Source organism: Syntrophomonas zehnderi OL-4 (assembly GCF_000983115.1).
Lineage (GTDB): Bacteria > Bacillota > Syntrophomonadia > Syntrophomonadales > Syntrophomonadaceae > Syntrophomonas_B > Syntrophomonas_B zehnderi.
Window position 1 is genome coordinate 57,672 of sequence record NZ_CGIH01000013.1, and the last position, 48,093, is coordinate 105,764.

A 48,093-nucleotide genomic window follows, 5' to 3' on the forward strand; every position below is an offset into this window, starting at 1 on the left:
TCGGGATATCTATAACCCCTGTGACGATTCCGTTCTGCGGGTTACTTCTTTGGATACTCCCCTTTTCTTTAGACGGGCCCGCGGTTTTGTTCCCCGGGGTATCAAGATAGACGATGGAACCAAGCCGATTCTAGCCGTGGGGGGGGAGATGAAAAATACTTTTTGCCTTACCAGAAATGGGGAGGCTTTTTTGAGCCAGCATTGGGGTGATTTAAATCATTTTAACAACTATATGAACTTTCAAAGGGGTATCGAACGCTTTAAGCGGATGCTCTATGTGGAACCGGAAATAATAGCCCATGATCTGCATCCTAACTACCAGACCAGTCGCTGGGCTAAAATGCAGCCGGGGGTAAAATTGATCGAAGTGCAGCACCACTTTGCTCATCTAGCCAGCGTTATGGCTGAGCATAACCTGCAGGGTGAAGTCCTGGGGCTGATCTGTGACGGAACTGGCTGGGGAACGGATGGGGCCGTATGGGGGGGAGAGATCCTCCGGGCTGATTATACGGGTTTTACCCGTTTGGCTCAGCATAAATACGTGCCTTTTCCAGGCGGAGACCAAAATGCGAAAAAGCCTTACCGCATGGCTTTAATTTACCTATATGCGGCATTTGGAGAAGAAGTTTTCGATTTAGCAGAGCAGTTTTTACCTCAGCTGGCGACAGAAGAAAAAAACATTATGCTGACCTGCCTGATGAATAATGCTCACGTTCTGCGAACTTCTTCGTGCGGACGATTGTTCGATGCGGCAGGAGCCATCCTGGGAATCTGTAGTATAAATCAATATGAAGGTCAGGCTGCTGCTGAATTGGAAGCCTGGGCAGATCCCTTCGAAAAAGGTCATTACGGTTTTGATTTATATGCGGAGCAGGGAATCTGGCAAATGGATGTGCTGCCGATGTGGCCTGAAATGCTGGCTGAGATAAAAAGAAATTATCTGCCCGGACGTATCGCCCAGAAATTCCATTTAACCCTCGTGAAAATGTGGACTAAGACTCTCTGTAAACTTAGGGATGAAACCGGTTTGAACCGGGTTGTCTTAAGCGGGGGAGTATTTTGTAATCAGATTCTTAGCAATGGATTGTATAAGTCATTGACGGAGGAGGGATTTAAGGTTTATCTGCATCAGCAGGTACCGCCTGGGGACGGTGGTATCTCGCTGGGGCAAGCCATAATAGCAAGCGAGGTGTATAGGGGATGTGTTTAGGGGTACCGGGAAAAATAATAGATTTAAAGGAAAACTACATGGCGGTAGTTGATGTGAATGGTAACCAGACTGAAATCAGTATACGCTTGACCCCGGAGGCGGAGCTGGGCCAGTATGTACTGATTCATGCCGGTTTTGCCATGGAGGTTGTGGATGAGACGATAGCTCTGGAAACCATGCAATACCTGGAGGAGATGCTGCAGTATGAATAACGGGAAAAAATATCAGCAGGATCTCTTAGAGGGAATTTTATCTGCAGATGAAAACATTTCTTTAATGGAGGTTTGCGGTACTCATACCATGGCGATTGCCAAAAGCGGCCTGCGGCAGATCCTGCCTCCCCATATCAAACTATTGTCCGGCCCGGGCTGTCCGGTGTGTGTAACTTCTCAGGGGGATATAGATGCGATCATTGAATTGGTGCAGAATGAGGATATCATCCTGGTTACCTTTGGTGATATGATGCGGGTTCCGGGTACCCGGAGCAGTTTGCAGGAAGAACGCAGCCAAGGGTCGGATGTAAGGGTAGCTTATTCACCTTTGGACGCCTTACGCATAGCCCGCGAGAATCCACAAAAAGAAGTGATTTTTCTGGGGATCGGCTTTGAAACCACTACCCCGGCGGTAGGCCTTACCGTGCAGCAAGCTCGGGAAGAAGGAGTAAAAAACTTTTCGGTTTTCTCGGTTCACAAAATGGTTCCGCCTGCCTTGGAGCTTATTTTTTCCGATCCGGAAATACAGGTTGACGGTTTGATTTGTCCCGGACATGTTTCGGCCGTTATCGGTGTAGAACCCTATGAAATTCTGGCTCAGAAATACAACCGGCCCTGTGTAATAACTGGTTTTGAAACCCTGGACATTTTGGAAGGGATATATATGCTTATTAAACAAAAACAAAAACGACAAGCCCGAGCAGAAATACAATATCGCCGCGTAGTGAAACCGGAAGGCAATCCGGTTGCCCGGGAAGTTATCGCTAGATTTTTTGAGGCAGTACCAGCCCGTTGGCGGGGTTTGGGAGTTATTCCCGACAGCGGTCTAAAATTGCGGGATGAATATGCTGACCTGGATGCCCGCAAGAAATTTAATATTACCGAGATGGAGGAAGTTCCCATTAAAGGCTGTGCCTGTGGTGAGGTGCTGATGGGCAAGATCATGCCTGCAGAATGCCCGCTTTTTGGCCGGGGGTGCACACCTTTGCAGCCGGTGGGCCCCTGCATGGTATCCCATGAAGGCTCCTGTGCAGCCTATTATCGTTTTACACCAGCGAAAGGAAGAAGCTAAATGAAACACGACCGCATATTATTGGCACACGGCAGCGGCGGCCTAATGAGCCAGCGTCTGATAGACGAAATATTTAAAAAGGCTTTTAATAACGATATTATGGAACCAATGCTGGATGGGGCAATCCTGGATTTGCCGGCCGGGAAACTGGCTATGTCAACCGATTCCTTTGTAATCACACCACTGTTTTTCCCAGGGGGCGATATCGGCAAACTTTCCATCTGCGGAACGGTTAATGATCTTTTGGCCTGTGGTGCTCAACCGCTTTATCTGTCGACCGCCTTTATCATCGAGGAAGGCTTGCCCATATCGGATCTTAGGTCAATCGTTGCCTCCATGGCGGAAACCGCTCGGCAAGTTGGTGTCAAACTGGTGACCGGGGATACCAAAGTAGTGGAAAAAGGCAGTGCCGATGGTGTTTTCATTAATACTACCGGGATTGGAATTATCCCCGCCGGGATCGATTATCTTCCTCAACGTATAAATTCGGGAGATAAGGTAATTGTCACAGGCAACATCGGGGATCATGGCCTGGCCATTTTGGCGCAAAGGGAAGGGTTAAGCTTTAGTACCCCTGTTCTAAGTGATTGTGCTCCTCTCTACCAGCTAAAAGATATGATAGATAAATATCAAGATGCGATTAGATGTATGCGTGATCCGACCCGGGGTGGGCTGGCGACCGTATTAAATGAAATTGCAGTTCAGGCCGGGGTTGGAATCAGGGTTAAGGAAGCAGATATTCCGGTTTCGGTTGCAGTACAAGGGGCCTGTGATATGCTGGGTATGGATCCTCTCTATATGGCTAACGAGGGGAAAATGGTGATTTTCGTAGCCGCGGAGGCGGCCGAAGATTTTTTAAACGATTTGCATAAAATGTCCCAGACAGAAAATGCGGCGCTTATTGGCAGGGTTAGCCCAGAACCAGCTGGAATGGTACTGGTGGAAACCGAACTGGGTGCCGAACGCATCCTAGGAGTACTGGAAGGTGAACATATCCCCCGCATATGTTAAAGCGGATAAAATAGACACAGATAACACAGATTTAATGGAATCACACAGATTATCCCATTAAAGTATAGGTAAGATTAGAAACTAATCTTACCTATACTTTAATAAAAATAATCTGTGTGATTCTGTATCTATTACCTTACTTCCACCTCGGCCTGCGGATTAAAAGGGTTGGTGCGCACACCTAGTGAAAACAGATAGGGGTAGTTGGCTTTTAAATGCTGCATATAATCTAGCCATTGGTTGGCCAGACTCAGATATACGCGCTTTACATCTTCCCGCAAATGAGCGTAATCACTATTGGAAAGTGAAGCCAAATCATTTCTTTGACCAAGTTCATCGCTGAGGTGAAATACGGCCCAGAGCAGGTTGGTAAAGCTTTCATGTTCCAGTAAATTAGGGTTTTCTAAAAGACGCAACAAAAAATCTCGTTTAGCGATTAAAAAGCTGTTCATATCCTGTAAAGAGGCGGGGTCAATCTGACTAAGATGGGAATTTTTAAGTAGGTTTTTCGCGTTAGCAAAGTCTGCTTGCTCCCAGGAGTCACTTAAAAGCAATTGTTGCCCGAAGGTTTCTGGTGTGAAATAATGGCAAGTCAAAGTTTTTAACAACTCGGTGCCCACCTCACTGAAAAATGCTCCGATAACCATATTCATTTTTATTAAGCGTTCATTTTTGGCCCGGTTAGTCATCAAACTATTAAATACGATTGTTACCAGCAATACATTAATAGGCAGAAATCCTAGTTGAGCAATAAAATAACGGAAAATGAAAGGAGCGTCACTGAAGATGGCATAATGAATGGAGTATATAGTTAATGACAAAACTATAAATAATGCCCCCAATTTAGTAAGAAAGCCAAGTTTCTTCATTATTAATCCCCCCTTTTTTTAAATATTACTACCATTACTCCCAGGATACATCAATTTATACAGGTTTAACCAGCAAATTATTCCAAACGGTATCGACTCAGGCTACGGACAAAATATTTAATGCTATAATATTAACTTAGAGAATACAAACATACGGATAATGACTTAAAAAAACGTTTGGCATAAGGAGATGATTAACCGTGAGCTTTCAGCAGGAGTACCGTCAAAAGCTGGTTTCGCCTCGTGAGGCTGTTAAATTGGTAAAATCGGGCGACCGGATTCAATTTAACTCATATAATGGGGTTCCCCCGGCTCTGGACAGAGCCTTGGCAGCCCGGCGGGATGAACTGGAAGGGGTTATTGTAAGCAGCAGTGTCACCATGTATCCTTTATATACTATTTCCAGTGATCCTGAAGGCAAACATTTTATTTATAACAACTGGCATGCTTCAGGCTACGATCGCAAACTAGCCCCACAAGGCAATTATTATTATGTCCCGGCCCTTTATTATGAATTTCCCAGGATATTGGCTAGAAACAGTTTGGATGTGGTCATGCTGCAGGTAGGGGAGATGGATGACAAGGGGAACATGAATTTTGGCCCTAGTGCGGCACATGCCCGGATACTGGTTGAAGCCGGCCGGAAAGTAATAGTTGAAGTAAACCGTAATATGCCGGTTGCTTATGGCGGTAGTGACGAATCGGTGCATATCAGTGAAATAGACCTGGTGGTGGAAGGAGATCACGACCCGCTATTTACGCTGCCGGTACTTAAGGCTAATAAGATCGATCGTAAGATAGCTGACCTGTTAATGAACGAGATTGAGGATGGAGCCTGTATACAACTTGGCATCGGAGCTATGCCCAATACGGTCGGCGAGCTTATCGCTGATTCAGATCTTCAAGATCTGGGGGTACATACGGAAATGCTGGCCGATGCTCACGTAAAAATGTATCAGTCCGGCCGGATAAGCGGAAAAAACAAGGGTCGGGACAAAGGCAAAATGGTGTATGGATTTGCCATGGGTTCCCAGGAATTATATCGGTTTATTCATCGCAATCCGGCTTGCGCCACCTATTCCATAAAGCATATAAACACACCCCACATTATTGCCATGAATCCCAAAGTAATAGCCATCAACAGTGCGATTGAAGTGGATCTGTACTCCCAGATCAATTCCGAGTCTTCAGGTTTTCGTCATATATCCGGCACCGGGGGTCAGGTGGATTTTATGCTAGGCTCCTATATGTCGGAAGGCGGTAAAGGTTTTATTTGTATGTCCTCAACCTTTACCGACAAGGAGGGCAAGCTAAGCTCCCGTATCCTTCCTACCTTAAGCCCAGGATCCATAGTAACCGTACCCCGCACTATCGCTCAATATATAGTGACCGAATACGGGATCGCCAATGTAAAAGGCAAGTCCACTTGGGAACGAGCGGAAGAATTAATTAAAATAGCCCATCCCCGCTTCCAGGATGAGCTGGTTAAGTCAGCCGCGGAAATGAACATCTGGAGGAGGAGCAACAAGCTGTAGACAGCGTAAATCAGCCATTTTTCTGTCCTTTTCAATTTGTCTTGTCCCTGCTATTTCTGCCATAAAAAAGCTGTAGGTTAAGCCCAATAGATGAACTATACTGGTTAGGGTTCGTTTTTTCATCAATTTTATGGCAAGTGAAAGGTTTGCATGTCAATTTTTGTAGTTAAATTAACGTTGCAGCCAGAAAAGATTAATTAATCGGCAGATCTTTTCTTGAAAGGGGGGGGACAAGCTGAAAAAAAGGAGACAATCATTTTTCTTAATATGCTTATTATTAGGTATTCTACTACTAAATCCCACTTCGTCTTTATCAAACGGCAGTATAAAAAAACAATCGTCTGTTAAACCAGTGGCGGCTCAAAATTCAGCCCCACCGGTTTATAAGGTCGATACTGGCGGTCGCAAACTGGTAGCTTTAACATTTGATGATGGCCCGGATCCCCTTTATACGAAGCAAATCTTGGATGTGCTTAGTAAGTACCATGTCAAGGCCACTTTTTTCGTGATTGGGCGTAATGCCCGGCTGCATCCTGAGCTACTATTTAGCGAAATTGCGCAGGGCCATAAAGTTGAAAATCATACCACTACCCATCCCGATCTGCCCCAATGCAGTCGGGAAGAGGTTGCCAGGGAAATTACGGAAACGGATAAAATTATTAGGGATCTGACCCACCGTCCGCCCCATTACTTTCGGCCGCCTAAAAAACTGTTTAATCAGGCAATACTAGATGTTGCAGCCCACAACGGATATAAAACAGTTCTATGGTCGGTATGTGTTGAAAACCGAAGCTGTAAAACCCCTGAAGAAATGGCCTTAAGGGTAATTAACCGAGCCGAGCCAGGAATAATTATCCTCGCTCACGATGGTAACCTGGATCGCAGTAAAACTGTGGCGGCACTGCCGATTATAATTAACGCTTACCAAGAAGCAGGTTATACTTTCGTTACCTTGGATGAACTATTGGCCGCGGGTCAATAGTTCATCGTTATGGATTAGATAAATCCAGCTACAAATCAATTATAGCCATGGTACAGCGGGATATGCAGATGAGGTTTTCCCCTTCGTCGTAAATGCGGATATCCCACACGATTGTCCGGCGGCCTACATGAATGGGCGTGCCAACTGCATGGACTATTCCATCGCTTTTACTGCGGATATGGTTGGCGTTAATCTCCAGACCCACAGCCCGTTGCTTTTGGGCATCAATAAACTGGTAACTGCCGACTGAAGCCACAGTTTCAGCAATTACTACGGAAACGCCGCCATGCATAACGCCAAAAGGCTGATGGGTTTTAGGGGTAACGGGCATGGTAGCCACTACTTTTTCTTTGGTAAATTCAGTTAATTCTATTCCTAGTGTTCCTAAGACAGTTTGGTCGATATCAAATCCTAAAGCATCAAACACGTTACATCATGCCTTCTTTCTTGTATATTATCCTAAAACCTGTTTAGATTACGAACTTATGATAACATATTAACAAATGCAGGGCACATGTAATTTGCTCCCCCCCAAAGACCTTTTGGTTTGCAGGCAAGTGGGCTTTTAGGTGATGTCATATTTTGTGAAAGAAAAGGGTAACGTGGTGAAACGATGGTAATACTTCAAGCGCAAAAAATTAATGTGTCCTTTGGGGAGCAGGAAGTTCTCCGGGATATCAGTTTAAGTATACAGGCAGGTGAACGGGTGGGTTTGGTCGGAGCCAACGGGGTGGGCAAGACTACTCTGTTAAAGTGCCTGGACGGTCAGATGACCCCCGACAGCGGCGAATTAAGCTATGCAGCAACAGCTGCCAGAGGATACCTGGAACAATTGGCCGACTTTAAAGAAGAATCAACGGTCTGGGAGGTAGTGCTGGAGGGCTATAAGGGAGTGTTGGAGAAGCGTCGATTACTGCATGAGCTGGAATCGGCTATGAGCCAAGGCGGTCCGGAACTGACCCGAATTATGGACGATTATGCCCGGGTTAGCGAAGCATATGAACGAGCTGATGGTTACGCCTGTGAAAACAAGGCCCGGCGTATTTTGATCGGACTGGGTTTCAGTCCGAATGATTTTGACAGCCGGGCCGGCACCCTGAGCGGAGGTCAGAAAACCCGGTTGAACCTGGGACGTTTGCTGGCCAAATCGCCGGAACTGCTTTTTTTGGATGAGCCAACCAATCATCTGGATATGAATTCAGTGGAATGGCTGGAGGACTTTTTTATAACCTATCCGGGCACAATCTTGGTAGTATCACATGACCGTCGTTTTTTGGACAAGGTTGCCACCCGTATTCTGGATCTGCGCCCGGGTGAGTTGCATTCCTATGCAGGCAACTACAGTCAATTCCTGGAAAAAAGAGCCGCCGAGGATCTGGCCTGGCAGCGGGCATACCGAAAACAGCAGGAATACATTCGTCAGACCGAAGCTTATATCCGTCGCTTTAAGGCCGGTATTAAATCCAAACAGGCGCGCGGGCGTCAATCCCAATTGGAACGTTTGGAACGTATAGCGGCACCTGTCCAAGAAAAGGTGCTAGGCCAGCATTCCCTGGCGATTAAACAGGAAAGCGGTCAGGATGTACTGACCGTTAAGAATATATCCAAATCCTTTGGGGAAAAGCAGATCCTGAAACGTTTGCACCTGCAAATCAAAAAAGGCGAAAAAGTGGCTCTGATTGGTCCTAACGGATGCGGCAAAACTACTTTTTTAAAAATTATTAGCCAGCGCCTGGATGCTGATGAAGGTGAAGTAAAAATTGGCAGCCGGGTTAGTATCGGTTATTTCGGGCAGGAATATGATGATCTTGAACCTTCCAACACCGTATTGGAAGAGCTTCTCAACCATTTTGAAATAAAGGTGGAGGAAGCCCGGACTGCTTTGGGAACCATGCTTTTCAGCGGCGACGATGTATTTAAGCTGGTGGGTGACTTAAGCGGCGGGGAAAAAGGAAGGTTGGCTTTTTTAAAACTGCTGTTGGCGGGCGATAACTTTTTGGTTTTGGATGAACCCACCAATCATCTGGATATAGAAAGCCGTCAGGTGGTGGAGCAGATGCTAAAGGATTATGAAGGAACGTTGCTTATGGTTTCCCATGATCGCTATTTTGTTGATCAGGTGGCCGAGCGGATCTTAACTATAGAAAACGGTAATATGGAATGTTACGACGGCAATTACAGCTATTATCTGGAGAAAAAGCAGGCCCAAAAGCAGCTTGTGCAATCCGATAAAAAGGCAGACAGGCAGCAGGTTCTGCGTTCGGAATGGCAAGCCCGCGAGGAAGAAAAGGAACAGCGGCGCAAAAAACGCTGGCAGCAAAAACAACTGGAAGAGCTGGAAATGCGTATTACGGAACTGGAAGGGCAAAAAACGGATCTGGAAACATCTCTGGCAGACCCAGCAACTTATAGTGATGATGAAAATGCCCGCGCTGTTACGACTGCCTACCGACAGCTAGAACAAGACCTGGAATCTGCGTATTGCGATTGGGAAAAGCTAAACGTGGAACTGGAAGCAAGCGAGACTAAGACTGCTGGTTTAAATCCCCGATAAAAAACAAGAGGAGCATTAATGAGTGAACGATAATAAACCAGAAAAAGCGATATTGGTAGGAGTGGAACTTAAAAGCGATGCCGGATTTAACTTTCAGGCATCCCTGCAGGAGCTACAGGCTTTGACTGAAGCTGCGGGGGGTGAGGTTGCCGCTGTCCTGGTGCAGTCGCGGGAAAGGGTTCATGGGGCGACCTACATAGGCAAGGGCAAACTAGAGGAGCTTAAGCATCTGGCTGCCGAACTGGAACCGGATCTGATCATTTTTGACAACGAATTGTCCCCGGTGCAATTGCGTAATTTGGAAGAGGCTTTAAATATTAAAATTATTGACCGTACCATGCTGATCTTGGATATTTTCAGCCAGCGAGCCAAGTCTAATGAAGGAATTTTGCAGGTGGAACTGGCTCGGCTGCAATACCAGCTGCCCCGTTTAACCGGTCAAGGAGTCACCTTGAGCCGTCTGGGAGCCGGCATAGGTACCCGTGGCAGCGGTGAACAGAAACTGGAATTGGACAGGCGGTATATCCGCCAAAGGATTCAGGATATAAAAAAACGCATGCAAAAGGTGGAAAATACCCGCAAACTGCACCGGGTGCAACGCCAGCGATCCGGAATGAAGCAGGTTTCCCTGGTGGGTTATACCAATGCCGGCAAATCATCTTTATTTAATACCCTATGTCAAACCGGGCACCGCAGCAAAACAGCTCAGGTAAAAGCCGACCAGCAGCTTTTCCGAACCTTGGATACCACGATCAGAAAAATACGCTGGGCAGATCAGAAAGAAATCTTGCTGACCGATACGGTTGGATTTATTCAGAATCTGCCCCACCACCTGGTAGCTGCATTCAAATCCACCCTGGAGGAAGTAATTGAAGCTGACCTGCTTTTGCACGTGGTGGATATTTCCGATCCTGATGCAGCCGATAAGATCGAAGTAGTGGAAAAGGTTCTGTGGGAACTCGGAGCTGATTCGGACAGAATAGTTACGGTTTTTAATAAATCAGATCTGCTGCAGGATCCACCGGATAACAGCGGGCCGGCAATTTACGTGTCGGCCCGAACCGGACAGGGGATCGATGATTTACTTAAACGCCTGGAAATAATATTGTTTTGATTAATGTTTTCGGTTTTAAAAATGTGGCATAAAATAGCTATTCATAGCTAAGATGGGATACGGCTTTAGTAGGCGGTGCAATTATAATATACCGCTTACTTTGTGGGGGAAATACCATATATAACGGTTTATTGGCGGATTTATAACTAAATATATCCATGGACAGCAGGTGCCGGCGAGAGTAAAATTAACATTATTGTTGTAATCCTGAAATTATTTTGATTGCTTTTACGTAGAAATAATGAAAAGCGTTTTATACTGTTGTCGGCAAAATGCCCTTAATAATAAAAAATCATACTTTAAGGGCAAAATTTTTGGATTTGCTTTTATCAATGTGGGGATGGGAGAATTAAAAACGAATGATGCGCAAAAAAGGAACCATATCCATTCTAATTCTGGTGTTTTTAGGTACATTTGCCATTGGAGCACTATTGGGCGGTCAATTTAAAGGTTTGTTTAAGGACACCATTGCCGAGAAAAATGAAAAGGGCGAGACCATAAACGTACTTTTTATGGGCATAGATGCCCGCGATGGTGAAAAAAATTCCCGCAGTGATACCATGATCTTGGCTTCTATTGATTCCCAAAACAACAAAGTTGCCATGGTATCCATACCCCGTGATACCAGGATTAAAAACACCTTTGGGCGTGATGAAAAAATAAACAGTGTAAACTATACCAAAGGACCGGAGGCTGCCTGCAAAGAAGTTGGCAAACTGCTTGATGTCCGGGTTGAACATTATGTTATTACTAACTTTGATGGTTTCGGGGAAATTGTTGATACTTTGGGCGGGGTAGATATTGATGTGGAGACTAATATGGTGCACCGGGACGTCAGCTATAGTATAAATCTATCCAAAGGTCATCAACATCTCAACGGGGATCAAGCCCTGCAATATGTGCGCTACCGGGGCGGTCCTACAGCTGACATCGGTAGAACCCAAAGGCAGCAGAAATTCATTAAAGCTTTGGCGGAGCAGATGTTTCAAACTAATACCATCACCAAACTTCCCAAATTGCTGCCCCAGATCGTAAAATATGTGGATACTAATATATCCATGCAGGATATGTTACACTTGGCCCAAATCGCCAGAAAAATTGATATCCAAAATATAACCACCCAGACCTTGCCGGGTTATCCTTATACCGATCCCTCCAGCGGAGCCAGTTACTGGGAGGCTGATAAAACCAAGGCAAAGATTTTGGTCAGTTCTCTTCTGCAGGGGAAGACGTTTCCCGTGGTCGGTGATCCACCCAGTTGGATAAGCAAGAATCAGAACAAATATAAACCGGTTGATTTACCGTTGCCGGATACCTTGAAAAAAAATGAACCGGAGCCGAAACCGGATGTAAAAGAGCCTGATACTATCGATGTTCCGGTACCATCCCCGGGAACACCGGGGGACGGCAATACCAATAATCCTGAACCCGATCCCAACAACCCGGGAGAGGAGCCGGTTAATCCAGATCCAGGAACTCCCTTGCCTCCTGAAGGGAATCCCGGGGGTAACATAAATAGCTCCTTTAAGCCACATACAATTAATCCTTAAAATAAAAAAAGGGGGGCCTGCTTTTATCGGGCCCCCCTTTTTTTGCCCGGCACTCAGCCTAAGCCGAGCCGGATCAGTTGTATACTGCTCCTGCTGAGTGCCAGGCTCTGTTATTCGCGTCTACTTCTTAACCTATTGGTCAATTGAATAGCAGGCGGTGATTTCTCCGAAATACAGGACGTGATAGTCATCATTGCCATAAAACTTGGCGCGAATCTCGGAATTTAAATGCTCGGGATCCATAAGCTGCTTAAACAGGATTTGACATTCAAAAACCAGTCCGCATTCGCCAATAACCGGACTGGAAATAGTGCGGGCATTTTGAGCGGTTAACCGACATTCGCTGAATTTATCGATGTCACGGCCCGATTTTGTACCGGCAATGGCCAGGTCGGATTTTAACTCACCCTGAACCGGCAGGCTAACTGAAAAATCGGAAGATGCTTCCATCAATTGATAGGTATAGCGGGTTTGCCGAACCATTACCATTATAACGGGCCTTTGCCATATGTGGCCAATACTGCCCCAGCCGATAGTCATGGTGTTTAATCTGCCCTGGTCTTTTACGGTCAGGAATGCACCGCGGGGCAACTGGGTAAGAAACTGGGATGCATATTGTTCGTAGGAAATTTCATTTGACATGATTAATAGTCTCCTTTCCAGAAATTATTGAACTGTATTCTTCAAAGCCAACCAGATGGGGATCAGATTTGAGGCTGCTTGCCCAATATCTGCGGGAAGGCTTGGTTAGTTTAATTAAGTATATATCAAACCGGACGTATTTATAATATAAATGGGCAAATCCCACAATACTTTCTATTCGTATATGTATTGTATGTTTAATAATAGGTTTCTGTACTGCCCAAGGATCTTTAAAAATTAGGCATATTGATCTATACAGCTCTTGTAAACCATATAAAAAACTGGGTAAAATAATGTGATTTTTAATATATAAAAATATATTATTGACCGGACGCCTTGGGCCAAATAAAAAGAGACAAGATTGTAAGGTCAAAACTTAAATCTTAAACTGAAAAAAGTGTAACAATTGTGTATAGGAGTATGCTATTTTTATTTTATGTGCTATTATTTCGAAAGTAGTATAATGTCAAGTAATGTGTGGTAATGGCAAAAGTTATACAATATTTTACCTGAAATACATTTTTTAGCTCCATTAACGGTAAAAGGAGGCAGACGCTATTGTTGGGAGACTATGCTACTATAGGGATTTTTCTACTGTTGACCATCTTGTTTCCACTGGCAGCTTTAGGACTGGCGTGGGTGGTACGCCCTAAACCATTGCCGGATGAGGAAAAACTGACAACCTATGAATGTGGCGTGGATACCCAGGGACGGACTTGGGTTCGTTTTCGGGTTAACTATTTTCTATACGCCCTGGTTTTCCTGGCATTTGACATAGAAACTATTTTCCTGTTTCCTTGGGCAGTCAGATTTAAAGCCTTAGGCCTTTTTGCCTTTGTAGAAATGCTGGTATTTATCGCTATTCTGCTGACAGGGCTGTGGTATGCCTGGAAGGAAGGTGCTTTGGAATGGTATTAAAATCAATTGAGGAAAATGATGTAGAGGTATTGGAAAAGCACAATATAATTGTTACCACCTTGGAAAAGGTATGGAACTGGGGACGCGCCCGTTCATTCTGGCCGCTATCTTATGGCTGCAACTGTTGCCCGATAGAATTGATGGCTGCCGGTGCAGGCCGCTTTGATATTGCCCGCTATGGTTACGAGGTTTTTAGAGCTTCGCCGCGCCAGGCTGATCTATTGATCGTGGCTGGGCCGATAACGTTAAAGATGAAACCGGCGGTAGAAAGGGTATATGCCCAGATGCCCGAACCTAAATGGGTGCTGGCCATGGGGAACTGTGCCACCAGCGGCGGCCCTTTTCGGGATGGTTACAGTGTTTTGCCGGGGGCAGACTCCCTGTTTAAAGTCGATGTCTTTGTCCCGGGGTGCCCGCCGCGGCCGGAAGCCCTGTTCCACGGACTGTTGGAACTAAAAAAGAAAGTCGAAAGCAGCTAATATGACGATATTTTCCCCAGCCGTAACACCCAACCATCCTTATTGCTGGTTGGGTACCTCGGTTATGGGGATCATTAATAATAGAGTGCCTAGTACGGCTTTTGTTTTAATGTCACAGAATTCAGGGGGTTTAATATGGGCGATTACAACCTAGATAAAATGCTTGCAGAATTGCAAAACCTAATGGGGGATAAGCTGGAGTTAAGTGAGGATGCCTTTTTCAATTGGATTCATATCAGCCCGGATCAATTGCTGGTGCTGATGGATAAGTTAAAAAACGAATATGGCTTTAATTATTTGGCGAATTTAACTGCTGTGGACTACGGGGAATATTTTGAAATAGTCTACCACCTGTACTCCATTCCCGCCAACAATAAAACAGGGGTAAAAACCCGGGTTTCCAGAAATCAGGCCCAGGTTGATTCAGTATGCCTAATCTGGCCCACAGCCGACTGGCAGGAACGGGAAGTCTACGATTTAATGGGAATTGATTTTAAGGGGCATCCTAACCTGGTGCGGGTATTGCTGCCGGATGATTTTACCGGTCATCCCCTGCGTAAAGATTTTGAAATGGAGAGGTGAACATTTTGCTAAGGACGGAACAATTTACCATTAATATTGGCCCTCAGCATCCCAGCACCCATGGGGGATTGCATGTGGAGGCGGTTATGGACGGAGAGTTTATAGTTGATGCCATTGTTCATCTGGGCTATGTGCACCGTTCAGTGGAAAAGATTGCCGAGAGCCGTACCTATCCACAATATGTTCCCTACACTTCACGTCTGGATTATCTGGCCAGCCATCTGCCTACCCTGGGCTATTGCCAGGCGGTAGAGAAAATGCTCGGGGTTGCAGTACCGGAGCGGGCTGAATATATACGCATAATCATGGCGGAATTCTCCCGGATAGCATCCCATTTGCTTTTTATCGGCAGTTGCGCCATCGACCTGGGGGCTACTACTGGCCTGATTTATTGTCTACGGGACAGGGAACGCATCATGGATATGTTTGAAATGACGAGCGGGCAGAGATTAATTGCTTCGTATATGCGAATCGGCGGAGTCAGCGAGGACTTACCGGATACATTTATACCGGCGGCACGCAGTTTTATAGCTGATTTTCCCGAGATGATCGCCGAATATGATGGTCTGATTATCGGCAATGAGATACTGCAGGCCCGCTTAAAGGGTGTGGGCAGATTAAATGCCGATGATGCCATTGCTTATGGGGTAAGCGGCCCTAACCTTAGGGCCTGCGGCATTGACTACGATATCCGCAAAGCTGAGCCCTATGGCATCTACGACCGTTTTGATTTTACTGTCCCTTTAGCCGAAAATGGGGACAGCTGGGATCGACTGCTGGTGCGCATGGAGGAAATGCAACAAAGTATTCACATCATTGAGCAGGCTTTAAATCAGCTTCCCGAAGGTGAAGTCAAGGCCAAAGTCCCGCGGATTATTAAACCGGCAGAAGGAATCGAGGTTTATCACCGGATCGAATCATCCAAAGGGGAATTAGGTTACTATATTGTAGCTGATGGCGGCGAAAAGCCTTATCGCCTGCATGTGCGAGCCCCTTCTTTTATTAATTTGATGGTCTTGCCCATGATCTCCAAAGGCGGCAAGCTGCAGGATATTATAGCTAACATCGCTACCCTGGATCCGGTGTTGGGCGAATCAGACCGATAGAGGAGCGGATAGGTATGGAACATTTTTTTCTAAACATTGCTCATAGCCTTATTGTCTGGCTGATGGGACTGGGGCTGTCGTCTAAAGGAGCCGACTTGGTTCTTTTGATAGTACAATGGATCTGCATCGTGGCGATCGTTACCATCAACGTTATCGTCCTGATCTGGCTGGAGCGCAAGGTAGCCGGATTTATGCAGCAGCGTCTAGGGCCTAACCGCTTGGGCCCGGCCGGTATGTTTCAGACCATTGCCGATGCGATCAAGCTGTTGACTAAGGAAGATATTATCCCCAGCGCGGCTGACCGCATTATATTTCGCACTGCGCCCATCTTTTTTATCATCATAGCGGTGATGCTTTATGTAGTGCTGCCAATGGGAGACGGCATGCAGATTGTGGATCTTAACGTAGGGGTTTTCTATTTTATTTCAGTGGCTTCATTAAGCACCATCTGTCTTTTAATGGCTGGCTGGGGTTCTAATAACAAGTGGTCCTTGCTAGGGGCAATGCGTTCGGTTGCCCAAATGATAAGCTATGAAATTCCCTTGGCTTTCTCCTTGCTGGGAGTAATTATGATAGCCGGGTCGCTGAGTTTATCAGATATCGTGGCGGCTCAGAACAATATCTGGTTTATCATTTTGCAACCGGTGGCTTTTATAACTTTTTTTATCGCTGCGACCGCCGAACTAAACCGGGGGCCGTTTGATATGCCTGAAGCCGAGCAGGAACTGACGGCGGGTGCTTATACGGAATATACCGGTATGCGCTGGGCCTTATTTTTCCTGGCTGAGTATACTAACCTGGTAGCTGTGTCCGCACTGGCCTCCACCATGTTTTTGGGCGGCTGGCACGGGCCATGGCTGCCTTCCTGGATATGGATAATTATAAAAACCTATCTGGTCATGCTGATCTTTATGTGGATGAAATGGACCTTTCCCCGTATTCGCATGGATCACCTGATGTCGTTTAGCTGGAAGGTGCTCATTCCGGTAACATTAGCCAATATTTTGGTGACCGGTGCTGGAATCCAGTTCTTGGCGGGAATGGGGTGGTAAGAGGATGAAAGGTCAAGGATTATTAAAGGGATTATATATCACGCTTAAACGCGCGGTGGGAAAGGATATTACGATTCAGTATCCGGAACAGATGCCTTATTTACAGGATAGATTCCGGGGTTGTCTGCATTTTGATTACACCAAATGTATAGTCTGTGGTCTTTGCACCAAGGCCTGCCCCAACAACGTTTTAAGCTATGAAAGCCGACAGGTTGAGGGCAGCAAGAAAAAAGAACTGGTTAGTTATACTATTGATCTGCAATATTGCCTGTTTTGTAATCTATGTGTAGAGGCCTGTCCTACCAACACCCTCTACTTTACACACGATTTTGAACTTTCCCGCTATCAGCGGGATCAAATCAAGATCGTCTACGAAATACCAAAAGAGGAGCCGTCAGCCGTAAAGGTTGATCTTAAAGGGGACGCGCCAGAACCGGATGAGACTAAAAAGGAAAAACAATTGGCGGCTATGACGGCTGCCTTGCAAAAAAATCCGCAAAAAACGGTGCGCAAAATGGTGGAAAATGATGAGGATGCCGAAATACTGGCCGGGATTTTGTTGGAAGATGAGCAAAAATTAAGCCGTATGGCTGCTTTGATGATTGCTGACCGGGAAAAAGCTAAAAAAGTAGCCGTGGCTTTTGTGAATAAAGAAAAAAAAGACCGCTTAAAGGGAGGAGGAGCAGAAGATGAGTCTAAATGATGCCGTGTTTTTCTTGCTGGCGGTGATAACGGCGGGTTCGGCCCTGGGGGTCATAACTTCCAGGAATATTGTATATAGTGCGCTTTTGCTGGTAGTAACCTTCTTGGGTGTGGCGGGCTTATATTTTCAAATGAATGCCGGGTTTATAGGCCTGGTGCAAATCCTGATTTACGGGGGTGCAATTTCGGTTCTGATTATATTTGCGATAATGTTGGTAATGGACGTTGAACCTCATCGGACTAACCCGCCTAGCCCCAGACTACCAAGGCGTTTGGGCGGAATATATCTAAGCATCCTTTTAGTCATAACTATGGGGGCCGCGATCTGGTTTACTCATTGGCCTTTGGCCGTTGGCACCACCGGTGCGGATGAGATGGCGGTACTGGCAGATTTGATGCTGGGCAAATACGTAGTTGCTTTTGAGATAGCAGCCGTTTTACTCCTGGTAGCCATAGTAGGCGCTATTATTTTGGCCAAAGGAGCTGATGATAAATGATTGGTTTCACGCATTATTTAATCCTGAGTACGATTTTATTTGGGATAGGGATGTATGGAGTACTGTCCAAACGTAACGCGGTCGCGGTATTGATGTCGGTTGAAATAATGCTAAATGCGGTTAACATTAATTTTGTAGCCATCAGCAGATTCATTAATTCTGAGCCAGGGGTGGGCCAGCTCTTTGCAATTTTCGTGATAGTAGTTGCAGCCGCGGAGGTTGCTGTAGGACTGGCTTTGATCATTACGATATACAAACAAAAAAAATCAGTTAATCTGGATGATTTCGATTTACTAAAATGGTAGGCAGGTGAGATAAGATGCAAAATGTTTTGAGTTTATCCTGGGTGATCCCCTTCCTGCCGTTTTTGGCCTTTGCTTTGATCGGTCTGTTTTTGCACCGCTGGCCGAAAATATCAGCGGCGCTATCTATTCTGTCGATTGGGGTCGGTCTAATCCTCTCCATACTGATAAGTATGATTGTTTTTGCAGGGGAGGCAGGTTTTACTTATGAAGTTGCGGTTCGCTGGCTGAACATGCCAGGTCTGTCAGTCGATATGGGGCTTTTAATTGACCCTTTGACTGCTGTTATGCTGTTGGTAGTAACGATTGTAGCGTTATTGGTACAGGTATATTCACTCGGCTATATGCATGATGATCCTGGTTTTGCCAGTTATTATGCGTATCAGAGTATTTTTGCCGGATCGATGCTGGGTTTGGTAGTTGCCAATAATTTCGGGCAAATCTTTGTTTTTTGGGAATTGGTGGGACTGTCCTCCTACCTGTTGATCGGTTTTTGGTTTGGCCGTAATTCCGCCAAAGATGCCGCCAAGAAGGCTTTTATAACGAACCGGATAGGGGACTTCGGCTTTTTGCTCGGCATCCTCTTCCTGCAGATAATATTTGGAACCTTAAACTATAGCGAATTAGCGGGTGCGGTAGCAGGTTACGGCAATACCGCCATTTTGATTACAGTATCATTGCTGCTCTTTGCCGGACCGGTCGGCAAGTCAGCGCAGTTTCCTTTACACGTCTGGTTGCCGGATGCTATGGAAGGCCCGACTCCGGTCAGTGCTTTAATTCATGCCGCGACCATGGTAGCAGCCGGTGTCTACCTAATTGCCCGAGCCTTCTTCATTTTTAACGCTTCTCCTGAAACCATGTTGGTGATCGCCATAATAGGCGGATTCACCGCTCTTTTTGCGGCAAGTATCGCCCTGGTGCAAAATGACATCAAACGTATCCTGGCCTACTCTACCCTTTCACAGTTGGGATACATGGTCATGGCTATGGGTGTAGGAGCCATGGCAGCCGGTATGTTTCATCTGATGACCCATGCTTTCTTTAAGAGTTTGCTCTTCCTGGCCGCCGGATCGGTTATTCATGCCCTGGCTAATGAACAGGACATCTGGAAAATGGGCAATCTGCATAAAAAGATGCCTATTACTACCTGGACCTTTGTTATTGGAGCTTTGGCTTTAAGCGGTATTCCGCCTCTGTCCGGGTTTTGGAGCAAGGATGAAATACTCCTTTCCGCCTTGGCCTCCGGTCATACCGCATTGTATATTTTGGGTTCACTGGTAGCTTTTATGACGGCTTTCTATATGTTTAGGCTGATCTTTGTAGCTTTCTTTGGGGACAATAAAGGGGGCGAACAGGCTCATGAATCGCCCGCTGTGATGACCGTACCCTTGATCATATTGGCCGTATTGGCAGTCGTAGCTGGTTTAGTCGGCTCACCTCTGATGAACAATGCCTTTGACCACTATATTACTTATCCGGGAGCATTTCATCCTGCCCCCAATCACAGTATTATGATTATTTCGTCTCTGCTGGCAATAGCGGGAATATTTCTGGCGTGGGCGATCTATCAAAAAAAGTGGGTGGATTTCGAGCGTATCAAGATCAAGATGGGCGGCCTGTATCAGTTGCTCTACCACAAATATTATATAGATGAGATCTATGCCTGGCTAATCAAGCATTTTGTTGATGGCACTGCCAGGCTTATGGAATGGTTCGATCTTAAAGTAATCAATGGCGCGGTAAACGGCATTGCTTGGTTAACCGGCCATCTGGGTATTACCCTGCGCTATACGGAAGATGGTCAGGTGCAAAGCTATGCACTCTATATGTACGCGGGTATTATTATTCTATTAATTGCAGCGTTGTGTGCCGTATTTACGGTGCTGGCTTAAGGAGGTGGGAAAATGAATCATTTGCCGATATTATCAATTACACTGTTCATCCCCATCCTGGGAGCCATCTTAATCATGTGCCTGTCGGCGAACAGGCAAAAGGCAATTAAGTACATCGCTGCGGCGGCAACTTTTGTAAGTCTCATTTTGTCACTGCTGGTGTTCCTGAATTATGACCGCGCTGTGGGAGGAATGCAGTTTATCGAGCATATACCCTGGATTGCCGATCTGGGCGTCAGCTATGCTCTGGGGGTTGACGGCATCAGCATCCCTCTGCTGCTGTTGACCAATTTAATAGGTTTTAGTGCCGTATATGCTTCCTGGAATATAAAAGAGCGGGTCAAAGAGTTTTTCGTCCTGTTGCTGATTTTAATTACCGGGGTTATGGGAACATTTGTTACCACGGATCTATTTATTTTCTTCCTTTTCTATGAAGTGGTGGTCATTCCTATTTATTTGCTGGTCATTATGTTTGGTTCCTCCAAACGGGTAACCAAGGAATATGCCGGTATGAAACTGACTATCTATCTGCTCATTGGAAGTGCTTTCCTTCTGGTCGGATTAATAGCCCTTTTTGTAAAATCCAAAGCTTTGCTGGGATTCCCCAGTATGGATATTATGACTCTGGCTAAAATCAACTATCCGTTGGCTTTCCAGATATTTGCCTATGCGTTAATGGCTGTCGGTTTTGGCACCTTGCTATCGATGTTTCCCTTTCATGCCTGGTCACCGGATGGTTATGCCGGAGCCCCTACGGCGGTAAGTATGATCCATGCCGGGGTATTGAAGAAAATCGGCGGCTACGGCTTGATTAGGATCGGTCTTTTTATCCTGCCTGCGGGAGCCAAATATATTGCCCCGCTTATAGCGGTGCTGGCGATTTTTAACGTGGTATATGCAGCCTTTATCTGTCTAAGTCAAAAAGACCTTAAATATATCGTGGGTTATTCCAGTGTCAGTCACATGGGCTACGTTTTAATCGGTATTGCGGCATTAAATGTAATCAGTCTTAACGGTGCCGTTATGATGATGTTTGCCCATGGGGTTATGGCAGCTCTCTTCTTTGCCATGATCGGCAATCTTTATGAGAAAAGCCATACCCGCAATGTTAGTGACTTTGGCGGTCTGGCCCATCAGATGCCCCGCCTGGCAACAGGTTTTATGCTGGCCGGGTTGGCTTCATTGGGTCTGCCCGGTACGGTTAACTTTATAGGTGAGTTTACCATCTTTGTGGGCGCCTTCAGTGTCTATCGGGTAATCAGTATCATTGCTATTACCGGGATTATTCTAACCGCGGTATATATTTTGCGAACCCTGGGGGATGTCCTGTTTGGACCCCGCCGCGAGGAATGGGATCATTTGGAGGATCTGCAAGGGCCGGAAATGGTTCCTCTCATAGTCCTGGGAACGGCTATATTGATCGGCGGAATCCTGCCCTTTACAGTAATGGATTTGATTAACAGCGGGGTAGGACAGATCATAGCTCATATTGGAACAATCCAGATAGGGGGGATATTCTAATGAATTACAGCTTGCTTGCCCCGGAAATCCTCGCTACTGCAGTAGGTATGCTGGTTTTAATACTGGGACTGATCTTTAAGGATAGAGCCCGTCAAAGCGTGGGCATAATTTCACTTTTGTCTTTAGTGGCAGTACTAATTTTGGTTATACTGCGTTTCACTGACACTCAGGTTTTCTTTAACGGTATATACCAGGTGGATACTTATGCTAATTTTTTCAAAGCACTTTTCGCGTTGGCAGCCGTTTTAGTTATACTTAACTCCAGTCAATACATGGAACGCTTCGGGAATAAAAAGAGTGAGTTTTACGCCCTGATGATGTTTGCCACCGTGGGTATGATGGTAATGGCCTCGGCTGGGGATCTTTTAACCATCTATATCGGACTGGAACTAATGACGGTTAGCTTCTATATTCTGACCGCTTATTTGCTCGAAGATGAAACCTCATCTGAAGCCGGTCTGAAGTATTTGATATTAGGAGCCATATCTTCGGCAGTTCTACTCTTTGGCATGAGTCTCGTTTTTGCCTTAAGCGGTACTACAGTAATTACCCAGATAGCAGGTCAGATCAGTCGCGAACCGGCCTTGATTGCCGGGGTTATCCTCATAGCAGCCGGGTTTGCTTTTAAGATTGCGGCCGTGCCTTTCCACATGTGGGCTCCGGATATCTATCAGGGCGCGCCCACGCCGATCACCACATATTTGGCGGTAGGATCCAAGGCAGCGGGTTTTGCGGCTTTGTTAAGAATATTTATTTTTGCCATCCCTTTAACCCAATTCAATTGGTCTCTGGTTCTGGCAATACTGGCGGCATTGACGATGGTAGTTGGCAACCTGATTGCACTTACTCAGACCAACGTCAAACGTATGCTGGCTTATTCAAGCATTGCCCAGGCTGGTTACATCCTGGCCGGTTTGGCGGCAGCCAATCAATATGGTTTAAAAGGTGTGCTGTTCTATGCCATGTTGTATGTATTCTCCAATACCGGGGCCTTCGCGGTAGCCACTGCCGTAGAAGTAAATACCGGCAGCACCGACCGGGATGCCTTCAATGCGCTGGGTCAACGCTCACCCATGCTGGCTGCGGTTATGACAATTTGCTTGCTGTCCCTGGCGGGTATCCCGCCTATGGCTGGATTTGCGGGTAAATTTTATCTGTTTTCCGGGGCCATTCAGGCCGGTTACCTGTGGCTGGCCTTTATAGGTTTGCTTATGAGCATGATATCAGTATATTACTACCTATTGGTAGCCAAAGCCATGTATATAGGATCCAACCCCCAGACAGGAGCGATGACTGTCAAAGCTCCCGCCCGCTTGGCTCTCTGGGTCTGCCTCTTGGCTACAATATTGATCGGTGTTTATCCCGCACTCTTGTCAAATTGGGCCCAAACCGCCATTTCTATTTTCATGTAAACCATTGCAAGTTACACCGGGACTATTTTTGTAACCCTGTTACGAAGATAGTTTCCCGGTTTGTTTTTTATTGTAAAAATATAACTATTATGGAACAAAATATACTATAATACTTGTAACTAAATATAAAGGGGAGGGGAATTTATGTCAGCGAACTTTATCAACAGCACCCGAGACCATAAGTTTATCCTTAAAGAATGGCTGAATTTAGAGCAAGTCTTAGCTACGCCGCGATTTAAAGGCGGCTATAGTGTGGATGATATCGACTTTATCCTGGACAATGCCCTCAAAGGTGCCAGAGAAGTCGTGGCACCAACCTGCGAAGAAGCTGACCAAATTGGGTCGCGATTTGAAAACGGCCACGCCTTTATGCCTTCGGCATGCAAGGAAGCCTACCATTTTATCCAGCAAAATGGTTTTTGCAGCAGCAATAAAAACAAGAATGATCCCTCGGCTGTACCGTTAAGCGTTATGTGGTCCATGATGGAGTATATGATCGGAGCCAATCCTCATCTGGGAACCATTCTAGCAGGACCGGCAGCGGCCGGGGAAGTGCTGGAGGAATTCGGCAGCGATTATTTGCAGAGGACGTATGTTGATAAAATGTTTAGTGGTGAATGGACGGCTACTATGTGTCTGACCGAGCCGGGCGCCGGATCGGATGTGGGTGATTTGCTTACCCGCGCTTATCCAACCGGTGAACCCGGGGTCTACAACATAAAAGGAACCAAGTGTTTTATCAGCCATGCCGAAAACGGTATTTGCGACAATACCATTCACCTGGTGTTGGCCCGCATCGAGGGAGCTGCCCCCGGCACCAAAGGCCTTTCGCTATTTGTAATACCTCAGTTTTTTAGTGATGAAGATGGCCATATAACAGAACCTAATGATGTAAGTGTCAGCGGAATAGAACATAAGTTAGGGCTCAAGGGCAATGCCACCTGTGTTTTGAATTTCGGCGAAGAAGGTAAATGCAAGGGCTGGTTGGTGGGTGATCCTCCCGGAGAAGACGGGGTTGGCGCCGGAATGAAGCAGATGTTTAAAGTCATGAATGAGGAGCGTCTGATGACCGGACATGCAGCCCTTTCCTTGGCGGCGGTTGCATATCACAACGCAGTTGCCTACAGCCAGGAACGTATCCAAGGCCGCCCTCTGACCGATCCCAAAGGGGAACGGGTTCCGATTCTGCAACATGAAGACGTAAGGCGTATGCTATTGTTTCAAAAGTCTCACATCGAAGTATTCCGGGCAATGATTATTAATAACTTTTATTTACTGGATTTAGCCTATAATAGCCCTGATAAGAATTTAGCCAGGTATTGCGCTAACCTGGCAGAAGTTAACATACCTATTATTAAGGCTTACTGCAGTGATATGGCAATCGAGTGTATCTCTACTGCCATGCAATGTTATGGCGGTTATGGGTTTTCTGAGGAATATCCGATTGCCGAATTATATCGGGATTGCAGGATCTATCCCATCTGGGAAGGAACTAATTACATTCAGGCCATGGATCTGGTAGGCCGGAAATTTACCCTGGGCAAGGGCCAGGTGTTTGCCGACTGGTTAAAGGAGATTACCGATTTTGTAAATAAAAATGAGGGGACAAATGGATTTGAGCGGGAATTCGCCCTTATGGCTGAGGCATTGCAAAATTATCAGGGTATTCTGGCTACCCTGGGAAATTATATCGGTGAAAATAAAATTAGCATGATGCCTTTATTTGCTACCCGGATTCTGCATGCTACCGGGAAACTGTTGGGCGGAAAACTTATCCTGGATCAGGCCTTGCTGGCGCAAAGCAAAATCAACCAGCTAGGCAGTGAACACTTTGATTATGCGTTTTACAATGGCAAAATTGCCGCCGCTCGTTTTTACGTTCGCAACATTGTTCCGGAGATAGGAACCACACTTAGTATTTTCAAGGATGGGGATACCAGTGCCTTGGATATTATGGAAGAAGCATTTTTAGTTTAACCTGTTTTTGGCTCGGCACTCAGCTCGGCCCGGTAGTGGGTTAGTGGTAAATGGATTCTGCTGAGTGCCGGGTAGCTTCGGAATCAAATAGCTCCAATAATTCATGTTTATCTTCATATCCGACCAGCAAAAACAAAATATCTTTATTTCTTATCGTTGTATCACCGCGCGGGGTAATTATATCATCTTTGCGCACGATGGCAATAATAAGGCTGTCCTTGGGCAGAGGGAGATCCTGCAGCTGTTTGTCGACCAGATAGGAATCCTTCTCCACGTAATACTCCAACAGTTCAGCTCGGGTTTGCTCCAATGATATTAATTCCAAGGAATGAGGTGAAGTGCGCTTCTTCTTTACCAACAAATCCAGTTTTCCAGCAAAAAAGTCAATCGTTGAGCCCTGGACCAAAGCAGATATCAGCACTACAAAGAATACGATATTAAAGTAGTAGTTACCCTCCGGCAAACCGGCTGCGGCAGGATAAGTAGCCAGGACTATAGGAACCGCTCCCCTAATACCCCCCCAGCATAGAAAAACCCTCTCCTTTAAGGAATAATCCCAAAATAACGTGGACAAGAATACCGCCAAGGGGCGGGCGACTAAGATCAGTATCAGGGCAACAACTACACCTTGTTTCCAGAAAGTCAGGATTTCGGACGGAAAAACCAACAGGCCCAGCATTAAAAACAGCCAGACATTGCTAAACGTAGAAAGTCCTTCTAAAAAGCGGGAAATACCTTGTTTATAAACGAACTCAGCGTTGCCCACATAAAAGCCGGCAATATATACCGCTAAAAAACCATTGGTTTTTAGTTGATCGGCTAATCCAAAACTCAAAAAGCATACACCTAGAATTAAAACGTAGTAAAAACCCCCATTATCCAATCTGGCCCGGTTGAATAGATGGGGGCTGAGTTTACCGATGAGATAGCCAATGGCTAAGCCAGCGGTTATCTGCCAGGCCAGATTAAGCAGAAAAAGAAATGGGTTTGATAATGTCCCCAGCATATAGTCGATGATCAGGATGGTCAAAATAATCGCCATCGGGTCATTGGAGGCAGATTCTATTTCTAAAGTCGCGGCTGTTTTAGGCTGGATACTTTTATTGCGAAACAAGGCAAAAACAGCTGCGGCATCGGTGGAAGAAATAATCGCGCCGATTAGTATGGAAGATTCAAGGCTCAAACCGATAACCAAATGAAAAAGAATACCGGCTGAGGCAGCCGTAATGATAATACCCACCGTTGCTAGAGAAAATGCCGGCTTAAAGGCTACTTTCAACAGCTCTTTTTTGGTATTAAAGCCACCCTCAAATAAAATAATGATCAAAAAGGCGGTAGCCACCTTTTGGGCCAGCACAGGATTATCAAAATATATCAGGTTTAAACCATCACTGCCAAAAATCATGCCTAATACCAGGAAAACAATCATGCCTGGTATCCCTAAACGATCCGCCAGTTTGGTGGAAAAGGTTGCCAGTAATAACAGCAACGCTAATAACAGTATCATTTTAATCTCCTCAGTTTTTTATTCTAACATAGAAAGGCTGGTTAATGGTACGGAGTTTCCCGACTTATGCCTCATGTATTATAAGCATTATATTTTCCAAGAAATCGCAGGCAGTAACACGAAATCAGGAAGAGGGACGCTTTTAGGGTATTTTTCGCTAATTGTGGAAATATTGTACTTACTAATTATAATGTTTATAATTTTAGCCAGTAATATGCTGCGCAAGCCAAAAGCGATTATTTATCCTAAATAATAAAGGAGTTGATTAATTGATACCTCATAATTGCAGTTACGACGAGGTGCTGAAACAATTTCAGGTTAATTCTGATAGCGGTTTAAGTGCTGAAGATGCCTCTAACCGTTTGGCCCAATATGGTCTTAACAAGCTGGAGGAGGGCAAAAGGAAATCCAACCTGCAACGTTTTGGCGAACAGTTTGCAGATGTTATGATTATAATCTTGCTTATTGCGGCAGCAATTTCGTTTACTGTTGCCTGGTATGAAGGAAAAGGGTTTTTTGAACCTTTTTTAATACTGCTGGTAGTGGTGCTTAATGCCATTATAGGCGTAGTACAAGAGGGCAAGGCCGAAAAGGCCCTGGATGCTTTAAAAGATCTATCCGCTCCCCATGCCCGGGTAATCCGCGATGGGAAGGAAATGGTTATCGAGGCTTTTAGTCTGGTACCGGGTGATATTATCAGCCTTAATGCCGGTGATTACGTACCGGCTGACGCCAGAATCATCCGCTCAGCCAGCTTAAAATCCGAAGAGTCAGCCTTAACCGGCGAATCAGTCCCCAGTGAAAAGGATGGTGAAGCCCTGAGCGATGCAAGTGCATCTTTGGGTGACCGCATAAACATGGTATACTCCGGATGCAGTATCACTTCCGGAACGGCCCGCGCAGTAGTCGTAAGTACGGGGATGAATACGGAGATGGGCAAAATCGCCCGGCTTCTGGATGCTGAGGGTGATACCCGAACCCCGCTGCAGCACAAACTGGCGGAAATGGGTAAATATATAGGTTTTATGGCTGTAGGCATTTGTGTCATTATTTTCATTATTGGTCTGGTTTACGGCATGAATGTCATGGAAATATTTATGATTGCGGTAGCGTTAGCTGTATCTGCTATTCCCGAAGGCCTGCCGGCGATTGTAACGATTGTCCTGGCTGTGGGAGTACAGCGCATGGTCAAAAAAAATGCTATTATCAGGAAGTTGCCGGCGGTTGAAACCCTGGGCAGCGCCTCAGTGATATGTTCTGATAAGACCGGAACCTTGACCCAAAACCAGATGACTCTGGTCAAAGCCTTCGATGCGGCCAGCGAAACTATTGAGGATATCAGCACTGCTAATTCGCCGGTTATAAAAAAGCTCCTTAAGTATGCAACCCTTTGCTCGGACGGTACGGTAGAATTTGAGGACGGCAGGGAGTGTCATATTGGTGATCCTACCGAGACTTCCATCGTAATGGCCGCCTATAAAAACGGTTTGACCAAAGCAGATTTAAACCGTCTATATCCGCGCCAGGCGGAACTGCCTTTTGACTCCGAACGGAAGCTGATGAGCACTGTGAATATAATTGACGGTAAAAACATCGTCATCGTCAAGGGGGCGATCGATGTTCTGGCGGGCAGATGCATCGCCGGTAACGTGGAAGCCGGACGTAAACACGCTGAGGAGTTAAGTCGGCAAGCCCTGCGCATACTGGCAGTAGCCTGGAAAGAAATCGATACCATACCGGCCATTCTTACCAGTGAAGAACTGGAGAACGGGCTTACCTTTATGGGACTGGTCGGCATGATTGATCCGCCCCGCCCTGAAGCCCGGGAGGCCGTGGCGGTGTGTCGGAAGGCGGGCATTAAGCCGGTTATGATAACCGGTGATCATGTGGTAACTGCTGCGGCTATTGCTAAAGATCTGGGCATCTTGCTGGACGGTGACGATGCTATTAACGGTACTGAATTGTTGGACATGACTGATGCCGAACTAAAAGCACGGGTACCAAGTGTTTCAGTATATGCGCGGGTTTCGCCGGAAGATAAAATACGTATTGTGCGGGCCTGGCAGGGTCATGGTGCAGTCGTATCCATGACCGGGGATGGTGTTAATGATGCGCCGGCACTGAAAGCAGCCGATATTGGGTGTGCCATGGGTATTACCGGAACTGACGTGGCCAAAGGTGCTTCTGATATGATCCTGACCGATGATAATTTCGCCACTATCGTTGATGCGGTTCACCAGGGGCGTGGTATTTATGATAATATCAAAAAGACGGTCGGGTTCCTGTTGGGAACCAATATAGGCGAAGTGCTGACGGTTTTTGTGGCTATGCTGGTCTGGCAGGCTTCCCCTTTGCTGGCCGTGCATCTGCTGTGGATAAATCTGGTAACCGACAGTTTGCCTGCGATTGCCCTGGGAATGGAGCCGGTGGAAAAGGATGTGATGGAGCGCAAACCCCGTCCCAAAGGAGAAAATATCTTTGCCCACGGATATGGAATCCGCATCCTGTTACAAGGAACCATGTTTGCGATGTTGACATTAACCGGTTTTTTAATAGCGTGGCAAAGTACCGGAGATATAACGTCCGGCCGTACCATGGCCTTTATCGTTCTAGCCGTTTCCCAGGTAATTCACGCTTTTAATATGCGCTCTGACCATTCTTTGTTTGCAACCGGAATTTTTACCAACCCGTATTTAAATGGAGCAGCTCTAATATCATTTAGTTTAATTTCAATTATAGTCTTAGTCCCTTCGGTAACCAATGCCTTTAGTTTAACGCAGCTGCCTGTCCCCATGTATATCTTGGCATTGGGCCTGGCGCTGGTTCCCGTAGTGGTATTGGAATTATCCAAGGCCTTTGGGCTGGTCAGGCATCAACATCAATAAACCAATGACAAGGGATGTTGACAAACCACCTGTCTATTTAGAAAGGGCCGGAGAGCTTTTATTTTCTGACTTAAGTGGTTAGAATAATTTATAAACGGTAATTACGTTAGTGTTAGATGAAGGATAGGGGGTTTTACACTTTGGCTGAACATAAAAGCAAGAAACGTGAACAGATCGACAATAAATACAAATGGAACCTAAAAGCTATATACCCTGATGAAAATATCTGGGAAGAGGATTATAAAACTGTTAAAAACCTGGCCGGTCAACTGGTTGCGTTGCAGGGAAGCATGGGTCAGTCAGCCGATGCTTTGCTCCAGGTATTGCAGTTGTCAGATGAACTGGGACGCAAAACTGAAAAGCTGTACGTTTATGCCCGCATGCGGCGCGATGAAGATAATGCTGTCAATCTCTATCAAGCCTTGTTCGATCGCGCTGAATCACTAGGTGTGGAGGTAAATAGTGCGGGTGCTTTCATAGTTCCAGAAATATTAACTATACCAGAAGAAAAGCTCTCGGTTTTTTTGAAGGAAAACCAGGAACTGGCAGTGTACCAACATTTTATTGATGAAATTTTGCGGCAGAAGGCTCATATCCTTTCGGCGCAGGAAGAGCGTTTATTGGCAATGGCGGCAGATCTCTCCATGGCCTCACATAATATTTTCACCATGCTTAATAATGCCGATATTAAATTTCCGATTATCCGTGATGAGGAAGGCCATGAGGTTGAACTGACCAAAGGGCGTTATGGCAGTTTTATGGAGAGTTCCAACCGTCAGGTACGCCATGATGCCTTTAAGGGCCTCTACGGCTCTTACCGTAAACTGATCAATACCCTGGGGGCCAGCCTTGGCTCCAGTGTGAAAAAGGATATTTTTTATGCCCGGGCCCGAAATTATCCGTCGGCGCTGGAGGCCTCCCTGGATGGGGATAATGTTCCTTTGCAGGTATATAACCACCTGATTGAGGCAGTTCATGCCCATATGGAGCCCATGCACCGTTATATGAGGGTTCGCCGGGAGTTGTTGGGCGTTGACGAGTTGCATATGTACGATATATATACTCCCCTGGTGCAAGAATATAAAGTAAAAGTGCCTTATGAAGAAGCCCAACAGAAGATACTGGAGGCATTAAGCCCTTTAGGCCCTGAATATGCCAAACTCCTGCAGGAAGGTTTTCAAGGCGGCTGGATTGATGTTTATGAAAATGAAGGCAAAACCAGCGGGGCATACTCCTGGGGAACGTATGATACTAATCCTTATGTTTTAATGAACTATGATGAGAAACTGGATGATATGTTCACCTTGGCTCATGAGATGGGGCATTCCCTGCATAGTTATTATTCCAATCACCACCAGCCCTATGTAAATGCTCAGTATTCAATATTTGTAGCCGAAGTGGCCTCTACGGTTAATGAGTCGTTATTGATTGACTATCTGCTGGAACACAGCCAGGATAAAAAAGAAAAGATCTATCTGCTCAATCATTATCTGGAACAGTTCCGAGGTACGGTTTATCGTCAAACCATGTTTGCGGAGTTTGAGAAAATTGTGCATGAAAAGGCTGAACTGGGGGAAGCGCTGACTCCGGAATTGTTTAACAAGATTTACCGGGACTTAAATAAAATCTACTATGGACCGGATGTTTGCCTGGACGAGGAAATTGATCTGGAATGGGCACGTATCCCCCATTTTTATTCAGCCTTCTATGTTTACAAATACGCCACCGGTTTTTCTGCGGCCACAGCAATCAAAGAAGCCATCTTGCAGGAAGGTCAGCCGGCGGTAGCAAGATACCTGGAGTTTTTAAAATCGGGCGGTTCGGACTATCCCATCAATCAGCTTAAGAGAGCCGGGGTTGATCTGACTACCTCCCGACCGGTGGAAAACGCCCTGCAATACTTTGAAAAACTTTTGGCAGAATTCGAAGAACTCGTGAAGTAAGAGACGCGGATAGCGCGGCTACCTTAACTATGAAAGAAAGAAGTTCATATCAGCAGTACCTGTAGGGTGATGGCGCGGATTTACGCGGTCATTTTTGGCGCTGATTAACACTGGTTTGTGTACTCGGCGTCTAAAAAGAACCGCGTTTTTCTATTAACCCTGCCTGGCCGAAGGCTCAACCTTAATAGTCACCGCAAAGTAAAATATGTAGTAGGGTGCAGTCACCTTTAAATAATAGCTGTGTTAGTTCGGGATTAGAAAGCTTCGTTTCCTTGCATAACCGGATCATATTAAAAACCCTGCTGCTAGGGCATCTGTTGCTCCTATAACGGTTGCTATTATGGAAGAAGCGTTATCTGCGTCTATTATCCCTTCTTTTGGTTATCGCATAATATATTAAAGCAAAATTGCGCATAACTATATAGAGATTATTGCGCTAAGGAGGTTCTTCGTAATTGGATGAGATAAACCGCGCCGGCATCTTTGACGAAAAAATGAAGGAAATACTAGACGGACTGGATGATTACAAAGATTACGACCTGGTAATTGGCATTCCTTTCTATAATGAGAAACATGATTTACCTGAAGTATTAAGGTCTATAGATGAAGTCCTGCAAAACTGGATAGGAAGAAGGCAGCTGATAGTATGCGTGGGGGATGCAGGCGGGACAGAGACCTTGCAAGCCATAGAAGGTTTATCCCTTAAACACCCGCACTTGGAATTCCTATTGCCCCAGGAGGCCGGTGGGCGGGGTATGAGGATTCGAGCTTTAATTGAGATTGCCCAAAAAATGCAAGTCGATCTTATAATTTTTAAATCGCAAATGGAAGGCACTTCGGGGCTGGGGATAGATGCCAACTGGCTGGAAAGCCTGTTAACACCTATTCAAGGTCAGTACGATATGGTATTGGGAAGTTTAAGGCAGCATTGCGGGATTGATAGTATTGCCTATATGCTGGCAGCTCCCATCCTCGAATCGTTTTATGGCAGCAGGCTCAGTGATCCCCTGGGGGGGATATACGCTATCGCGCATGATCTGGTTGAGGAGTTGGCCAGTGAAGCCAAGTTTTGGACGGATAGCATTAGGGGAGCCGGTATTGATTTCTGGATAATGACCAGGGCCTTGTGTTGGAACAAGGAAATCTGTGAGGTTAGTATGGGGGGAACGATTAAAGCCCCCACCTTGGAAAACAGGAATAGGGTTTTCCGCGAAATGGCCCAGACCATATTTGAATGCCTGCGCCGGGACAGCGCAGTATGGCTCAAAGACCGACTTATTATCAAGGTTACTGACATCCTGGCCCGCAACCGGGTGGAAAAAGCCGATGTGCCGGAATACTCTTCGGCCGAACTTTGGCAGGGATTTAAGATGTATTATGATAAATCTGCACAGGTGTTGGAGGAATTCTTGCCTGCAGAGACAGTAAACGAACTGCTCAATGCAATGGAGTCAAATTACGAGACATTCCACTTGCGTGATGAGATATGGGTCGACAGTATTTATACTTTTTTGATGCAATATGTCTATGGAGAAGAAGCTCGCCAAACTGAATTATTGGATGCGTTAACCGCCTTGTATAACGGCAAAATAGCCAGTCACGCTAATAAAATGCATAGTTTTTACGACCAGATACAAAACCTGGGGCTGATAGAACGGGATGAATTAATGGTTCAAAAAATGGAATCCATTCGCCAGCATCTGACCGAGGAATTTTGGAGAAAAAAACCGTATTTGAGCAATGCTTGGGCTGCTCGGGCGGAACAGAACAAACCCCCGCTCGTACCACTGGCTTATATGGAATATATACCTAACCGCCCCATTGTCGTTCCAAAGAAGATCAGTGGAAAAGACAAACGGATCGTCCAGACCGATGATGTTTTTAAACAACTGCGCAAGCGTTATGAAGAGCGTTTTAACCGTTTTATAAGTGAGGGACTGGGGTTAAGCACTGAGGCTAAATCAGAGGAGATCATTGCGGCGGTAGAGAATTTCATGGGCGAGGCTGAACAGGCTATTGATGAGCTCCTGCCCGGCAACCTATATGAAATGGAAGGTCTAAAACAGTTTGTGGACGCACTTTTTAAACTGGTGCCCCATCAGCGCATGTTTACCGTGCAGGGCGAACTTTTAAGAGAAATGCTAATTAGGTTTCCGCCCAGCAATCTGATGATACCTCTGGGTTATTACCGGCCGGCCGACTTGATTAAGGAAATGGATGTTCGTGATGCAGTAACTTATGCCAACCTGGTGGAAAGCTGGAGCTATACGGATCGAGACCTGGCCTGGCTGGCTGAACAGCTCAAGCCGGAAAGTTTTGAGTGGGTCGATATCAAACCGATTATATTTGATCAGGCTTCTGCGGCGGGTATCTGGTCCCATAACAAAATGACCAATTTAAACCGCGTTACTGCCCGTATCACTATAAAAGCCTTGGAAAATCAAAGGGGGGGAAAATATCCCAAACTCAGATATTTTACTTCGATTATACGTAGACTTTGTTTGGCCGAGTCGTATTCCAAATTGTTCCAGCAGAATGTGAAGGAAAGGAAAAATATTGGGCAAAAGGCTCGCAATACCTTGACATCTATTGAAAAAGGCGATGATTTCTCAGTACTTAAGATATTTGAGAACTATGTGCAAAGAGCGTTGGTTGAAAAAATAAGAATCGTTGCCAATAACCTGATTGCCCAGGGACACCCTGAACAGGCTCGGATTTTTCAGTTGATGGCAGACAGTTACGGATTAAGCCAGGTATTGGAAAACGGAACTTTTCTTAGCTGCACTGTATGGAGTTGGGCGAGTTATAGTTTTAAAGGCGGTTTAAAAATCCCAACACCCTTAACTACCAGTATTGAAGGACGTTGGTTTAACCATGAATTCCTGGAGGTTCTTTATAAAGAACTGGGCTATGATGATAAAGAGATAATGCAAACCGTATTCCGTTCCATCCAGGCCGGAAGGAGCGGTATGAGTTTATTGGACTCCTTGCTGCCGCATCGGCCCAAAGACGTAACTGTGGTGGTCCAGGAGACTACCAATGAACCGAGTAAGAACCTGCATCGTTTTATCGGCAACCCTTTGTTAGAACCGATCAGCGAGCACGATTGGGAGTCAAAATACGTGTTAAACCCAGGTGCATTGCGTATAGACGACAAGGTTTACCTGTTCTATCGCGCCGTAGGCAAGGATAACGTATCATATATAGGTTTAGCCATCACCGATGGCTATCGTGTTTTGGAAAGGCTTCCAGAGCCGGTGTTTTCCCCGATTATTCCTGAAGAAATAATGGGCTGTGAAGATCCCCGTTTAATAATTATTGAGGATCGTATCTGGATGCTATATACGGCCTATGACGGAAATATTGCCCAGATTGCCGCAGCTTCTATCGATATTCAGGATTTCCTGGAGCGGAAATACGACCAATGGCAAAGGGAAGGGTTGGCTTTTAAAAATATCTGGGATAAGGATGCTATTTTGTTTCCGGAAAGAATCAAAGGTAAATATATCCTTTATCACCGTATTGAGCCCAGTATGTGGATCACTTATATGCAGGAACTGACTTTTCCCTGCTGGGAAAAACACGCCATAATAATTGGTCCCCGCCCTGGCCGGATGTGGGATTCATTGAAAATCGGGGCAGGTGCTCAGCCGATCAAGACCCGCTATGGATGGCTTTTAATCTATCATGGCGTGGATTATAACTATGTTTATCGTCTGGGGGTTATCCTGGTGGATCTGGAAAACCCGCAAAAGGTAATCTACCGTTCTCCCAATCCCATTTTAGAACCAGTGGAGGATTATGAATTGGGTCTATCCGGAGGTTGGGTTCCCAATGTGGTATTTACCTGCGGCGCGGTTGCCAGTTCTGACAAGGAAATCTTGGAAGATGATGATGAAATCCTGGTATATTACGGCGCGGCCGATACCAGTATAGGCTTGGCCAGCGCAACCTTGGCCGAACTCATTCCTGAGAAATTCCGGCAGATCTAGTGTCCGGCATTTAACAAGCTGGATAGCAGGGAACGTCACTGGGGAAAACCAATTTCGCTTTCGCGTATTCCTTCTTCCATTATTAAGTGTCGGTTTTTTTCGAATACAGATATATACCAAACATGATATTCCAATAACATCTTAACTACCATGCCCGCAAGGGTGCAACCTTAATCGTTACCGCAGGTAACATCGGTGGTGCCCGTAAGGGTGCAACCTTAGTAGTTACCGCAGGTAACATCAGTGGTGCCCGTAAGGGTGCAACCTTAGTAGTTACCGCAGGTAACATCAGTGGTGCCCGTAAGGGTGCAACCTTAGTAGTTACCGCAGGTAACACCAGTGGTGCCCGTAAGGGTACAAAATTAACAGGATTAATGTATCGGCAGCGGTAGTGAAATAATATCTAAAAAATGCGTGAATCTGCATAAATCCGAGTATATCCGAGCCTATTATCTCATTGACTATTCTTAATTAATAAAATAGGTAAAGATTTTAAAGAAATATTAATTTTCAAGGAGGAATAAAAAGAAACATGGAGAAAATTACCATAATAAACTTTTAAATGTAAGATAACCAATCGGGAGGGATCGTGATGCAATTGATTTTCGATGATATCGAAACTATAGATAACAAATATTATCCGGTTCTTAAAACCAAACAGAACAGGCAGTTTGAAGATCGATATCGCCTGATCGCAGATCATGCTTCAGATATGATTGTTATTATCAAGCCTGAGAGCCTGGAGCTTTGTTACGTTAGCCCTTCCTTTGAAAAGGTGATGGGATATTATGAAGCAGAGATATTGGGGCATAAATGCCTGCACTTTATTTTTCCCGCTGACCGAGCCGCCGCACTTAAAGGTATAAGAGAAGGGATTGAGATGGGGTTTGGGATGTCTCGTTTCCGGATGATAAAAAAAGACCAAACCTCCTTATGGGTTGAAGCCTTGGGAAAAAACATCAATAGTGAAGTAAATAAAAACGAGATCCTAATCGTTATTCGCGATATATCACAGCAAAAACTAACCGAGAAGGCACTTAAAGAAAGCGAATTGCGTCTGCGCAGAATCACCGACAATATGCTGGACGGTGTCTGCACACTGAGTGAATCCGGTATTTTTGATTATGTAAGCCCTTCTCATCAGTCCATAATGGGATTTACCCCGGATGAACTGGTCGGCAAACATAATTTTAACCTGCTGCATCCGGATGACCGCGGCCGTTTAAAAAAGTTTTTTACTACTTTGATAAACACCGATTCCGGCGGTACGATCGAATATCGGGCATTGCACAAAAAAGGGTATTATGTCTGGTTGGAATCGGTGGGGCGGGTATTTATTAATGAGAGTAACGGCAGCAAACAATGTGTGGTTGCCAGCAGAGATATTACCACGCGCAAACAGGCTGAGTCAGAGTTGCGCCAGCGGGAAGAGGATCTGCGCTATAAAGTGGAATACCTGAATACCTTGATTAATAACATGAATGAGCTTTGCTATACATACGATAAAGACTTTTTAATATCCTTTGTCAATCAGAAAACATTGGATGTAACCGGTTATAGCCAGGAGGATCTGCTGGGAAAATCGTTCGTTCACTTTATCCCTGAATCCGACCAGGAAAAAGTCATGCAGCAGGTCAGAAAAAGATTTAGTTCCGGCAATACCAGCGTTCATGAACATCGCATAATCAGCAAGGATGGGCGTGAACTGCTGCTTAAGGTCAAGAGTTCCGCCGTATTTGAACAAGGCGGAATTACCTGTGGACTGGTGCTGGCTGAAGATATTACCCAACAGCGCAAAATCGAAAAAGAGATGGCTAGGTTAGGACAGTTGAATACTGTGGGAGAAATGGCCGCTAGTATTGGCCATGAAATCAGAAATCCAATGACTACGGTACAGGGTTTCCTGCAGATGATGAGCCAGAACGAAAATCTTAAGGAACAACGCCCTTATTTTGATTTGATGTTGGAAGAACTATCCCGGGCCAATTCCATAATTACTGAGTTTCTTTCCTTAGCCAAGGATAAAATGGTATATCTTAAAAAATATAACCTTAATAGGATTGTGCAGGCTTTGGCGCCTTTATTGGTCGCCGATGCCATAAAAGAAGATAAAGGTATCATGTTCCAGTTAGATGATATTCCAGAAGTGCTTTTGGATGAAAAGGAAATCCGGCAGCTTATATTAAACCTGGTACGCAATGGGCTGGAAGCCATGCCGGCCGGGGGAAAGATCACAATTAAAACTTCCCAGGAAGAAAATGAAGTAATTTTATCTATACAAGATCAAGGAACAGGAATCGCTCCAGAGATAAAAGATCAATTAGGAACCCCCTTTCTGAGCAGTAAAGAAAATGGTATCGGTCTGGGACTGGCGGTTTGCTACAGTATCGTGGCCCGTCATAATGCCAACATGGATTTTGAAACCTGCCCAGAAGGTACAATTTTCAGGGTTAAATTTAAACAACCTAAAGAGTAGAGACGGTCTCATAGCAAAACCAAACAGAATATAATTATTTTCGTTGTAGGTAGCGTCAATCAGGCGGTGCCCAATTTTTTATCGTAACCCCCTGAACCCCCGGGCTCTTTATTGAAATAAAAAGGAAAGTAAGGTAAATTATTAGTAATAAGGAATAAATTATAATACGGAATAAAATTAACCAATCATGCCATACCATTAATCGCCTTTACAAGTTTGGGATACTCGGTTTGCTGATTACATGCAAGGGCAGTAAAGGAGATAAAAGTATTGGATTATTCAACTATATGTAAGAAACATATACATAGGGAACTGAATAAAATTAAACCCCATGATCATGGCTGTATTATATATGAAACCGAAGCAGAATGGCAGCAGATGGTAATTCCATTTATTGTGCAGGGCATACAGAACGGTGATAAATGCATATATGTGCTCAGTAAACGCAAAAGGAATTATATTAGGAATTGCCTGCGCCAGGAGGGTGTCGATGTAAATGAAATAACTGGTTCGGGTCAGCTGCTATTTATTCGCCCAGCGGATATTTTTAAAGGAAATAACATAAATAGTATTGAGCAGGTTACCAAAATATATATGAGGTGGCTGGACTTATTTTTACATGAGGGGTACCGTACCATTCGAGTTATCAGCGAAGAGATGTTTCGGCTTTTTGATTCCAAACAGAATGAATTTTTGGAATTGCAATTATGGCTGAATGAAGAGATATTCACCGGCTACCCCTTGATTTCACTGTGCCAGTACCACCGCCATCATGAAAACCCTATGGTGCTGCGGGATGCCATTATCTCCTGCAAATGGTTGGTAAGAAACGGCCAGGTTAATCGCAATCCCTTCTGCCTGTCGGCAGAATTATATTATAGACACAAGGATACAGCCTGGGAAGCCGAATATATGCTGCAAGCTCAGGATACCCTGGCCGAATCCGAAGAAAAGTATCGCTTGATGGTTGAACATTCACTCGATTTAATTTTGATTATTGAGGCGAAAACCTTTGAAATACTATTTGTAAGTCCATCTCAATATTCAATATTAGGATATTATGAAGATGAATTGATTGGACGAAATGCAATTAGTTTCGTGCATCCCCTGTATCGAGAGACTTCGGTTTCACTATTACAAAAAGGTTTTCACAGGGGATCAGGAGAAGGTATTTATCCGGTCAGGAAAAAAACGGGTCGTATATATGGATGGAAACTAAGGGAACCGTATTGCGCCACGAGAGCCAAAACGACAAAATAATTTTGTTCAGCCGTGATATCCACGAGAAGATGCTGGCAAAAAAAGAACTGCAGGAAAGCCAGCAGAAATATAAATACCAGGTGGATTACCTAAATACGCTGATAAATACCATGAACGAATTCTGTATTACATATGATAAAAAAACCCGGATAACCTTTGTGAATAAGAGATTGCTGGAAGCCCTGGGATATACGGAAGAAGAAATGTTGGGAAAAAGCGTCCTTCATTTCGTTTCCAAAGATTATATCGAACCCGCCCTTAATCAGATAAATAATCGCCTCTACTTTGGTGAGGTGAGCAGCCATGAGAATGCTATTGTCTGCAAAGACGGAAGCGTTTTATTGGTAAGACTTAAGGGTTCACCGATAATAAAAAACGATGAAATCGTTGGCGGTCTGGTGCTGGCTGAAGATATAACCCAGGAACGCAGAATCGAAAAGGAAATGGCAAGGCTGGTACAGTTAAATACGGTAGGTGAAATAGCCGCTAGTATTGGGCATGAGATCCGCAATCCCATGACGACCGTGCAAGGATTTTTACAGATTATGAGCCAAAATGAGAAGTTGAGTGATTTTCGCGATCATTTTGAACTTATGCTGGAAGAACTTAACCGGGCCAACTCCATTATCACTGAATTCTTAGCCCTGGCCAAGGACAAGGTGGTGGATTTGCAATGCTGGAATTTAAATAAAATCATCGCCGCTATCGCGCCATTATTGAAGGCTGATGCCATGAAAGAAGACAAAAATATCTGTTTTGAATTAGGAGATATTCCTGATTTGTTATTAGACGAGAAGGAAATCCGCCAACTGCTGTTAAATCTGGTGCGTAATGGCCTTGAAGCCATGCAGGAGGGAGGAACGGTTACTGTCCGCACCTGCCTGGAAGAAGAAAAGGTAATGCTGGTAGTAGTAGATGAAGGTGAAGGTATTCCAAGCGAGATCCTGGACAAAATAGGCACTCCATTTTTAAGTACCAAGGAAAAAGGTACGGGGTTGGGATTGGCTGTGTGCCATAGTATCGTAACCCGGCACAACGGAGTAATAAATGTAAGTACCAGCAGTCAAGGCAGTAAGTTTGTTATCTGTTTTACCCCTTCCTTTTAAGCGCTAGATATATAATCAATGATATTTAAGAAGATTTTTCCGTTGGCAAGCGAACTATAATCCTGCCTTGGAGCAAGTGGGTACTCAGCAACCAAGACAGAACAGCTTCGGCTCCTTGATTTAGATTTACCCCCTCCCGGGTGAGGGCATCATAGCAACCGCCCGTCTCCTGGTTAAATAAGACCAGGCCATTTATGTTTTTCCCCCAGTACCACTCATGAGCCAAAAAAGCCAGGTTCTGATACTCCTTTAAGCCAATAGCCTGATAGGCTTCCCAACAAGCAAAAACAACGGATGCCGCATCAACAGGTTGCTGATCCCAAAGCGGCAGTTTGCAACCACGCGTATACCAGCCTTCATTCCCCACAATACTAAGATAACCTCGGGAGAATAAGCTGTCATTTAGAAAACCCAAAGATTCATGGGCAACTTTCAAGCATTTTTTATCACCGTTGAAAGCATAAGCGGCAAAAAGAGCCTGGGGGATCACCCCGTTACAGTAAGTCATTGAATCCTCAAACCATTTCCAGTCCCGGCTTTGATTTGAGTTAAACAAATTTATCAGCCTGGCCGCCAACAGATTTACGAGTTCGCATAAAGCTGTCTCCGACAGAAATGGAAAGCGCCCCTTGCACAGACCAATTAAACTGTAGGCAATACCCCGGGGAGAAGTAAAATCAATGATGCGGAGTAAGGCGTTTTGCAGCATGACCGTACAATTAGCGGCAATATCAGGCCACTCGCACATAGTGGCCGCACTGCAGGCTAAAAATGCTCTGCCGATACTGTCTTCGGAATCATACCTATGAATAAACCGATCGTTTAGATAGAGGTTGCACCAGCTGCCATTCGGGCCTTGAAGTTTGCTTAATAGTTGGCTGTAGAGGCGCGCATAAGGATAGCCATCCTCTCCCATAAAAAGGGCTACCAACAAGGCCCGGGCATTATCGTCCAATGTGTAACCGCTTTGGGGATCAGGCTGGTCCAGTTTAGAAAACTGTAAAAGACCGGTTGTGTCGGTCATATTGATTAAATGTTTATAGTTTAGCATAATTTAACTGTTTTTCCTCCTGATGATTTGTTTCCTGGACAATCTGTCTGAAGAAATCGGTATATTCCTTGCCGATGCTGCCCCAGGTCCAGGTCTGACCGAGTTTATAGGCCTGGGCTTGCAAATTTTCCGATAATTCCCGGTTGGACAGAATTTGACAAAGCAATGCGCTAAGGTTTTTTGGATCCGGCTTTTCGGCTAAAAGACCACGGCCGCCACGCAGGACTTCATTGGCATAAGCATAGTCGGTTGACACTATAGCCCGCCCGCAGCCTACCGCGAAAGCCAACGTTCCGCTTACGGCCTGATCCATATTGGGATAGGGACTGATATATATATCGGTCATATATAAATAATCACCTAATTCTTCATTGGTCAGGTACTTATTTACAAAAATCACATGGGCTTGTAAATCCAGCTCCGTTACCAAATTATTAAGCATCTGTCGATATTTCTCGCCCTCGTAACGCTGCAGCATGGGATGGGTCTGCCCTAGAATCAAATAGGTTACATCGGGATAATCAACAACCACGTTTGCAACTGCGCGAATTCCTAATTCCAGTCCCTTGCCCGGACCTATCAAACCAAAGGTGCTAATCAAGCGCCGCCCTTGAAAACCGTATTGGCGTTTTAAATCCTGAGATGACTTCTTTGGAAAATCCGGCACCCCATGAGCAATAACTCTGACCAGTTCGGGAGGCGCTTCGTATAGATTAACCAACAGTTGCTTGGAACGCTGGGTCATACATACTATTCCGGCTGCCCGGTGGCAAAGTTCATTTAGGATCTGTTTTTGACGTTTGGTAGGGCGAGGCAGCACGGTATGGGTGATCAGCACAAAGGGTTTATGCAAAAGTTTAGTCAATTCCAGGACATACTCTCCATCTATGCCGCCAAAGATGCCATATTCATGCTGCAGAACCACCAATTCGATCTGGGAGGAGCCGTTAATATAAGCCGCTGCTTTAATATAGTCTTGTTTAAGGTTTTGCTGGAGATTGAAACTTACCTCTTCTGGATAATGGTAATTAAAACTATCGTCAGACAGGGCCATAATCGAAACAGCGTTATCTGCTGCGAATAAACTGTTGCGCAGATCCATGGAAAAAGTCGCAATACCGCATTGTTTGGGTGGATAAGTGCCAATATTAATGATGTTCATTGCCTGTGCTCCTTTCTTTTTATTGGCTTGTCTGGTATTCTCCCTGATTTTGCCGCAGGTTATACCTGAGGGTATAAAGAGAATCATGGCTGGGAAGGGAACTGCATTTCTTGGTAATAAAGTCGTAATATTTGAGTTTTAAACCTGATCTCCGGCCTTAAGGCCAAGAGAGTTAAGATAATCCAGCATAGTCTTTTTGATTTCTTCCAGCGATGCAGGCGAATCGCCTTCACAGCGGAAAATAATCTCCGGGCCGGTATTTGATGCTCTTACCAGAGCCCAACCATGGGGAAATATAATGCGCGCGCCATCTATATCAATGACTTCATGATCTTTTTTAAAGTGAGCCAGCACTTGGTTCACCATATCAAACTTTTCTTCTTCAGTACTGGAGATTCTGATTTCTGGGGTAATATAATATTTGGAGATGTCCGCAAGCATCTCCTCTATACTTTGATTACTATGAGACAAGATCCTTAGCAAGCGAGCGGCAGCATATAAAGCATCATCAAAGCCATAGTATTCGTCCGCAAAAAACATATGTCCGGACATTTCCCCGGTGAATACGGCGTCTATTTCCTTCATTTTTGCTTTAATTAAAGAATGACCGGTCTTATAAATAAAAGGGTTTCCGCCTAACTTTTCAATTTCATCTATTAAGCTCTGCGAACACTTTACCTCCACAAGACAGGTGCTGCCCGGATAATGGGGCAGAATCTCCCGCCAGAAAAGGATCATCAGTAAATCGCCCCAGATCATATTGCCTTTTTGGTCAACCACCCCTAAGCGATCGCCGTCACCATCAATGCCGATACCGATATCCGCTTGCGTTTCCTTCACCTTTAAAATCAAATCATGCATATTTTCAGGATTGACCGGATCGGGATGGTGATTTGGAAAGCTGGAATCTGATTCGCAGTATAATTCGATGACTTCACAGCCCAGACGTCTGAATAATTCCGGAGCAAAAACGGAAGCAGTGCCATTGGCACAGTCAACCACTACTTTAGGAATATTGGGGCCCAATTTAATTTTGGACTCTATCATTTGCATATAGGGCTCTTGGATGTCAGCCAAGGTTAGCAAACCTCTTGATCTTACGGGGAAACACCCCTCTTCTGCCAGACGCTTGATTTCCAGTATCTGTTCGCCATAGATGGTGGAATCGCCCAAGAGAAGTTTACAACCGTTATATTCCGGGGGGTTGTGGCTGGCGGTAATCATGATGCCGGCATGAAGATCAAGATGACGGGATGCAAAATAAAACATCGGTGTGACTACGACTCCCAGGTCGGTTATATCACATCCCGCCGTCAAAAGGGCATCCGCCAGTATATTCCTGAAGCGCAGTGAAGAACTGCGGTTATCCCTGCCCAGTAGTAGATGGGTATAGCCGTATTCACGGGCATAAAGAGCAAAAGCACTGCCAATATCATGCATCACTTCATCGCTTAACTCCTTATCAACAATACCCCGGATGTCATATTGCCGAAATATATGAGAAATAACCCTCGCCTCCTAAAATAATAGACCCAGATAACCCAGCAACTCTATTAGGGATTAAAGCTATCGCGTTATCCGCATCCTTTCCTTTTATTACAGCAAATCGTAACGTTCCATTTTATCCAGCCTGGCAACCAGTTCGCGTATATCCTGGGAGCGGTGACGATCGGCAACCAGAATAACATCGGCAGTTTCTACCACTATTAAGTCTTCTACCCCAAACAGCACTACGGATTTGCCGTTTTGTTTAACTAAGCAATTCTTGCTGTCCAGAATCAAAATATCGTTTCCCAAACAAGAATTTTGCTGTTCATCATAAGGAAACAATTCGGCCAAAGCATTCCAACTGCCTATATCGCACCAGCCAAACCGGCCCGGAACGACAGCCATACGCCTGCTTTTTTCCGCAACTCCATAGTCCAGACTGATATTGGGCAAAGTGGCATAATTTTGCAAATAGTATTTATATCCTTTTATCAAAGGTTGATAAATATCAGGCAGGTGGCGGGCAAATTCATCCAGCAGGGTTTTTATTTTGCCTATATATATACCGGAATTCCATAAAAAGCGGCCGGATTTTAGATATGATTTAGCCGTATCCAAATCAGGTTTTTCACAAAATGACTGAACCTGAAAAACGTCTTCCAGGCTGCCGATTTCCCAGAAGGTTTTTTCAATGTAACCATAACCCGTTTCGGGACGATCTGCTTCTATGCCAATAGTTACTATATGATCCTGTTCAGCTGTCTGAATCGCTTTATTGATACTAAAACAGAATGAATCAATATCCACAACGTAATGATCGGCCGGAAATATACCCATAATTGAATCCGGTTGACTGGAATGAAAACTTGCCAGGGCCAGACCTACTGCCGGAGCTGTATTTTTACCGTCAGGTTCACTTAGTATCTCGATTTTATCAGCATCCGGACGGTTATTTACAATGTTTTTGATATCGGCCAATAGTTCATCATTGGTAATTATAAGCATTTGCTGAAATCCCGCTTTTGCCAAACGATCCAGCGTATGATCCAACATCGATTTATTATTTAAAAACTTGCATAGTTGTTTGGGATGTTTGCGTCTGCTTTCAGGCCACAGACGTAAACCGCGCCCTCCTGCCAGAACTACAGCGACCATATTTTTACCTCCAAGTGTCTCACCACTTATATTATGCAGTTAACCTCCAAGAATATTCCTTGCCAATGAAAGAGCCAGGAATAATACCGACAAAAATGAACGAGTACTATTCTTAAGCTATCCACTTTAAATATTGTGACCATTTTGCTCGAATATATAAGTAAGATTGTTGGTTTACGTATTATGGATAAAAAAATAGACGCATGATCTGCGTCTATTAAAAATTATTTTCCCGTTAAACGTTGAGGCAAATTACGAAACTCGGTTTTTATTTTTACTGCCGCTGGCTTTATCCCGTTCACCTTTATCCAGAATCAATTTTCTGAGCCGCAGGGTCTTAGGGGTAACCTCCAGCAGTTCATCATCATCGATAAACTCCAAACATTTTTCTAATGACATTTCTACCGGAGTGACCAGGCGCAAAGCATCATCGGCTCCGGATGCCCGGGTATTAGTAAGATGCTTTTTTTTGCACACATTTACCGTAATATCAACACTGCGGGCATTTTCTCCGACAATCATGCCGGCATAGACTTCGGCACCCGCGTCTATAAACAGAGTGCCTCTCTCCTGGGCATTGTGCAGTCCGTAGGTTACAGCCGTACCGGAATCAGAAGCCACCAGCGAACCGCGGCTGCGGGTTCTTAACTCACCTTTAAAAGGCTGATAGTTCTCATATATATGGTTCAAAATGCCGTTGCCTTTAGTATCAGTCAGGAATTCACTCCGGTAACCGATTAAACCCCTGGCCGGTATCAAAAACTCCAGCTTCATGAGCGTACCGGCTCCATTTGCCATATTCAACAACTCGCCTTTGCGTCTGCCGACCCCTTCAATTACCGTACCCACAAACTCATCAGGCACTTCCACAAACAGCCTTTCCATCGGCTCGCAAACCTGACCGTCAATGTTTTTCAAAATAACTTCCGGTCTGGTAACCGCAAATTCATAACCTTCTCGGCGCATGGTTTCAATCAAAATGGAAAGATGCAGCTCGCCGCGACCCGATACCTTGAAACAATCAGGCGTTATTTCTTCCACCCGTAGGGAAACATTGGCCAACAATTCCCGCATAAGGCGATCTCGTAAATGACGGCTGGTAACATAGCTGCCTTCCAATCCGGCCATTGGACTATTGTTAACCACAAAATTCATCGAAATGGTAGGTTCATCTATACTAACGAAAGGAACAGGGTTTACAGACTCCAGACTGCAGATGGTATCGCCAATGGCAATATCCTCAATACCGGATACAACGACTATTTCTCCCGCAGCACAGTTTTGCATTTCCACCTTTTTCAATCCTTCAAAAGCAGAGAGGGTACTTATTTTAACGCGTTGCTGTTTACCGGAAATATTGCACAGGATAGCTTCCTGATTCCTGCTGATAGTACCATTAAGTATTTTACCTGTTCCTATGCGGCCGAGATAACTGTCATAGTCAATAGAAGATATAAATAGCTGCAGGGGAGAATCCACATCACCCTCTGGTGCGGGGATTTCCCTGATTATTAAATCCAGCAACGGACGCATATCATCAGACGCATCCTGCAGATTAATCTTGGCAAAGCCGGCTTTAGCTGAAGCAAAAGCCACCGGAAAATCCAGTTGGGATTCATCTGCTCCCAGGTCAATAAACAGATCCAAGATTTCATCTAATACCTCGTGGGGACGACAATCCGGACGGTCAATTTTATTAACAACTACCAGCGGCTTCAAACCTGCGTCCAAAGCTTTTTTTAATACGAAACGGGTTTGGGGCATAGGGCCTTCAAAAGCATCCACCAAAAGTAAAACGCCATCAACCATATTTACAATGCGTTCAACCTCACCCCCGAAATCAGCATGACCTGGAGTATCAACGATGTTAATTTTGGTGTTTTGGTAGGTGATACTGGTATTTTTAGAAAGGATGGTGATACCACGTTCTCTTTCCAGATCGTTATTATCCATAACCCGTTCCGGAACGAACTGGCGTTCACGAAAAGAGCCGCTCTGTTTTAGAAATTTGTCGACCAGGGTGGTTTTGCCATGATCAACATGTGCTACAATGGCGATATTTCTTAGTGATTGCTGAGTCATTACTATTCCCTTTCCTTCTTTTAGTGTATCCGTTGTCGATATGGAAGCAGACACAGATTACACAGATTATTACTTGCAAGATACCGGTAGCTTAAAAAAAATAAATATTTAGTTATTTGTTAAAAACCGGATACGACACTTCATTATATCAAGGTGTAATTAGGCTTTCAAACATATATTGGAACTGGTGATTCCGCTGATTATTAGTTGGGCAGTGAGAGGATAAAAAAGGTTTAACGAAAAATGGGTTAATAAGGTATTTTTATTTATACCGGGGGGCGATTTCGGGATAAACCAATTTAAAAAAATAAAAAACCTTTAACCACTTTAAAATTATAGAGCAAACAAACGAGAAAATACAGCCTTAGAATAAGGATAACATGAATACCTACATAGACACGCAACCTAGTGTACTAATTTAAAAAAAGGCATAAATAGCGTTGACAGTTGTCGAATAGGATGATAATATAACTCTTGCGCGGCAGGCGAGAGTCGAAGCGCGAGATCTTGATAAAACAGAACAAAGAGAACAAGAAGTGCGAAAAAAAGGTTTTCTTAAATAGAAAGAAGACCAAGGTCCAGCGAAAAGAGTTTTAAAAAAAGCCAATCAAAACGCTGATAAAAGAAAAAGGTACGGGCAGCCTTAAAAAAGGGAAGCCTGTAGCAATATTTTATTGGAGAGTTTGATCCTGGCTCAGGACGAACGCTGGCGGCGTGCCTAACACATGCAAGTCGAACGGACTAATGTTTGACACTGAGTGTTTTAAGAAGGATCAAGAAGAGTCAAGACCCGAA

The 48,093-nt window shown here is 45.0% G+C and carries 36 protein-coding genes and 1 rRNA gene (1 of these 37 cut by a window edge); 28 read left to right on the forward strand and 9 right to left on the reverse strand.

Translation table 11 applies throughout. The features are described from left to right. The 4 genes in view from hypF to hypE are tightly spaced (each overlapping or abutting the next) and all read left to right on the forward strand, a layout consistent with a single transcriptional unit that may run on beyond the window. On the forward strand, positions 1–1,210 hold the 3' portion of the coding sequence (gene hypF, locus AAV90_RS04465) for a carbamoyltransferase HypF (protein ID WP_046496286.1). Its footprint begins 1,070 nt before the window's first position; the window shows 1,210 of its 2,280 coding nt (coding positions 1,071–2,280); its start codon lies off the left edge, out of view; its stop codon occupies positions 1,208–1,210. Beyond that, entirely contained in the window at positions 1,201–1,422 is a 222-nt protein-coding gene (locus AAV90_RS04470; protein ID WP_046496288.1) for a HypC/HybG/HupF family hydrogenase formation chaperone, read from the forward strand. The genes hypF and AAV90_RS04470 overlap by 10 nt, the downstream gene beginning before the upstream one ends. Continuing rightward, on the forward strand, positions 1,415–2,494 hold the full coding sequence (hypD, locus tag AAV90_RS04475; protein WP_046496290.1) for a hydrogenase formation protein HypD: 1,080 nt from the start codon (positions 1,415–1,417) through the stop codon (positions 2,492–2,494). The genes AAV90_RS04470 and hypD overlap by 8 nt, the downstream gene beginning before the upstream one ends. Beyond that, on the forward strand, positions 2,495–3,505 hold the full coding sequence (gene hypE / locus AAV90_RS04480) for a hydrogenase expression/formation protein HypE (protein ID WP_046496292.1): 1,011 nt from the start codon (positions 2,495–2,497) through the stop codon (positions 3,503–3,505). 131 nt (positions 3,506–3,636) lie between these two features. On the opposite strand, the gene AAV90_RS04485 is transcribed toward hypE, so the two are convergent. Continuing rightward, positions 3,637–4,374, reverse strand: coding sequence for a hypothetical protein (locus tag AAV90_RS04485; RefSeq protein WP_046496294.1), 738 nt, complete (start codon positions 4,372–4,374; stop codon positions 3,637–3,639). Between the two features lie 200 nt (positions 4,375–4,574). On the opposite strand from AAV90_RS04485, the gene AAV90_RS04490 reads away from it, so the two are divergent. Together AAV90_RS04490 and AAV90_RS04495 are read left to right on the forward strand one after the other, a co-directional pair. Beyond that, positions 4,575–5,909 carry an acetyl-CoA hydrolase/transferase family protein gene (locus AAV90_RS04490; protein ID WP_046496296.1) on the forward strand — a complete coding sequence of 445 codons (1,335 nt, stop codon included), beginning with the start codon at positions 4,575–4,577 and terminating at the stop codon, positions 5,907–5,909. A gap of 352 nt (positions 5,910–6,261) precedes the next feature. Next, on the forward strand, positions 6,262–6,891 hold the full coding sequence (locus AAV90_RS04495) for a polysaccharide deacetylase family protein (RefSeq protein WP_052729604.1): 630 nt from the start codon (positions 6,262–6,264) through the stop codon (positions 6,889–6,891). A gap of 28 nt (positions 6,892–6,919) precedes the next feature. Here AAV90_RS04495 and AAV90_RS04500 read toward each other — a convergent pair whose 3' ends face one another. Beyond that, the gene (locus AAV90_RS04500) at positions 6,920–7,318 is read right to left on the reverse strand and encodes a hotdog fold thioesterase (protein ID WP_242847483.1); all 399 of its coding nucleotides are present in this window, start codon (positions 7,316–7,318) and stop codon (positions 6,920–6,922) included. Between the two features lie 186 nt (positions 7,319–7,504). Between AAV90_RS04500 and AAV90_RS04505 the strand changes: the two genes are divergently transcribed. The 3 genes from AAV90_RS04505 (at position 7,505) to AAV90_RS04515 (ending at position 12,109) form a co-directional block, all read left to right on the forward strand. Continuing rightward, positions 7,505–9,445, forward strand: a complete 1,941-nt coding sequence (locus AAV90_RS04505) for an ABC transporter ATP-binding protein (protein WP_046496299.1) — start codon at positions 7,505–7,507, stop codon at positions 9,443–9,445. 22 nt (positions 9,446–9,467) lie between these two features. Beyond that, the gene (gene hflX / locus AAV90_RS04510; protein ID WP_052729605.1) at positions 9,468–10,559 is read left to right on the forward strand and encodes a GTPase HflX; all 1,092 of its coding nucleotides are present in this window, start codon (positions 9,468–9,470) and stop codon (positions 10,557–10,559) included. 359 nt (positions 10,560–10,918) lie between these two features. Beyond that, positions 10,919–12,109, forward strand: coding sequence for an LCP family protein (locus AAV90_RS04515; protein ID WP_052729606.1), 1,191 nt, complete (start codon positions 10,919–10,921; stop codon positions 12,107–12,109). A gap of 132 nt (positions 12,110–12,241) precedes the next feature. Here the strand turns inward: AAV90_RS04515 and AAV90_RS04520 are convergent, their stop codons facing one another. Beyond that, the gene (locus AAV90_RS04520; protein ID WP_046496301.1) at positions 12,242–12,751 is read right to left on the reverse strand and encodes a flavin reductase family protein; all 510 of its coding nucleotides are present in this window, start codon (positions 12,749–12,751) and stop codon (positions 12,242–12,244) included. Between the two features lie 558 nt (positions 12,752–13,309). On the opposite strand from AAV90_RS04520, the gene AAV90_RS04530 reads away from it, so the two are divergent. The 12 genes from AAV90_RS04530 to AAV90_RS04585 all read left to right on the forward strand — a co-directional run bounded on the left by AAV90_RS04530 (position 13,310) and on the right by AAV90_RS04585 (position 25,191). Further along, positions 13,310–13,669 (forward strand): NADH-quinone oxidoreductase subunit A, encoded by a 360-nt coding sequence (locus AAV90_RS04530; protein WP_046496305.1) that lies wholly within the window; start codon positions 13,310–13,312, stop codon positions 13,667–13,669. After that, positions 13,660–14,148 carry an NADH-quinone oxidoreductase subunit B gene (locus AAV90_RS04535; RefSeq protein ID WP_046496308.1) on the forward strand — a complete coding sequence of 163 codons (489 nt, stop codon included), beginning with the start codon at positions 13,660–13,662 and terminating at the stop codon, positions 14,146–14,148. The genes AAV90_RS04530 and AAV90_RS04535 overlap by 10 nt, the downstream gene beginning before the upstream one ends. Before the next feature lie 135 nt (positions 14,149–14,283). Then, positions 14,284–14,730, forward strand: a complete 447-nt coding sequence (locus AAV90_RS04540; RefSeq protein WP_076982607.1) for an NADH-quinone oxidoreductase subunit C — start codon at positions 14,284–14,286, stop codon at positions 14,728–14,730. 5 nt (positions 14,731–14,735) lie between these two features. Then, the gene (locus AAV90_RS04545; protein WP_046496310.1) at positions 14,736–15,836 is read left to right on the forward strand and encodes an NADH-quinone oxidoreductase subunit D; all 1,101 of its coding nucleotides are present in this window, start codon (positions 14,736–14,738) and stop codon (positions 15,834–15,836) included. A gap of 14 nt (positions 15,837–15,850) precedes the next feature. After that, positions 15,851–16,888 carry an NADH-quinone oxidoreductase subunit NuoH gene (gene nuoH / locus AAV90_RS04550; protein WP_046496312.1) on the forward strand — a complete coding sequence of 346 codons (1,038 nt, stop codon included), beginning with the start codon at positions 15,851–15,853 and terminating at the stop codon, positions 16,886–16,888. A gap of 4 nt (positions 16,889–16,892) precedes the next feature. Further along, a complete protein-coding gene (locus tag AAV90_RS14010) occupies positions 16,893–17,591 on the forward strand; it encodes an NADH-quinone oxidoreductase subunit I (protein ID WP_052729607.1) in 699 nt (232 codons plus the stop codon). Then, positions 17,578–18,087, forward strand: a complete 510-nt coding sequence (locus AAV90_RS04560) for an NADH-quinone oxidoreductase subunit J family protein (RefSeq protein ID WP_046496314.1) — start codon at positions 17,578–17,580, stop codon at positions 18,085–18,087. The genes AAV90_RS14010 and AAV90_RS04560 overlap by 14 nt, the downstream gene beginning before the upstream one ends. Next, positions 18,084–18,392: an NADH-quinone oxidoreductase subunit NuoK gene (gene nuoK / locus AAV90_RS04565; protein ID WP_046496316.1), complete on the forward strand. Its 309-nt coding sequence runs from the start codon at positions 18,084–18,086 to the stop codon at positions 18,390–18,392. Before AAV90_RS04560 ends, nuoK begins: the two co-directional genes overlap by 4 nt. Positions 18,393–18,406: 14 nt before the next feature. Further along, a complete protein-coding gene (gene nuoL, locus AAV90_RS04570) occupies positions 18,407–20,281 on the forward strand; it encodes an NADH-quinone oxidoreductase subunit L (RefSeq protein ID WP_046496318.1) in 1,875 nt (624 codons plus the stop codon). 12 nt (positions 20,282–20,293) lie between these two features. After that, entirely contained in the window at positions 20,294–21,802 is a 1,509-nt protein-coding gene (locus AAV90_RS04575) for a complex I subunit 4 family protein (protein ID WP_046496320.1), read from the forward strand. Then, a complete protein-coding gene (locus AAV90_RS04580; protein ID WP_052729608.1) occupies positions 21,802–23,214 on the forward strand; it encodes an NADH-quinone oxidoreductase subunit N in 1,413 nt (470 codons plus the stop codon). Before AAV90_RS04575 ends, AAV90_RS04580 begins: the two co-directional genes overlap by 1 nt. Before the next feature lie 144 nt (positions 23,215–23,358). Next, complete coding sequence (locus AAV90_RS04585) at positions 23,359–25,191, forward strand: acyl-CoA dehydrogenase (RefSeq protein WP_046496324.1); 1,833 nt, start codon at positions 23,359–23,361, stop codon at positions 25,189–25,191. A 40-nt stretch (positions 25,192–25,231) separates the two neighbouring features. On the opposite strand, the gene AAV90_RS04590 is transcribed toward AAV90_RS04585, so the two are convergent. After that, complete coding sequence (locus AAV90_RS04590) at positions 25,232–26,698, reverse strand: potassium/proton antiporter (protein WP_046496327.1); 1,467 nt, start codon at positions 26,696–26,698, stop codon at positions 25,232–25,234. Between the two features lie 269 nt (positions 26,699–26,967). On the opposite strand from AAV90_RS04590, the gene AAV90_RS04595 reads away from it, so the two are divergent. From AAV90_RS04595 to AAV90_RS04620, 6 genes are all read left to right on the forward strand, one after another. Then, positions 26,968–29,583: a calcium-translocating P-type ATPase, PMCA-type gene (locus tag AAV90_RS04595; protein WP_046496328.1), complete on the forward strand. Its 2,616-nt coding sequence runs from the start codon at positions 26,968–26,970 to the stop codon at positions 29,581–29,583. A gap of 116 nt (positions 29,584–29,699) precedes the next feature. Further along, positions 29,700–31,526, forward strand: a complete 1,827-nt coding sequence (pepF, locus tag AAV90_RS04600) for an oligoendopeptidase F (protein WP_046496330.1) — start codon at positions 29,700–29,702, stop codon at positions 31,524–31,526. 455 nt (positions 31,527–31,981) lie between these two features. Continuing rightward, positions 31,982–35,518 carry a glycoside hydrolase family 130 protein gene (locus AAV90_RS15100; RefSeq protein ID WP_198142812.1) on the forward strand — a complete coding sequence of 1,179 codons (3,537 nt, stop codon included), beginning with the start codon at positions 31,982–31,984 and terminating at the stop codon, positions 35,516–35,518. 592 nt (positions 35,519–36,110) lie between these two features. After that, positions 36,111–37,994 (forward strand): PAS domain-containing sensor histidine kinase, encoded by a 1,884-nt coding sequence (locus AAV90_RS14020; RefSeq protein WP_052729609.1) that lies wholly within the window; start codon positions 36,111–36,113, stop codon positions 37,992–37,994. A 270-nt stretch (positions 37,995–38,264) separates the two neighbouring features. Next, positions 38,265–39,254, forward strand: a complete 990-nt coding sequence (locus tag AAV90_RS14865) for an MEDS domain-containing protein (protein ID WP_046496332.1) — start codon at positions 38,265–38,267, stop codon at positions 39,252–39,254. Next, on the forward strand, positions 39,203–40,360 hold the full coding sequence (locus AAV90_RS04620; protein WP_084691479.1) for an ATP-binding protein: 1,158 nt from the start codon (positions 39,203–39,205) through the stop codon (positions 40,358–40,360). Before AAV90_RS14865 ends, AAV90_RS04620 begins: the two co-directional genes overlap by 52 nt. A 25-nt stretch (positions 40,361–40,385) precedes the next feature. Here AAV90_RS04620 and AAV90_RS04625 read toward each other — a convergent pair whose 3' ends face one another. From AAV90_RS04625 to typA, 5 genes are all read right to left on the reverse strand, one after another. Next, complete coding sequence (locus AAV90_RS04625) at positions 40,386–41,411, reverse strand: hypothetical protein (protein ID WP_046496334.1); 1,026 nt, start codon at positions 41,409–41,411, stop codon at positions 40,386–40,388. Then, positions 41,398–42,573: a glycosyltransferase family 4 protein gene (locus AAV90_RS04630; protein ID WP_046496336.1), complete on the reverse strand. Its 1,176-nt coding sequence runs from the start codon at positions 42,571–42,573 to the stop codon at positions 41,398–41,400. The genes AAV90_RS04625 and AAV90_RS04630 overlap by 14 nt, the downstream gene beginning before the upstream one ends. A gap of 138 nt (positions 42,574–42,711) precedes the next feature. Continuing rightward, a complete protein-coding gene (locus tag AAV90_RS04635; RefSeq protein WP_046496337.1) occupies positions 42,712–44,079 on the reverse strand; it encodes a phosphohexomutase domain-containing protein in 1,368 nt (455 codons plus the stop codon). A 90-nt stretch (positions 44,080–44,169) separates the two neighbouring features. Beyond that, entirely contained in the window at positions 44,170–45,216 is a 1,047-nt protein-coding gene (locus tag AAV90_RS04640; RefSeq protein ID WP_046496339.1) for a mannose-1-phosphate guanylyltransferase, read from the reverse strand. Positions 45,217–45,468: 252 nt separating this feature from the next. Continuing rightward, positions 45,469–47,298, reverse strand: coding sequence for a translational GTPase TypA (gene typA, locus AAV90_RS04645; protein ID WP_046496341.1), 1,830 nt, complete (start codon positions 47,296–47,298; stop codon positions 45,469–45,471). Between the two features lie 671 nt (positions 47,299–47,969). Here typA and AAV90_RS04650 point away from each other — a divergent pair. Beyond that, a 16S ribosomal RNA gene (locus tag AAV90_RS04650) occupies positions 47,970–48,093 on the forward strand; the annotation flags it as partial.

Excerpts from the sequence above, each read along its gene's own strand:
- nuoH (WP_046496312.1), top strand. The coding sequence starts at position 15,851 with ATGGAACATTTTTTTCTAAACATTGCTCATAGCCTTATTGTCTGGCTG.
- AAV90_RS04630 (WP_046496336.1), bottom strand. The coding sequence starts at position 42,573 with ATGAACATCATTAATATTGGCACTTATCCACCCAAACAATGCGGTATT.
- AAV90_RS04535 (WP_046496308.1), top strand. The coding sequence starts at position 13,660 with ATGGTATTAAAATCAATTGAGGAAAATGATGTAGAGGTATTGGAAAAG.
- nuoK (WP_046496316.1), top strand. The coding sequence starts at position 18,084 with ATGATTGGTTTCACGCATTATTTAATCCTGAGTACGATTTTATTTGGG.
- AAV90_RS04520 (WP_046496301.1), bottom strand. The coding sequence starts at position 12,751 with ATGTCAAATGAAATTTCCTACGAACAATATGCATCCCAGTTTCTTACC.
- AAV90_RS04640 (WP_046496339.1), bottom strand. The coding sequence starts at position 45,216 with ATGGTCGCTGTAGTTCTGGCAGGAGGGCGCGGTTTACGTCTGTGGCCT.
- AAV90_RS04515 (WP_052729606.1), top strand. The coding sequence starts at position 10,919 with ATGATGCGCAAAAAAGGAACCATATCCATTCTAATTCTGGTGTTTTTA.
- AAV90_RS04485 (WP_046496294.1), bottom strand. The coding sequence starts at position 4,374 with ATGAAGAAACTTGGCTTTCTTACTAAATTGGGGGCATTATTTATAGTT.
- AAV90_RS04590 (WP_046496327.1), bottom strand. The coding sequence starts at position 26,698 with ATGATACTGTTATTAGCGTTGCTGTTATTACTGGCAACCTTTTCCACC.
- AAV90_RS04560 (WP_046496314.1), top strand. The coding sequence starts at position 17,578 with ATGAGTCTAAATGATGCCGTGTTTTTCTTGCTGGCGGTGATAACGGCG.
- AAV90_RS04580 (WP_052729608.1), top strand. The coding sequence starts at position 21,802 with ATGAATTACAGCTTGCTTGCCCCGGAAATCCTCGCTACTGCAGTAGGT.
- AAV90_RS04625 (WP_046496334.1), bottom strand. The coding sequence starts at position 41,411 with ATGCTAAACTATAAACATTTAATCAATATGACCGACACAACCGGTCTT.
- hypD (WP_046496290.1), top strand. The coding sequence starts at position 1,415 with ATGAATAACGGGAAAAAATATCAGCAGGATCTCTTAGAGGGAATTTTA.
- nuoL (WP_046496318.1), top strand. The coding sequence starts at position 18,407 with ATGCAAAATGTTTTGAGTTTATCCTGGGTGATCCCCTTCCTGCCGTTT.
- hypE (WP_046496292.1), top strand. The coding sequence starts at position 2,495 with ATGAAACACGACCGCATATTATTGGCACACGGCAGCGGCGGCCTAATG.
- AAV90_RS04575 (WP_046496320.1), top strand. The coding sequence starts at position 20,294 with ATGAATCATTTGCCGATATTATCAATTACACTGTTCATCCCCATCCTG.
- AAV90_RS04505 (WP_046496299.1), top strand. The coding sequence starts at position 7,505 with ATGGTAATACTTCAAGCGCAAAAAATTAATGTGTCCTTTGGGGAGCAG.
- AAV90_RS04470 (WP_046496288.1), top strand. The coding sequence starts at position 1,201 with ATGTGTTTAGGGGTACCGGGAAAAATAATAGATTTAAAGGAAAACTAC.
- AAV90_RS04620 (WP_084691479.1), top strand. The coding sequence starts at position 39,203 with ATGGAAACTAAGGGAACCGTATTGCGCCACGAGAGCCAAAACGACAAA.
- AAV90_RS14020 (WP_052729609.1), top strand. The coding sequence starts at position 36,111 with ATGCAATTGATTTTCGATGATATCGAAACTATAGATAACAAATATTAT.
- pepF (WP_046496330.1), top strand. The coding sequence starts at position 29,700 with ATGAAGGATAGGGGGTTTTACACTTTGGCTGAACATAAAAGCAAGAAA.
- AAV90_RS14010 (WP_052729607.1), top strand. The coding sequence starts at position 16,893 with ATGAAAGGTCAAGGATTATTAAAGGGATTATATATCACGCTTAAACGC.
- typA (WP_046496341.1), bottom strand. The coding sequence starts at position 47,298 with ATGACTCAGCAATCACTAAGAAATATCGCCATTGTAGCACATGTTGAT.
- AAV90_RS04585 (WP_046496324.1), top strand. The coding sequence starts at position 23,359 with ATGTCAGCGAACTTTATCAACAGCACCCGAGACCATAAGTTTATCCTT.
- AAV90_RS04540 (WP_076982607.1), top strand. The coding sequence starts at position 14,284 with ATGGGCGATTACAACCTAGATAAAATGCTTGCAGAATTGCAAAACCTA.